This is a genomic window from Candidatus Thiodiazotropha sp. AKIB8, from assembly GCF_058244675.1.
On the sequence record NZ_JBSYOO010000042.1, the window covers coordinates 1 to 57,671 of the forward strand.

At 47.1% G+C, this 57,671-nt stretch carries 51 protein-coding genes and 1 tRNA gene (1 of these 52 running past the window's edge); 35 read left to right on the top strand and 17 right to left on the bottom strand.

The window, feature by feature from the left end:
- From AC4IFB_RS14780 to AC4IFB_RS14800, 5 genes are all read left to right on the top strand, one after another.
- The coding region (locus AC4IFB_RS14780) for a transposase (RefSeq protein WP_490780560.1) at nt 1-920 on the top strand (920 nt) is incomplete at its 5' end.
- Nucleotides 921-1,046: 126 nt separating this feature from the next.
- On the top strand, nt 1,047-1,175 hold the full coding sequence (locus tag AC4IFB_RS14785; RefSeq protein WP_490780561.1) for a hypothetical protein: 129 nt from the start codon (nt 1,047-1,049) through the stop codon (nt 1,173-1,175).
- A 132-nt stretch (nt 1,176-1,307) separates the two neighbouring features.
- Nucleotides 1,308-3,443, top strand: a complete 2,136-nt coding sequence (locus AC4IFB_RS14790) for a hypothetical protein (RefSeq protein WP_490780562.1) — start codon at nt 1,308-1,310, stop codon at nt 3,441-3,443.
- Nucleotides 3,444-3,680: 237 nt separating this feature from the next.
- Nucleotides 3,681-5,687, top strand: a complete 2,007-nt coding sequence (locus AC4IFB_RS14795) for a cache domain-containing protein (RefSeq protein WP_490780563.1) — start codon at nt 3,681-3,683, stop codon at nt 5,685-5,687.
- Nucleotides 5,688-6,087: 400 nt separating this feature from the next.
- Nucleotides 6,088-7,881 carry a hypothetical protein gene (locus AC4IFB_RS14800; protein WP_490780564.1) on the top strand — a complete coding sequence of 598 codons (1,794 nt, stop codon included), beginning with the start codon at nt 6,088-6,090 and terminating at the stop codon, nt 7,879-7,881.
- 326 nt (nt 7,882-8,207) lie between these two features.
- Here AC4IFB_RS14800 and AC4IFB_RS14805 read toward each other — a convergent pair whose 3' ends face one another.
- Both AC4IFB_RS14805 and trpB read right to left on the bottom strand, forming a co-directional pair.
- Nucleotides 8,208-9,017 carry a pseudouridine synthase family protein gene (locus AC4IFB_RS14805; protein ID WP_490780565.1) on the bottom strand — a complete coding sequence of 270 codons (810 nt, stop codon included), beginning with the start codon at nt 9,015-9,017 and terminating at the stop codon, nt 8,208-8,210.
- 227 nt (nt 9,018-9,244) lie between these two features.
- Nucleotides 9,245-10,468, bottom strand: coding sequence for a tryptophan synthase subunit beta (trpB, locus tag AC4IFB_RS14810; protein WP_490775404.1), 1,224 nt, complete (start codon nt 10,466-10,468; stop codon nt 9,245-9,247).
- Between the two features lie 882 nt (nt 10,469-11,350).
- On the opposite strand from trpB, the gene AC4IFB_RS14815 reads away from it, so the two are divergent.
- The 3 genes from AC4IFB_RS14815 to AC4IFB_RS14825 all read left to right on the top strand — a co-directional run bounded on the left by AC4IFB_RS14815 (nt 11,351) and on the right by AC4IFB_RS14825 (nt 14,230).
- Nucleotides 11,351-11,731, top strand: a complete 381-nt coding sequence (locus tag AC4IFB_RS14815; RefSeq protein WP_490775403.1) for a Rieske (2Fe-2S) protein — start codon at nt 11,351-11,353, stop codon at nt 11,729-11,731.
- Between the two features lie 371 nt (nt 11,732-12,102).
- Nucleotides 12,103-13,260 (top strand): ATP-grasp domain-containing protein, encoded by a 1,158-nt coding sequence (locus AC4IFB_RS14820; RefSeq protein WP_490775402.1) that lies wholly within the window; start codon nt 12,103-12,105, stop codon nt 13,258-13,260.
- A gap of 34 nt (nt 13,261-13,294) precedes the next feature.
- Nucleotides 13,295-14,230: an isoaspartyl peptidase/L-asparaginase family protein gene (locus tag AC4IFB_RS14825; RefSeq protein WP_490775401.1), complete on the top strand. Its 936-nt coding sequence runs from the start codon at nt 13,295-13,297 to the stop codon at nt 14,228-14,230.
- Nucleotides 14,231-14,329: 99 nt separating this feature from the next.
- Here AC4IFB_RS14825 and AC4IFB_RS14830 read toward each other — a convergent pair whose 3' ends face one another.
- The 6 genes from AC4IFB_RS14830 to AC4IFB_RS14855 form a co-directional block, all read right to left on the bottom strand.
- A complete protein-coding gene (locus AC4IFB_RS14830) occupies nt 14,330-15,079 on the bottom strand; it encodes a hypothetical protein (RefSeq protein WP_490775400.1) in 750 nt (249 codons plus the stop codon).
- A complete protein-coding gene (locus tag AC4IFB_RS14835; protein WP_490780566.1) occupies nt 15,079-16,218 on the bottom strand; it encodes an ABC transporter permease in 1,140 nt (379 codons plus the stop codon). Before AC4IFB_RS14835 ends, AC4IFB_RS14830 begins: the two co-directional genes overlap by 1 nt.
- Nucleotides 16,215-16,871 carry an ABC transporter ATP-binding protein gene (locus tag AC4IFB_RS14840; RefSeq protein WP_490780567.1) on the bottom strand — a complete coding sequence of 219 codons (657 nt, stop codon included), beginning with the start codon at nt 16,869-16,871 and terminating at the stop codon, nt 16,215-16,217. The genes AC4IFB_RS14835 and AC4IFB_RS14840 overlap by 4 nt, the downstream gene beginning before the upstream one ends.
- Nucleotides 16,868-17,782: a carotenoid biosynthesis protein gene (locus tag AC4IFB_RS14845; protein WP_490780568.1), complete on the bottom strand. Its 915-nt coding sequence runs from the start codon at nt 17,780-17,782 to the stop codon at nt 16,868-16,870. The genes AC4IFB_RS14840 and AC4IFB_RS14845 overlap by 4 nt, the downstream gene beginning before the upstream one ends.
- Before the next feature lie 413 nt (nt 17,783-18,195).
- Nucleotides 18,196-18,768 (bottom strand): rhombosortase, encoded by a 573-nt coding sequence (rrtA, locus tag AC4IFB_RS14850; protein WP_490775396.1) that lies wholly within the window; start codon nt 18,766-18,768, stop codon nt 18,196-18,198.
- A gap of 44 nt (nt 18,769-18,812) precedes the next feature.
- Nucleotides 18,813-20,855, bottom strand: coding sequence for a VIT and vWA domain-containing protein (locus tag AC4IFB_RS14855; protein ID WP_490775395.1), 2,043 nt, complete (start codon nt 20,853-20,855; stop codon nt 18,813-18,815).
- 165 nt (nt 20,856-21,020) lie between these two features.
- Here AC4IFB_RS14855 and AC4IFB_RS14860 point away from each other — a divergent pair, with 165 nt between their 5' ends.
- Both AC4IFB_RS14860 and AC4IFB_RS14865 read left to right on the top strand, forming a co-directional pair.
- Nucleotides 21,021-21,776 carry a helix-turn-helix domain-containing protein gene (locus tag AC4IFB_RS14860; protein ID WP_490775394.1) on the top strand — a complete coding sequence of 252 codons (756 nt, stop codon included), beginning with the start codon at nt 21,021-21,023 and terminating at the stop codon, nt 21,774-21,776.
- Between the two features lie 461 nt (nt 21,777-22,237).
- Nucleotides 22,238-22,543 (top strand): hypothetical protein, encoded by a 306-nt coding sequence (locus tag AC4IFB_RS14865; RefSeq protein WP_490775393.1) that lies wholly within the window; start codon nt 22,238-22,240, stop codon nt 22,541-22,543.
- A gap of 674 nt (nt 22,544-23,217) precedes the next feature.
- Here AC4IFB_RS14865 and AC4IFB_RS14870 read toward each other — a convergent pair.
- On the bottom strand, nt 23,218-24,705 hold the full coding sequence (locus tag AC4IFB_RS14870) for a CAP domain-containing protein (RefSeq protein WP_490780569.1): 1,488 nt from the start codon (nt 24,703-24,705) through the stop codon (nt 23,218-23,220).
- Between the two features lie 437 nt (nt 24,706-25,142).
- Here AC4IFB_RS14870 and AC4IFB_RS14875 point away from each other — a divergent pair, with 437 nt between their 5' ends.
- Nucleotides 25,143-25,583: a Spy/CpxP family protein refolding chaperone gene (locus AC4IFB_RS14875; protein ID WP_490775391.1), complete on the top strand. Its 441-nt coding sequence runs from the start codon at nt 25,143-25,145 to the stop codon at nt 25,581-25,583.
- 280 nt (nt 25,584-25,863) lie between these two features.
- Here AC4IFB_RS14875 and AC4IFB_RS14880 read toward each other — a convergent pair whose 3' ends face one another.
- Complete coding sequence (locus AC4IFB_RS14880; RefSeq protein ID WP_490775390.1) at nt 25,864-26,094, bottom strand: hypothetical protein; 231 nt, start codon at nt 26,092-26,094, stop codon at nt 25,864-25,866.
- Between the two features lie 191 nt (nt 26,095-26,285).
- Between AC4IFB_RS14880 and AC4IFB_RS14885 the strand changes: the two genes are divergently transcribed.
- The 14 genes from AC4IFB_RS14885 (at nt 26,286) to purT (ending at nt 41,031) form a co-directional block, all read left to right on the top strand.
- Nucleotides 26,286-26,981, top strand: coding sequence for an alpha/beta fold hydrolase (locus AC4IFB_RS14885; protein ID WP_490780570.1), 696 nt, complete (start codon nt 26,286-26,288; stop codon nt 26,979-26,981).
- A gap of 111 nt (nt 26,982-27,092) precedes the next feature.
- Nucleotides 27,093-27,365 carry a hypothetical protein gene (locus AC4IFB_RS14890; protein WP_490775388.1) on the top strand — a complete coding sequence of 91 codons (273 nt, stop codon included), beginning with the start codon at nt 27,093-27,095 and terminating at the stop codon, nt 27,363-27,365.
- A 208-nt stretch (nt 27,366-27,573) separates the two neighbouring features.
- Nucleotides 27,574-29,334, top strand: a complete 1,761-nt coding sequence (locus AC4IFB_RS14895) for a serine hydrolase domain-containing protein (protein WP_490780571.1) — start codon at nt 27,574-27,576, stop codon at nt 29,332-29,334.
- An 87-nt stretch (nt 29,335-29,421) separates the two neighbouring features.
- Entirely contained in the window at nt 29,422-30,012 is a 591-nt protein-coding gene (locus tag AC4IFB_RS14900) for a sigma-70 family RNA polymerase sigma factor (RefSeq protein WP_490780572.1), read from the top strand.
- On the top strand, nt 30,002-30,700 hold the full coding sequence (locus AC4IFB_RS14905; RefSeq protein WP_490780573.1) for an anti-sigma factor: 699 nt from the start codon (nt 30,002-30,004) through the stop codon (nt 30,698-30,700). Before AC4IFB_RS14900 ends, AC4IFB_RS14905 begins: the two co-directional genes overlap by 11 nt.
- 438 nt (nt 30,701-31,138) lie before the next feature.
- Complete coding sequence (locus AC4IFB_RS14910; protein WP_490780574.1) at nt 31,139-33,679, top strand: putative bifunctional diguanylate cyclase/phosphodiesterase; 2,541 nt, start codon at nt 31,139-31,141, stop codon at nt 33,677-33,679.
- A 147-nt stretch (nt 33,680-33,826) separates the two neighbouring features.
- A tRNA-Glu gene (locus tag AC4IFB_RS14915) sits at nt 33,827-33,902 on the top strand.
- A gap of 225 nt (nt 33,903-34,127) precedes the next feature.
- A complete protein-coding gene (locus tag AC4IFB_RS14920) occupies nt 34,128-34,442 on the top strand; it encodes a hypothetical protein (RefSeq protein WP_490775383.1) in 315 nt (104 codons plus the stop codon).
- A 353-nt stretch (nt 34,443-34,795) separates the two neighbouring features.
- Nucleotides 34,796-35,308 carry a hypothetical protein gene (locus tag AC4IFB_RS14925; RefSeq protein WP_490775382.1) on the top strand — a complete coding sequence of 171 codons (513 nt, stop codon included), beginning with the start codon at nt 34,796-34,798 and terminating at the stop codon, nt 35,306-35,308.
- 474 nt (nt 35,309-35,782) lie between these two features.
- On the top strand, nt 35,783-36,763 hold the full coding sequence (locus AC4IFB_RS14930; protein WP_490775381.1) for an HpcH/HpaI aldolase/citrate lyase family protein: 981 nt from the start codon (nt 35,783-35,785) through the stop codon (nt 36,761-36,763).
- On the top strand, nt 36,760-37,932 hold the full coding sequence (sucC, locus tag AC4IFB_RS14935) for an ADP-forming succinate--CoA ligase subunit beta (protein WP_490775380.1): 1,173 nt from the start codon (nt 36,760-36,762) through the stop codon (nt 37,930-37,932). The genes AC4IFB_RS14930 and sucC overlap by 4 nt, the downstream gene beginning before the upstream one ends.
- On the top strand, nt 37,929-38,816 hold the full coding sequence (gene sucD / locus AC4IFB_RS14940) for a succinate--CoA ligase subunit alpha (protein ID WP_490775379.1): 888 nt from the start codon (nt 37,929-37,931) through the stop codon (nt 38,814-38,816). The genes sucC and sucD overlap by 4 nt, the downstream gene beginning before the upstream one ends.
- 274 nt (nt 38,817-39,090) lie before the next feature.
- A complete protein-coding gene (locus AC4IFB_RS14945) occupies nt 39,091-39,795 on the top strand; it encodes a ParA family protein (protein ID WP_490775378.1) in 705 nt (234 codons plus the stop codon).
- Between the two features lie 54 nt (nt 39,796-39,849).
- A complete protein-coding gene (purT, locus tag AC4IFB_RS14950) occupies nt 39,850-41,031 on the top strand; it encodes a formate-dependent phosphoribosylglycinamide formyltransferase (protein WP_490775377.1) in 1,182 nt (393 codons plus the stop codon).
- A 387-nt stretch (nt 41,032-41,418) separates the two neighbouring features.
- Here purT and AC4IFB_RS14955 read toward each other — a convergent pair whose 3' ends face one another.
- On the bottom strand, nt 41,419-43,434 hold the full coding sequence (locus tag AC4IFB_RS14955; protein ID WP_490775376.1) for a sigma-54-dependent Fis family transcriptional regulator: 2,016 nt from the start codon (nt 43,432-43,434) through the stop codon (nt 41,419-41,421).
- Nucleotides 43,435-44,246: 812 nt separating this feature from the next.
- Between AC4IFB_RS14955 and AC4IFB_RS14960 the strand changes: the two genes are divergently transcribed.
- From AC4IFB_RS14960 to AC4IFB_RS14990, 7 genes are all read left to right on the top strand, one after another.
- Nucleotides 44,247-46,103, top strand: coding sequence for a methanol/ethanol family PQQ-dependent dehydrogenase (locus tag AC4IFB_RS14960; protein WP_490775375.1), 1,857 nt, complete (start codon nt 44,247-44,249; stop codon nt 46,101-46,103).
- 146 nt (nt 46,104-46,249) lie between these two features.
- Nucleotides 46,250-46,678 (top strand): cytochrome c-550 PedF, encoded by a 429-nt coding sequence (pedF, locus tag AC4IFB_RS14965; RefSeq protein WP_490775374.1) that lies wholly within the window; start codon nt 46,250-46,252, stop codon nt 46,676-46,678.
- A 22-nt stretch (nt 46,679-46,700) separates the two neighbouring features.
- Entirely contained in the window at nt 46,701-47,642 is a 942-nt protein-coding gene (locus AC4IFB_RS14970) for a substrate-binding periplasmic protein (RefSeq protein WP_490775373.1), read from the top strand.
- Nucleotides 47,608-48,186, top strand: a complete 579-nt coding sequence (locus AC4IFB_RS14975; protein WP_490780575.1) for a hypothetical protein — start codon at nt 47,608-47,610, stop codon at nt 48,184-48,186. Before AC4IFB_RS14970 ends, AC4IFB_RS14975 begins: the two co-directional genes overlap by 35 nt.
- Nucleotides 48,183-48,968 (top strand): quinoprotein dehydrogenase-associated SoxYZ-like carrier, encoded by a 786-nt coding sequence (locus AC4IFB_RS14980; protein ID WP_490775371.1) that lies wholly within the window; start codon nt 48,183-48,185, stop codon nt 48,966-48,968. Before AC4IFB_RS14975 ends, AC4IFB_RS14980 begins: the two co-directional genes overlap by 4 nt.
- On the top strand, nt 48,965-49,903 hold the full coding sequence (locus AC4IFB_RS14985) for a quinoprotein relay system zinc metallohydrolase 1 (RefSeq protein WP_490780576.1): 939 nt from the start codon (nt 48,965-48,967) through the stop codon (nt 49,901-49,903). Before AC4IFB_RS14980 ends, AC4IFB_RS14985 begins: the two co-directional genes overlap by 4 nt.
- On the top strand, nt 49,900-50,922 hold the full coding sequence (locus AC4IFB_RS14990; protein WP_490780577.1) for a thioredoxin fold domain-containing protein: 1,023 nt from the start codon (nt 49,900-49,902) through the stop codon (nt 50,920-50,922). The genes AC4IFB_RS14985 and AC4IFB_RS14990 overlap by 4 nt, the downstream gene beginning before the upstream one ends.
- A gap of 33 nt (nt 50,923-50,955) precedes the next feature.
- Here the strand turns inward: AC4IFB_RS14990 and AC4IFB_RS14995 are convergent, their stop codons facing one another.
- The 4 genes from AC4IFB_RS14995 to AC4IFB_RS15010 are packed head-to-tail and all read right to left on the bottom strand — an operon-like array spanning nt 50,956 to nt 53,512.
- On the bottom strand, nt 50,956-51,666 hold the full coding sequence (locus tag AC4IFB_RS14995) for a hypothetical protein (RefSeq protein ID WP_490780578.1): 711 nt from the start codon (nt 51,664-51,666) through the stop codon (nt 50,956-50,958).
- Between the two features lie 2 nt (nt 51,667-51,668).
- Entirely contained in the window at nt 51,669-52,184 is a 516-nt protein-coding gene (locus AC4IFB_RS15000) for a hypothetical protein (RefSeq protein ID WP_490780579.1), read from the bottom strand.
- On the bottom strand, nt 52,181-52,783 hold the full coding sequence (locus tag AC4IFB_RS15005) for a DUF2135 domain-containing protein (RefSeq protein ID WP_490775366.1): 603 nt from the start codon (nt 52,781-52,783) through the stop codon (nt 52,181-52,183). Before AC4IFB_RS15005 ends, AC4IFB_RS15000 begins: the two co-directional genes overlap by 4 nt.
- Before the next feature lie 9 nt (nt 52,784-52,792).
- Nucleotides 52,793-53,512: a MotA/TolQ/ExbB proton channel family protein gene (locus tag AC4IFB_RS15010; RefSeq protein ID WP_490780580.1), complete on the bottom strand. Its 720-nt coding sequence runs from the start codon at nt 53,510-53,512 to the stop codon at nt 52,793-52,795.
- Between the two features lie 454 nt (nt 53,513-53,966).
- On the opposite strand from AC4IFB_RS15010, the gene AC4IFB_RS15015 reads away from it, so the two are divergent.
- Nucleotides 53,967-54,707: a c-type cytochrome gene (locus AC4IFB_RS15015; RefSeq protein WP_490780581.1), complete on the top strand. Its 741-nt coding sequence runs from the start codon at nt 53,967-53,969 to the stop codon at nt 54,705-54,707.
- A gap of 248 nt (nt 54,708-54,955) precedes the next feature.
- Nucleotides 54,956-55,297 carry a TusE/DsrC/DsvC family sulfur relay protein gene (locus AC4IFB_RS15020; protein ID WP_490775363.1) on the top strand — a complete coding sequence of 114 codons (342 nt, stop codon included), beginning with the start codon at nt 54,956-54,958 and terminating at the stop codon, nt 55,295-55,297.
- Nucleotides 55,298-55,357: 60 nt separating this feature from the next.
- Here the strand turns inward: AC4IFB_RS15020 and AC4IFB_RS15025 are convergent, their stop codons facing one another.
- Entirely contained in the window at nt 55,358-56,128 is a 771-nt protein-coding gene (locus AC4IFB_RS15025; protein WP_490780582.1) for an SDR family NAD(P)-dependent oxidoreductase, read from the bottom strand.
- Nucleotides 56,129-56,182: 54 nt separating this feature from the next.
- Entirely contained in the window at nt 56,183-56,332 is a 150-nt protein-coding gene (locus tag AC4IFB_RS15030; RefSeq protein WP_490780583.1) for a hypothetical protein, read from the bottom strand.
- A gap of 768 nt (nt 56,333-57,100) precedes the next feature.
- On the opposite strand from AC4IFB_RS15030, the gene AC4IFB_RS15035 reads away from it, so the two are divergent.
- A protein-coding gene (locus AC4IFB_RS15035) for a hypothetical protein (protein ID WP_490775360.1) crosses the window boundary here: on the top strand, nt 57,101-57,671 show its 5' portion. It continues 191 nt past the right edge of the window; 571 of the gene's 762 nt are visible here — the first part of the coding sequence; its start codon is at nt 57,101-57,103; its stop codon lies beyond the right edge, outside the window.

Consider the following 57,671-nt stretch of genomic DNA (forward strand, 5'->3'; position numbering starts at 1 on the left):
GCGGAGAAGATCCCTACACCGGCAAAAGCTTTGAACATAGACGCAAGTGGGTGCTTGATCGACTGCGTCAGTTGTCAGAAATCTTCGCAATCGATATCTGCGCCTATGCGATCCTGTCAAATCACTACCATGTCGTACTACATGTCGATAGTGAAAAGGCGAAAGCCTGGTCAGAGCGAGAGGTGATATTGCAGTGGACTCAACTCTATAAAGGGCACTTGTTGGCAGATCGCTATTTGTCAGGTAATGCAATGACTACAGCAGAAAGAGCTGCGCTCTCAGAGTTGATCGAAGAGTGGCGGCTACGTCTATATGATATCAGCTGGTTCATGCGCTGCTTGAATGAGCACTTAGCGCACAAAGCGAATGAAGAAGATAAATGCAAGGGTCGTTTTTTCGAAGGACGTTTCAAGAGTCAGGCCTTACTGGATGAGGGCGCACTGCTGACCTGTATGAGCTATGTGGATCTAAATCCGATAAGAGCCTCCATGGCAGAAACGCCAGAAGATTCAGAATTCACCTCGATACAAGAACGTCTGAAAGCCTACAGCCAGCAGCAGAAACCAGATAGTACAAAGCAGTCCACAAAGCTGTTTCCATTCGTAAGGATACAAGGTAATGCCCCCTTGAATGGAATTGACTTTGATGAAGAAGACTACTATCGATTGGTCGACTGGACGGGAAGAGCGATACGTGATGATAAGAGAGGCGCAATACCCGAAGAATTGGTGCCGATACTTGAACGGTTGAAATTGAATCCTGATGCCTGGTTAAGAAGTATAAAGTACTATAACAGAGACTATTTCACAGCGGTTGGAGCGATTGATCGGATAAAGGCTTATGCTCAATCCATGGAGAAGTGCTGGTTCCAGGGTCAAAGTGCAGCGAAAAGTAATTATCGTCTTGTCGTAGTTGGATAGGGAGAGAAGCGATCAAGAATCTGGCAATAGATTTCAGAACATTTAAAGTTGGGGTGTCCTCAACTACTCAATTATCCTGGCTTTCAAGCTGTTCAGTGCACTTGGAAATGTGTTAAGAGATAGATAATGGGTGACCAAGAGCGTAATAAAAAAGCATCAATACTGAAAGTCATAGTATGGGCAGCAATTGCACTTTGGGTGATATTTGTCGTTCTAGTAAAGCTAAAATTTGGTTTTTTTGACTTTGAATTATAAATAAAGATATGGGACACCCCAACAAATATTGATAAATTCAAGTCAGTGATATAGGATTTTCAAAAGAACTTGAATCAACATGATAAACTGGACTGCCCACGAAAAGGAGTTGCGATGATTAGGAGGGGCAGCGTGGTACGGTCTTACATTCAAACAATCTTTTTGATTTTAACGTTATTGATTGCATCAAGCTGCAATCAGTCTTCGAACAGCAATAACGGAACAGACCCCAACGGAACCAGCGCCGACATTAGCATAGCGCTGGATGTAGGCAACGCCACAACAGAATCCGTTGAAGCGCTTTTTCATCCTGGGGTTGTCGGCTACGGCCTTTTGGCACTGGATAAAAACGGTAACAACTTTATTCCCGCCTATTTCGGCCTGAACGAATATCTTGACGCCACTAGCGACCGCGGTGGCTATGTGGTGATCGACGAGCTAAGTGATCGACTGAGAAGCATGACCGCCCTCGGCGATGACACAGAACTACTGAGCCACCTGAACGAGGTAAACGAGGCCGTCTCCCTTATTGATCTGCGCAATAACAGGGTGCAACTGCTACTTGGCTGCGCGCTGCCGGACGCACTCTCCAAATGGAGTGGCTACAACCACAACATTCGTAGCGGCTACAATAATGATGATTCCGCTCAACCTCTGTATGCCTGTGCCCCGTTGAGAGACGATGCGGCAAGAGCTACCTGGCAACGCTTGATGCAGTCCACAGCCGAGTTTTTCAGCGCTTATGGGGACAAGGTGGTCTTTATCATCGGCAACGAACCTGAGACCTATTTCGGAGGCGATTTTAATGAGCTTTATGACCTTTTTGAAACCACTGCGAGCGGCTTAAGGGCCGGTAACCCCAATGTAAAGATCGGCGGCCTCACCACAAGCCATTACGACCAGAGCATTCTGAATAAAGCCTACCTGACCTACCATGATGATCCGGATCTGAGCAACAATATCGACGAAAGTTATTTCACGTCGGAGATTCAGGATCTGGGACTACCATTGATAGAAGCCTGGCTGCAGAGACTGCAGCAAAACAGCCTGCCCATTGATCTCATCCAAACGAAAAACTTCAACGGCAACCCATCCCCCGCGACCAGCGGCTTTTGGGTGGATGAGATTGCTGAGATAGAATCCTGGCTGCAAGCGAATCCACAAGCCCACAGCGGTAGCGTGGATATGTTCTATACCGATTTTCCCGGCTGGCATACTGTCTGTGCGGAAGACAATCATGGCGATCGGGAGTCAATCTGGGACTCGGAGTACTTTCCCGCCTGGTATGTGAGTACCTATATTGCCATGAAGGCCTATCAACTTGGGCACACGGGTGTCATCAACAACGTTGAACCCCTGCTTGCCTTTCTGATCGAATACGGCTATTCCACCTTCTTCCATACCTCCTGTGAAACCGACCAGTCGAGACCTGCCGGATTCAACGGTTCAATTAGCCTTAGTGCAGGCCAAACATCCATTGGTGGACAAGAGGTAAAAACCTATATCCCCAAACCTATCCTCAACAGCTTGCACCTTTTGACGGGATTCAATGGCTCCCTGATTCCTCTGGATAGCGGTGACAGAAATGTGCATATGGTGGCGTCCTATGATAGCTCCAACGGTGAGACCGCCATACTTATCAGTTACTTTCTACCGTCAGCCTTAAACTACCATACTGCCGGATTCCAAGGGTATGAGTGGGGACAGCTATTCAAGAATAACTATGGCATAGCCTATGATAAGGATGAATTGAGTGAGATGACCCCCAACCCTATGCTGCAGACCTACATGGACGACCCTGAGAGACCAAAAGATCTCATAACTGACCTGCTGCAGGGACCACAAACACTCAACATCGATGACCTTGGCGTCAGCCCTGAATTTAGCGCATTCCTGAGTGCCAGCCGCGAAGCTGGCATGGCAAACCAGGTACTTAAGGAGGAGGCTGAAACTGGTCGATACAAAACCCTCTCCATCAACCTCGATGGATTAGTGGCAGGCAGCTACACTCTGCAGCGGCAGGTTGTCGACAAGGAGCACGGCAACGCCAACACCCATCGCTATGTTATTCACGACGACCTGGAGTCAGCCTACGCCTCTGGCGGGATTGATGCCCTCAAGGCTGCTGCCATTAGTTATCATGACCAGTATGGCGTGAACTCCACACGCCTGCTAGACCAGGATCTGGTGGTAACAGGGGAGGGCGCTAGCCTGGAGCTGGCACTGAAACCGAACTCGGTACACTTGATAAAAGTAACTCCTCAGTGAACAGCATAATTAAAGTTCGGTGTGTTCTCAATTTCTTCCTCTAAAGTTGGGGTGTCCTCAAATTCCTTCTTTTGTTTTGTTCCACATACAACAACAACTTTTCCAGTGTTGCGTTCTGCACAATGAGAATAGTGTTTATGGTCAACTAAGTTACTGTATATAAACAAGGTTTAAATAAGGCGTAATATTTGCATGGTTATTTGGTTTGTCTAATTTGCATCATAAATGGAGTGCCTTATGAGCAATAGTATCGATACTGCTTTGTTACTCAATAACATGCCCCAGGTTCTTAGTTACCACAACAATCTCTGCAATTTGGCGGACTGGTGGAGAAAAGTTGCACTGCTGGGCAAGATCAACAGCCTGCAGATCGCAGTGACACTTATGGAGGACATGGAGGCGACCCGCAAGAAATTTGAATCACTGCAGAGCCAGCTGATAGAGAATCTGGTCAAAGTGAACCTCAAAAAACTGGATCAGGAGCTGAATGCGCTAGCCCAGGTCTCAATAGACATACTCATCCGCAACCTCTTCGAACGTACTGCCGATGTTGGTTTCCTTGCCACAGACGATGATCTTCGGGCATTTTTAAGTTGCCAGGAGACAGATTCTCAGCAGGAGAGGGATATTGTTCATCGGCTGCATGAATATACTCAAAAATATAGTGTCTACGATGAGATTATCATTCTTGAGCCCAGTGGCCGTGTCCGAGTACATCTTGATGAAGAGAATAACCCAATTTCACACTCTACGGACCCTCTGATTCGTGAAACACTGGCTACACATCAGCCATATGTAGAGACGTTCAGGCACTCTGATCTACAACCAAAACAAAAACACTCTCTGATCTACTCCGCACGCATAACTGAGACGAATGATGCGCGCTCAAAAGTGCTCGGTGTGCTTTGCTTATGTTTTCGCTTCGATGATGAAATGACTGGTATTTTTAACAATCTTCGAAAAGGTAATGAAATCATCGCAATTCTCGATCAAAGTAATCGGGTCATCTCGAGTAGCGCTCCATTGTCTTTGAAAGTGGATGATAAAGTTGAAACTATTTCCAGTAACAAGAGCAGACTGATAAAGCTTAAAGAAGAGGAGTATATTGCGCGCACGACTACGACAAAAGGATATCAGGGTTTTACTGGACTCTCCTGGCAAGGACATACCATGGTTCCATTACGGTCAGCCTTTGTTGATAGCAGAGAGAATACCATTGACAGTGAACAACTCTTATCAACTTCGCAACTCTTTTCTGATGAACTGCAAACAATTTCGTCAACAGCAACGACTGTAACTGACGACCTTATACTCGTTGTGCTCAATGGCCAGATTGTATCGGCAAAAAAAGATGCTAAAGAGTTTATGCCGGTTCTGGATGAGATACGTAATATCGGCCATCAAACCAAAGGTGTATTCAAGAACTCAGTTACTAAACTTTATGAAACCGTTGTCTCTTCGCTGCTCAGCGAAATTCAGTTTCAGGCCTTACTTGCCGTAGATATCATGGATCGTAACCTCTATGAGCGCGCCAATGATGTTCGCTGGTGGGCCTTGACTACGCGCTTCAGGGAGATTCTTGATAAGCCCGATTTAAATGCTGCTGATCAAGATACACTCTCTTCGATATTGGCTTATATTAATGAGTTGTACACCGTATATACCAACCTTTTTCTTTTTGACAATCAGGGTGAGATCCTTGCTGTATCCAACCAGGAAGAGGCCTCTCTGGTAGGAACAAAGCTTCCTCCAGATGCACATTATAAACAGGCACTTGGCGTCCAAGAGACTCAGAGCTACATAGTTTCACCCTTCGAATCCACTATGCTTTATGGCAATCGGCATACCTATATCTACCTTACCTCGGTTAAGTCACTCTCCAGCCAAGCAAGCGTCGGTGGGATTGGTATCGTTTTCGACTCTGAGCCTCAGTTTACCGCCATGCTTGAGGATGCTCTACCAAGAGATGATAAGGGTAATATGCTGGAAGGTGCCTTTGGTATCTTTGCTAACCGTAACGGCGTAGTCATCTCCTCAACCAATGAGCAATACCAGGTTGGAGATAGTCTCGAATTGGAACAGCAGTTTTTTGAATTAGAAAACGGTGAACGACACTCTGCACTTGTCGAATTTCAAGGTCAATCTTATGCGATTGGTGCTGCTATGTCCCAGGGGTATAGGGAGTACAAGACCACTGGAGATTATGAGAATGATGTTATTGGCTTGATATTTGTTCCAGTATGAAGATATCGAAGATATGAAGATATGGGACACCCCAAAAAATATTCTAGTAGATATGAAGATATGGGACACCCCAAAAAATATTCTAGTAGAGGATTTGTTGGGTGAGATATCACTACATATATCTATATGTAGTAGATAGCTGTTAATCAAAAGTTGGGGTGTCCTCAATTATTTTTCAATTATTTTGGATAGATGGATGATTTCACTCTATCCTACTTCCATTTTTCTACCTGGATAGCCAAGGGGGGTGGTTATTCTCCCCAATCATTGGGTAGTATAGCACTGTTGATAAGGCTGCCCCTTATCATTTATTTTTTCAAGGTTACTCCTTTATACCTGACACCGCTCTGCTTTCCGTTTTCAGGGATTTAGAAATTTAACGATTTAACAGGATGAATCAATGGTGAGAGTACTCCAACTGATCATAGCTTTACTGATGATCTCCACTAACAGCCTAGTCATGGCTGTCCATGTTAACCACGATCGCACTGGTCAGGTGGCACTGCTACCCTACTACACGGTCAACAATAATTTCATTACCAACTTTACAATCACTAACACCACCAATCTATTCAAAGCAGTGCGGGTGCGTATTCTCGAATCTAAAAACTCGGGAGATCTGCTTAACTTCAATGTCTATCTCTCACCCTATGATGTATGGAACGGCACGCTGCGCAGGAATGCATCCACCGGTCTACCCAATCTGATCAGCGAAGATGAAAGTTGCACTTATCCAGCAAAGACCAACCTGCACGCAGGGATTGAACTACTGAATATCTACACTGCGACATCGGATGATGATCTGACGGAAGGCTATATTGAGATCATCGAAATGGGCGTTGTCGCAGATGGTGCTGGGCCTGCTGTGGATGGTGGTTATGAAGCGGAGATAGATGTTGGTGGTAATGCTGATGGCGTAGTGAATGACGCGGCGGGTGACCGCTCTGTTGTCACAGGGCTGCTACATAGTAATACCGGTATACCAGCAGATTGTTCTGTTGTCAGTGACGCCTGGGATGCGGGGTATGTAAGTGGGGCAGCAATCAATGGATTTGAACCAGGGTCAATGGGAAGCAACGGTGTGGCAATGGACTCGGCTGACTCAGCCGCCCCGTATGGAGACAGTCATAATGCCGGGCTGGTTGCCCCAAGCGGTGGTATCAACGTCTATGGGATATTGATCAATGTGGCTACTGGTGCGGGTCTTGTTCAAGAGGGAACGCACATTGATCGTTATACTACGGTAGCTCAGCACTACCTGCCCGATGACCCAGTACATTACCGCTTGCCATCGCTCGCCTCTGGAGATATCCAGGAAGCATACATAACCAATGCGCTAGGAGACGGCATGAAGGGTAATACGATGCCACTGACTGAGTATGACACCGGCGCACTACACGACATCTCACCGCAGGTATCAGTCCCGATGGGGTCGAATCCCTTGCCAATCTCTGTGGTTTTGAGTGCTGACCAAGTTTCTGCTCCCTATTTTGAGGAAGTGAATATCAACGGAGAGACAGATATCGTATTGACCTTCCCGATGCGTAAGCATGGGATATGGAATGGCGGCACCCTGACGAATGACATGGATGGCAGTGGTTCTTTAGAGGCTTGTGTTGGAACCTTGAATGATGGGATTGATGATGGTGAGGCTGTCACCCTGGAAGCTTTAAGCGCTCAGGTGAATGACTATCCCGGTGATGGTGCTGGTGCTCTATGCACCAATGTTGGCTATGTAGAAAAAATAGATCAGGATATTCAGATTGGTTTTTTCTACTACGACTACGAACATCATGTTGCCGAATATGTTGGGGAAATACCTTCTGACATTGGGCCGATTCCAGTCGGTCCTTGGTATGAAGTATTTCTGGAACGTGCGGTCAATGTGATAGTTTTATATAGAGGTGGAAGCAATCGGTCTGTTCTAGGAACGCCGGCCGCGAATTTTTTTAAAGTGGAACTTGATGTCGCTTTTTGGGAGGGTTGGGTGACAGTCGATACCGACTCTGCGTACGACTACGAGGTCAATCAAAGTATTATGACACTGACTGAGACCAATGGAGGTATCGGTGCTGAGGCTGGTGCCTGGACTGGAGCCCCGATGATCGGGTTTTCCGCCATGGCAGCTGATGTCGGCCCGGCTCAAATAGGCGAGACTGTTGAGTTAATACGCAAAGTGAATCGAAGCGAGTAATTACCTGCAGTGTTTACAGCGTGCTCCGTTTTCATGGATGGGCCATTGGCTCCTTTGTTTTATCTCATCGGTTGAGTGTGGGCCCACTCTCAAGAATTCCTCCGTGAACATGTAGCCTGGATGGAGTGCAACGGAATCCGGGTTATTCAATGTACAATCCATCCCGGATTCCGTTGCACTCCATCCAGGTTAGCTTATAAGAAAGATATGGGGTGCCCGTTAAAATATTCTCATAGAGGTTTTGTAGGGTGAGATATCACTACGATATCTTTATGCAGTAGATAGCAGCTGCTCGATTATTTGAGATTCATGCGCCACAGGACCCACTAGGCCCGATATGCTCTAGGCTCGTTGTTATCAAAACCTGGAATCTCCAGATAGATACAAGTCAGTTGCATATCCTCGTCTGTTTCACTCTCGCCATACAAGCGGTCACCAACCACCGGATGGCCGGCTTCACTTAGATGTCGACGAATCTGATGTTTTCGCCCTGTATCTATCTCAACATGAAGCAATGATCTGTCTTGTGCCTCGTCGTATTCAACCTGGCTTATCCTGCTTATTGCAGAACGGCCATCAATCGGATTTTCGATCACTTTTTTGGCCCCATCATTGGAAAACAGTCCAACAACCCAGGCCCGATAGCGCTTTTTGACTTTTCGCTCACGAAACATTCGGGCCAGTTCTCCGGCAACCCGCTTCTTGTGTGCCAGTACCATCAGCCCGTCAGTTGCCCGGTCCAGTCGGTGAACCAGAAAGACTGGTCGCTCTGGTGTAAGGTGGGTTTGAACCCAGCGATCGATTGCACAATGGTCACCCCATTTTGAACCATGGGAGAGCATCCCTTTGGGTTTAAACCAAATGGTGTATTCTCCCTCGTCGGCGATCAGATTGGCATCTGCTGGTTCAGTGGCGAGTACCTGTTCGTTATAGTAACAATGTAGTTGGTCACCCTCCTGCAGTCGGCTTTTGGCTCGTCGTATTCGCCGCACACCACCCCCGCGCTCCAGCCAGACAGCCCCTTTCCACATAACCTGTTTGATACGTTGACGTGATAGACCACTGGCCACGGCCAGTAGCTCCACCGGGTTTTTCAATGCACTATCTATGCTGATGTGATATTCAGATGCTGACATACAATGGATCTAGGCTGCTGATGGGGTAATTTAAGAGGCACATTCAAATCATCAAGCAATCATATGGGTGAACACAAAAAATCCTATTGAGCTTGGGAGCTGCAACTTTATATTACTCTAATTACTGCTTTGTCGGTCGAGCTTGGCAAGTTAGAGATGAAACCTGCGTCTACAAAGTAGATAAGTAGGAGATGCTCTTGGCATGAGTGGTAGAGAGTAGGATATGGTTACATATCGTTCTTTACACCATACTGGTGCCCATAGTTCTCAACTACAAAATCAATGTCTTTATCACCACGGCCTGAAAGGTTGATTAGAACACTCCCTTTATCACCTTGTTTCGCCATGCGAAGCACATGGGCTACGGCATGGGATGATTCAATGGCTGGAATGATTCCCTCACGACGGGAGAGCTCGAAAAATGCATCGATCGCCTGGCGGTCGTCGATATAGCTGTAAGTTACGCGACCGATATCCTTTAGATAGCTGTGCTGAGGTCCAACAGCTGGGTAGTCCAGTCCACTGGCTACGGAGTAGACTTCCATTGGTTCGCCATCTGCATCCTGCAGCATATAGGATTTGAAACCATGCATAATTCCAGGCGTACCTTTGGTTATACTGGCAGCATGTTCGCCATCTTTATCGACACCCAGTCCGGCAGGCTCCACGCCATGTAGTTTTACAGTGTCGTCGCTCAGGAAAGCGGAGAAGATCCCTATGGCATTCGAACCGCCTCCTACGCAGGCAACCACATGATCAGGTAAATTGCCGGTCATCTCTTGAAATTGCACTCTAGCCTCATTGCCGACGATGGACTGAAAGTCCCGTACCATCATAGGGAAGGGGTGTGGGCCGACCACGGAACCGATGGCGTAGAACTGGGTTACTGGATCCTTCATGTAACCTTCAAATGCAGCATCAACTGCTTCCTTCAGTGTTTTGCGCCCGTGAGTGGCGGGAATAACCTTGGCACCGAGAATCTGCATGCGCACCACATTTGGATGTTCTTTCTTGATATCCACCTCGCCCATGTAGATATCGCACTCCAGCCCGACCAGGGCAGCAGCAGTGGCCAATGCCACACCATGCTGGCCGGCGCCTGTTTCAGCAATGAGTTTTTTCTTCCCCATTTTTTTTGCTAAAAGCGCCTCACCCAGGCAGTGGTTAATTTTGTGTGCCCCGGTGTGATTCAGGTCTTCTCTTTTGAGATAGATATCAATTCCATATTCCGACGAGAGATTTTTTGCATGAAAAATAGGACTTGGACGTCCAACGAAATGGTTGTATAGGTCTGCAAGTTCATCAAGGAACTCCTGATCTTCACGGATCTTGATGTAGGCACTGGTTATCTCGTCAATAATGGTCTGCAACTGATCCGGGATAAAACTACCACCAAATTCACCAAAAAAGCCTTTTTCATTGGGTAGTTCATGAATGAATGTATTTTTCATACTCAAAATCTCTCTGTGAATCATCTTTTCCTAACCAAAAGAAGGATAAATGCAGGTTAGTTTGGAAACAAGGGTTTATGAGACTTTTTCGGCTTTCTGGGGGTGGTTGGGCGTGGCTGGTGTGAGCGCGATTTTTATACTCATGGTGATTAGTCGAATTTCATCAGTTTCAGGTAAACACATCCGATGGCAGAGAGCTCAGCAAACCATCAGTGGATGGGTTTGTATTGCCAATGGTAAGTGGGAATACTCAAGCCACTGAGAGAGGAAAATGTGGGTTATTAGTGCTGATGATGGTGTTTATCAACATACCCCTCTCCCCCAGCCCCTCTCCCGCAAGGGGCGAGGGGAGCAAAAGATGTCCCGGTCGAACACTCTTTGTCACTCTGGTGATTGGTGTTAATGGGATGCAATGATTCTATGTATTCAGTGTTTTCTGTAGTTGAAAAAATGTGTTAAACACTGAATACACAGAAACTATAAAAAGCAAGCTTGGTGCTCCGGGTAGGGTGGGGCCATGCCCCACCGAAATGGGTTGGAGTTTCACTAGTATTGAATGAGTCGCCTACTCGTGGATGAAAGTTTGTTTCTTTATTACTTTAATATCGTAGGCTGTGGCTCCACCCTATAGCTCTTTTTGTATCAACTTATGCCAAGAACATTTTCAGAAGAAGGAAAGAGATGTAAAGAAAAGGATATTAGTTAGTTTATTACAGTTAAATCATAACCTGTATCTAAAGCATAAGTAGGATGTCGTCAGCTTATCAAACTACCATGTTGCAAACATCGTCTTGATAATAGGGTTAGTCTTGCATTAATCTCAAGATATTAAAAAATATAAGCTAATCTGATGGTAGCAGTAATGCATGGGGAAAATGGTCAATGAAACGAAAAACCCGCGTTTGGGTATGTCATAAGGATCAAATCAGGGAGGGTGACTATATAAGGATTGATGTACTGTATGCTAATAAGCCATCATCTGTAATAGTTTTCTGCTACCAAGGAACCTATTTGGCCTATAGGAATTTGTGTGTCCATATGCCAAAAAGACTTGATTGCGAAAAGGATATGATTTTTGATGATGCGGGACGGAATCTGCGTTGTTCAATGCATGGCATTATATTTGATCCTTTTTCAGGGGAGTCGCTGAGTACGATTTGTACCGGGGAGAAGTTAACACCTGTCAGCATCGATGATTATGATGGCGGAATTTGGATTTTTGATAAACGTGTCAGGCCTATGGAAGAAAATCTATCTGACTAATAACAACCTATCTGAAAATCTCATAAATTAGGATTTAGAGATTCCTTATGTCCAGTTAATTTGCTGGCTATCACACTCACAAGGGCTCAGCCTGAAGCATGCATCTGCACCATTTTCAGACATGCATAGACGCTTCCACAATATTCATGCACTTTGATAGAGCATGTTTCAATGGGGTAAACGTATTAATTTTAATAAAATCCTCTTATATTTTTTCTCAATAAGTCATGTAATAGTTTTAATTGTCATTTTATTACAATAGCTTATAGTGGTTTTAATGCTTGATTGATTTATACTGAAAATTATCAATAGTTGTTTGGCTCTCAATTTGCATCTGATTGTAATAATTCGCGCAAAATACGAGAAGACCAATGATTACTAAGGGGATGCATGAAATACTGCACACTAGAAGTGCAGAGGTCCAACGTTCAGTAGTAAGGCCTAGAATTCCGAGGATTTTCAATCATGACATACTCTCATGTACCGCTGAGGGTGTAAAAGGCAATCATCTCTATTCAGGAAGAATTCTTGGTGCAACCGAACACGATGACATTGTTCAGTTGCATCCGTTACTGAAAAGTGAATGGAGTAAAATCGTTGAGCACTACACGCATATCGGTTTGGAGCATAGCCACAATATAATCTGGGATATTGGTTTGGAGTACATGCCTATTCATGATGGTATTACCCATTCACTATTTTTCTATGGCGATCAGGAATTAAAGAGAAGTGGAGATATTGCCTGGGCCAAAACGGTTGAATTCATCAATTCCAAAAACAACTTCATGTCACTCGCTGACGAGTTGGCTGTTCCTGTACCCAAGACGAGATGCTTCAATAGTGTCGAAGAGATATCGATAACAGATATTAAGGGTTTCCCATACCCATGCTATCTAAAAGCTGCCATTTCAGTTTCAGGCGTGGGCATCTATCGCTGCGAGAACCCAGAAGAGTTGCAACGAGCAATGATGCAGTTTGATTCAAATGTTCCGGTACAACTTCAGCAAGAAGTAAAAACCGATATATTTCTTAACATGCAATACCAGATAGTGGACGGAGTGTGCAGAAGGTTGCTAGCTACGGAACAGATACTCGATGGAACTGCCCACCAGGGCAATGTCTATCCAACACAATATGAACCCTGGAATATTATTGAGCCGATGGCAGAGTGGATGGCGGAAAGGGGTTTCAAAGATATTCTTGCCTTCGATGTCGCAATACAGCATGGAAACAATGAGGTGAAGAGCCTTGCTATCGAGTGCAACCCACGCTACAACGGTGCATCCTATCCCACATTGATAGCAATGAAACTTGATATCAATGAATGGGAATCATGTAATTTCTCTACCAGGCACAATTCTTTGGCAAACCTCGATCTTTCCGGCATTGAATACAATTCGACCACAGGTGAAGGTGTAGTTATAGTCAACTGGGGTCCGATTCTGGTCGGCAAAATAATGCTTATGATTGCGGGAGATGGTGAAGTCCGACAACGAATCAGGCTGGAGTTACAAGAGCGTCTCTGGTAGCGTTAAAGTTTGTAGTAACGAATTACAGAGAACAATGCAAAATACCTTCTCGCTGATGGTGCATGGCGGAGCCGGCGCACTCGACAATGTCAAGGACAATAAAACAGCACTTCGCTACCTGGAGAGTATCCGTACAGTTTTAGAACACGGACGGGATATTCTGGAAAGAGAGGGGAGTGCATTAGAAGCTGTAGAGACCTGTGCGTCACTGCTCGAAGACGATCCTGTATTCAATGCTGGTTGTGGATCTGTACTGAATGAAAACGGCAAGGTTGAAATGGATGCAGCCATTATGGATGGCCGTGATCTTTCAGCTGGTGCGGTAGCCGCCGTTAGCAATATAGCCAATCCCATACAGCTGGCCCGCTTGGTGATGGCAGAGAGTGAGCATGTTCTGCTAATCAGTGATGGCGCCATGAATTTTGCTACTCACTGTGAGATGGCGTTTACACCAGACCACTATTTCTTCACCCCTGACCGTATTCAGCAGCTTGAACAGGCGCGTCTGCAACACCGTATGATGCTCGATCATGATGATAGTGAGGTTGACTCAGAAGATCAGAAATATGGGACAATTGGGGCCATTGCCCGCGATCTCGATGGTAACCTGGCAGCAGCTACTTCCACAGGTGGCATCGTTAATAAGCGCATGGGCAGGGTTGGTGACTCACCAATAATCGGATCGGGTGTGTTTGCCGATAATCAAACATGTGCGGTCTCAACGACTGGATTTGGTGAAGATTTTATGCGTACCGTTCTTGCTAAGACGGTTTCAGATAGTGTGGAAATGTTGCACTACGATGCAAGAAAGGCTGTGGATTATGGTATTGAATATCTGCTACGCAAGGTAAAGGGTCGAGGTGGCTTGATTGTCATCGATCGGCAGGGGAATTGTGCTGCTGATTTTACAACAAAAAAGATGATTCATGGCTGGATTGAGAGATCGGGTGAAAGTCAGGCCAGGTTCTAGATAGGCTATTTTTATCAATTACTGAGATCTTATAAAGTAAAAACTATTCAACAATAATATATCTGAATATTTAATATCGAAAAAAATATGAACAAATAACTATTCCTCCCATGGCTTTGGTGAGTCAGTTCCCATACTGAATCCGATTATTTCCATAAGTATACGGCCATGTTGTGTGGTTATTATGGCGCTTCGTATGCCTGTCCAACTTCCGATACGACCAATCTCAACGACTTTTATTTTTCTTAATTGATGATTATTTTTATCAATCCTCAAAAATAGATCCGGATTGCCAGTTATTTTATCTACTACAATCAAGGTAGATCGCCAACTGGCATCAAAATTATCAGTAACAGGTTCGACGCTATAAGTCGCTTGTGGGTACTGCTCTGACAATATACTATTATCTATAGGTCCAACCCGCCAATCAGCACATGCGCCTACCAGTATTTCCTCCCAAGGCAGTATTGATCCAGGCAAATGAGTGCCTGGTTCTGTAATGAACTCGCCACTGTTATTTTCACATGCTGACGTCTCACCGCCTGGTGAACATTGAAGGCAGCTATTATATGCAGGAATATTCTCCCCGGTTAATCGAAATAAGAGACGATCCCCTGTAGGTTCTGCGTCGCGTGTGGATTGCAGAATGACAACAAGGTGCTCTCCATTTTGGGTATGACTGGTAATTCTTATCTTAACTTGATAATCCTTACCGGAACGGTTTAGAAGATTCTCAAGGTGTTGTATGGTCTCTGTAGTATCTTCAGAGGCATGGTTTTGGTAGAAAGGTATTAGAGTTAAAAACAACACGAAAAAAAGTAGATGGGGTATCTTTAAGAAGAATGACATTACTCTCTTAGTGCCTCATGGATTGAAATATTAAGTGCATAATATATTGGAAGTGCTGCACCAAATAGTGCAATTAATATGGCGGATAAAACCAACCAGACTGCTTGTTCTATAGTGACTACACTTTCGGTGTATACACCCAGTGTCTGCAGATGACTCAACGAGATCTCGAGACCAGTCCAACCAATTAATCCACCCATTACCGCTGCGGTGGCGGAAATTACAGTTGTTTCCAGAATAACCAGCCAAGATATCTGCCAGGCAGACCAGCCAATTGCACGAAATATAGCGATTTCATTGCGTCGTTCACTTACCGACAGTACCATGATTGTGCTAACTATGAGTATTGACAAAAGAATGTTTGAGATCAGAATGACATGACCCAAGCCTCTCACTGCAGAGGTGAGTTGATTGTCGGCAAGGAACTCATCTGTTGTTACTACTTTTAAAATTGGACTGATCTGCTCGATTTGATGAGTAACCACTCTTTTTTGTTGATCCGTTATGCCGGCATCAAGTGCAACAAATATAAATGTGACTTTACCTACTGAGCTGGTTAATTGCTGCAAATCATCCAATCTCATAAATAGCACGCCACTCTCAAAAAAGTTTCCTGCCTCAAAATAGTCAACAATTTTATATTCACCAAAATTAAGTTCGAGATGGTCGCCTATGGATAAATTATTCAGCGAGGCAGCCGTATGGCCGATTAAAATCTCACCGGGATTCAATATCACTCTTTTCCCATCTCGTTGATATTGAACTTCCTGATAAGATGATGGCCAACCATAAACCATTATGCTGTAGTTACTGTCTACCAACAGTGAGTCGGCCAAAAGTGCCTGAACACTCTCTACCCCATCGATAGCCAATATTTCATCAGATATAGAGGTATCTATCCGGCTGGTCATCGGGTTTGTCTTGTTCGCCTGCATTACCATCAGGTCTACCTGGCGTGATTCATATCCAAGCACCAATGTGGATTCCAGTGACTCTGATGTCCCTACCATGGTCATTGCGCCACCTAATGCGACTGCAATACTCAATATTGCAATAAATGCACGTAATGGTCGACATCTGATGTTGTCCAGTATCAGTGAACCCATACCGTATAGGCTATTCTTTACATCGCTATTCACTGGCTGACTGCCTTACCATCTTCTAGATATATAACTCTACTGCAAATCTTTGCGACTTCGGTATCATGAGTTGCTACTATCATTGTTCCCTGATGACTTGATATATATTCAGACAGAGTTTTGAGCAATGTCTCACTTGAGGCGCTGTCAAGATTACCAGTGGGTTCATCTGCCAACAATAAGCGAGGTTTATTGACAATACTTCGACAGAAAGCAACTCTCTGTCTTTCCCCTCCTGAAAGATACTTTGTCTGTACATTAAGCCTGTTGAGCAGGCCAACCTCTTTTAATAGTCGACTGCTTTTAAGGTGTCTTTGATTTGCATCCTTGCATGTAGGAAATAGTGCGAGTTCAACATTTCTTACAGCGCTGAGATGATCCAACAGGTGAAACTGTTGAAATAGAAATCCAATCAATTCACGACGGAAAGTGTCTTTATTCCATTCTGCTATCGATTTGCCTGCAATTTTCAAAACGCCGGAAGTAGCTATTTCATAACCTGCAATAAGGTTAAGTAGCGTCGATTTTCCGCTTCCTGACGGACCCAGCAAGGCAACAGTTTCACCTTCTGAAATTGATAGGGATACGTCAGCTAATGCACTGATAACTCCATTATATACACAACTGATATTTTCAAGTTGTATAAACGTCACTTCCAGTTCCTGTTAGCGACTGGTATTGATTCACGTAATTGGCTTGTTTTTATTCTTCGTAGATATATTGATGGAGCTAATATCATAACTGTTAAGACTAAAGGCAAAATACTATCCAGTCTGTCTGCGATTATTACAAGTGCAACTATAACCCATACCATAAACAGACCAATCAGGAATGTATCCAGTGATCTATGCGACAACCTGTCAGGTTTATGCCAACGATGCTGCAGGTAAAAGAATAATGAATAGATGATTATTCCAATTATGAACCATCCAAAAAAATTAGAAACTGGCGCTCCGTAGTAGAGTCCTTGCTGATTCCATGCCCAGGAATTGGTATAAAGCGAGAGTGGCTCAAGATAGAAGTCGCAGGAGGTAAGTATCAATGCACAAAAGAACACCTGTTTGGAAAAAGTGATACAGAATAGGCGAGATATCGGTTTGGCATTACTGGAGTCTCTGCTGTGATCAAATCTTTTCTCAACCAGCCAGGGGCGCATTAACACCAGTGGAATACAGCTGAATATAAACCAGGCGAGGGGGATGACAAGTGGTAATGCGTTAGCTATTCTTGGTTCGATGTCCGGGTTGTAGCGATATAAGTCACCAAACAAATAGCCATTCTGTAAGCCCCAGAGTTCTCCAAAGGATGAGATGGAGATGGTCAAAATAAATAAAATCACTGCCTGAGTGAGGGACCATACAAGTGTTACGTAAATAAAGAATGCTAAAGCTGCGACCATAATTATGATCAGAAGCGGGGTAGATGCCTGTGCCCAGTCATAGCTCAAGCTAAATGGAAATATATAGATAAACCGGGCTAACATTAAGCTGGCTAAGAGAAATAGTGTGAATGCTGTTATCTGAAGCCATCGATTACGAGTTGACAATTTAGCAAGTTGTAACATTTTTAATATTATCGTCAACTCGTTTTGTACGAACTGTCACTATCCAGTTACTGAAACAGCGCTGGTATACTCTGATAGAGTATACTTTGTTTAATAAGAATCTATTTTAATATTGAGACTAAACCCTGGCTAAAACAACCTCTACAATATAACTATATTTGATTTACATCATAAAGATACAATATATAACTGCAACCAATAAGATTATGGTAATACCTGAGAAAAATAATCTTCTATTATCTACAGGTGGGCTGGCATAAAACAACAAATTCTTCTATCTATTCTTTGATTTATTTCGGGGTAAGAATAAGAATCCTGATCTTCTGCTGATATAAACCGACTGCAATGAGTTTCACGGTTAATCAACTACAGCCTGCTCGATTAGTGTTAACAGGCCCTATATGGAGACTGATTCAAAACTTGTTGTGTTGATAAGCAGGGAAGATACGCTGTTTTGGGTATAAAAGAAGCAGCACTCCTGCTACTGTTCCCGCCAGATGTGCAGCAGGAAAGGGAGGCCAGGAAATATGGGTAATCATGGATATACCGGACAGGAGCTCAAGTATCAGCTTGCCCAAGCAGATCATGGCTGCAATAACTACCCAACCTGAACGGGTTTCCCGCCAATAGTGATAGAGTGCGACGACCAAAAGGGTATTGAGTACCCCCGAAAGTCCACAATACCTGGTCACATGAGACCAGTCAGATAAGAGTAATATATCGACCCCTGCTATTCCTGCCAGTATGGCCATAAACCATATATACTTTGATTGTCCTTCCAAATAACTCCCAAGAACTACCAGAGCTATCGCATTCCATAACCAATGTTCCCAGTCAGAATGGACAAAATGCCCTGAAAACAGTCGCCACCACTCTCCTGATAGAGCTGGATAGAGTTCAAAGTAGAATTCACTATGATGTTGCGGTATGGCCATCATAAATGCAGTAAGCAATACGCTAGCTATTGTGAGAGTTGGAAGTCTCATTAATGACTCCTTCAGCGGCCAGGCCGAAGCCTGGCGCTTTCAGTTTAGGAATTACGACGATGAAGGCTGGCTTTCCACAATGGAATAAGCAGTAACAGCAACCAAGGCCCTAATGCACCACCACCGCTGTGACCAGACGATGAAGGATATGCACGTGGCTTTGTATACATAGGCTGCTGAGTATCAACTCTGTTGTTGACCACTGGTGCTGAACTTCGTTGTTGGCGAGCAGCTTGTTCTTTTGTAACCCTGGCCTGATTCAGTCGGTCGATGCCATAGTTCTGGAACTGTTCCTCACGCACAACCAGCATTGATGTGTAGTCAGTAACCAGGCTGTACTCTTTAGCTACATCGACTATTGCCTGACGACTGTCAGGGTCTTCACCCAGATAGTCAATCTGGTTTTGTAAATCCTCTATTGTGGCGAAGGCCCAGAGCCGTTCAATTTCAGGATTGAGTGTGCTTTGATTTGGAAATTCAAATCGTGTGGAATATTCGGTAGGCTGGCCTGAAACTTTGCCGCTGATAGTCACATCAGCAATACCATCACCCCAGTAGTGGCCAAACAGAGTCAACTGCTGGCCTCGATAGAGAGAGCCAATTTGTGCCGGGGTTAAATCCTTGACCTTTACACCACGGAATTTTACATCGATATCGTGCAACGCTTGATGGGTTAGTTTGTCTGTGGCCAGCATCAGTTGACCAACAATATCGTCACTATTAGAGACATTGATTGAGAATCCGTTGGAGATTTTGGCCATTCCTTCCAATAACGGACGGTTGGCGCTGTTTCCCATGACAAAGCTGAATAGCCTGACGTCATACTGTTCGAGGAGTTTGAGAAAGTTTTTCTTCTCCGTGGTACCCACATTGGCAACACCATCGGTGACCAGAATTATGGCGCTGGAGCGATCTGAATCAAGTGTTTTGATACCACGCTCCAGACCGGCATAGAGATTTGTACCGCCAGATGGATTTGTGTTCTCAAGTTTGCTTAGTATCTGTTGAACATTTTCTCTATTTGCCTGTTGATAACCAGAGGTGATTCTCTTTGCATGGTTATTGAACAAAATAATCTGAAAACGATCTTTATCTGAGAGATTTGTTAGTCCTTTGCGAACACCCTCAACCAGGCTTTGATATTTACCTTTCATGGATCCTGAGAGATCGAGAACGAAAACCCAGTCTCTACCTTCATTTATGGAAGCAAGGTCATCACCCGGAGTTACAGTTAGCATAAATGTACCTCGCTCTTTTCCAGGTTCCTTGTGAGTGACCATATCAACGCTGCCTGGCAGTCCCTGTTGATGTCGCCAGTAGACCACAATGTCCTTATCAAGTTTCTGTATAACTGCAGGAGTTGATTGAGTCTGCTCTTGCTCCTCACCTGCCTGTCCATTTTGCAGAGAAACAGACCACTCTTGCGGGGAGGTTGAAGTGGCTGAGGCTTGTTGATGATGAGGTAGTCGTATTTCATCGATGGGGTAGGAGGAGCGCAGTTTCATATTGAAACTGAAGGCTTCCGTGACGACATCATTGTAGCTCCAGAAGGCTAGACGCTGTTCATCCACACCCCCCTCTTCCAGAGGGTAGACATAGCGACCTATACCGCTATCTACATGAGCAGGCTGGATATAGACGAGCTTGATTCTGACATCCTGCTGTGGCTTTACAGGGTAAACAGAGCTATCGAATGTACGGTAGCTATCCTGCTCGGTAAGGGCAGACTCTCTACCTTGGCTGCGCTCCTGTTGATAGATTTCTCTCGCTTTCTGCTTCTCGAGTACTTCGCCGGTAACAGGCTTGCCATCAATCCAGTAGGTGAACTCACCTACGGAAGCTTTTTCAGGTACTGGGAAGGAGTAGATGGCTTCGAGTTCTGAGTTGTTTGGATTGTAGAAAACCTGTTCGACGGAAGTAACGGCGTAACCATCCTCAATGGTGACATCAACATGATGTTGCCTTATCTCCAGCTGCGGGAGATTCGCGGTTTTTGGGGTCATCAGGCCTGCTGCAATCGCGTTTTGTCCAGCTAGCAGCGAGATACCTAAAACCAAGTATTTGGCCTGCTTTAATAGGGTGTTCATGATAAAGCTCCATTTTAGAAAGTGGATTGATCTCCATCGCGGAGTCAAGCTAACAGTAGCGATAGGGCTTAAATAAATAAACCAAATAGTGAAAAGGTCTGTATTATTGATCTAAAAGTACTGTATATTGGCACTATTGGCCGCTCAGTAAATTCGGAGGTGACTGTGAGTCAGGTTGTTGCGTTGCTTGAAACCTTAAAACTGGAATTACGATCCAAGGGGATTACCTATCGGGATATTGCCGCTCAATTGGCCTTGTCGGAAAACAGCGTCAAACGTCTATTTGCGGAAAAGAGTTTTTCTGTGGCGCGACTCGAGCGAGTCTGTGAACTGATTGACCTGGAGCTTTCAGATCTGGTTCAGAAAATGGTTGAGGGGCGAGAGCGCATCAATATGCTGACAGAGGATCAGGAACGAGAGATGGTGGGGAATACCAAACTGTTGTTGGTGGCAATCTGCATCTTTAACTACTGGCGCTTTGATCAGATCCTTGCAGAGTATGATCTAACTGAGACTGAACTTATCCAGTTGTTGGTGAAGTTGGATCGTTTACGGATTATTGATCTTTTGCCGCTTAATCGTATTAAGTTGGTGGTCGATAAAAAATTTACCTGGCGGACCAATGGGCCGATACAGAATTACTTTCAACAGTATGCTCAGCCTGAGTTTCTGAATGCCAAATTTCTTGAGGAGGATGAAGCTCTGATTTTCTCTAACGGGGTTTTGTCTGAGAGTTCAAGAATTGCTATGTTGAGGCAGTTAAAAAAGGTCTCAGGAGAGTTTTTTCGTCTACATGAGGAGGATGCGGCTCTGCCCCTGAACCAGCGGCAGGGCACCAGTTTGATGTTGGCCCTGCGGCCTTGGGATTTTAGTGTATTTCGAGAGTTGCGCCGGGATGATAGTTCGATACTATCCCGTTAACACGTCTTTACTCCAGAAGCAGACTTGAGGCTCTAACAGTTTGAATTTAACAAGACAGGCACTGATTGTTTAATGCGGTTTACGCATCAATTCTATTAAATAGATGACACTCATACCCTCTCCTCAACCCCTCTCCCATAAAGGGAGAGGGGCTTTAGGAAATAATCAGCATGATACTCACACCCTATTACCAATCCCTCTCCTGCAAGGAAGAGGGACTTTTAAGAGATTAGTGACCAGTAATAAAATTCTGAATTCGTCGGATAAATTTACAAGCCAGTCATTCAGCAACTACTAACTACTTGATTTTATGTGCTGGCCTGCTTTTTGCGTATTAAAAAGGCATAAGGCATGTTTACAACTCTATTTCCTTTTGAGAATGTCCAAGACTTAAATATTCTTCTTGGGAAGAGCTGAGAGAGTCGTAATTTTAAGTATATTGCAGATATGGAATGCGAATTATGAATAACTTGGAAACCTATTCTCATGCAACCAAGAAACAGTGTGATTATTTTCGGCAGAAGATCGAGAGACATACTCCACCTAAAAGCAACACTGATGAGCGGATGATTGGCATCTATAAGCGCCTATTGATCAGAGATCGTTCCTATCTGCATAATCTGGAACTGTTGAAGATCAAGGAAACCCTGCGTACAGAAGCCCTTAATATTTTACCCAATATGCCTGACAAGATACCGGAGTGCTCCTCTTCGCTGGATCTGGATGAGTTTAAGCTTCTACTGGATGAAAATTTAGAATCAATTTGAACTTACTAACCAGACCATAACTATTTACACACAACGGCCTGTCATTAAAAATCAAAAGAGAGGGGCAACATGCGTGGCTTTAGCTCGGTGTTGTGGCTTTTGACAAGGTGGCATTGCCGGCAAGCCACGCTTGTAGCGAAATTTTAGAGGCTTATGGTGGGGCATGGCCCCACCCTACAGTGCTGGAACAAAGTTTAGCGATACCGATTGAGTCAAATGAATAACCCCACCATACCCAACTACTATGCTGACATACTCAATCAACATAGTGTAATCGTATTGGCCAACTGTAGGGTGGGGCCATACCCCACCTTAAAAAGTTGAGTGTAGTATGAGTTCAGGTTCTATTTACTCTTAGTCTATTATAATAGCCAATAAACATTACTATTGTTTATCAGGCATCTTAATCGAACTGAGTCTATTAATACTTCTGGCCTGGTAAGTATCTGTCACACAGATCTCCTCATCTTCAAAGTATGATTGAGAAACTTGCTCTCCATCCAGGGTAGGGGGGTCCATACCATTAGCAGTGAAATTTTTTATGATGTTAAAAAAAGAAGGCCGGTAACATGGTGTCTACCGGCCTTTTTGTTGGTGCCTACCTAACCAGTTCAGCTGGTCTATTATTAATGAACTTAATTACACCCAGTTGTACTGGTCAGTGCTCTACTACTTCATTGAGCTGCAAAGTCCTGCGTCCAGTAGATTCCATATGAACCGCTGCCATTTACAATACCAACTCCTATATCTTTAAAATTGGCATTCATCAAATTGGCACAATGCCCAGGACTTGTGAGCCAGCCGTCCATAACTGACTCGGCATCTCTGTAGCCTGCGGCAATATTCTCACCATAGGTTCTCCAGACATAACCACTATCACTGATACGGTCACCGGGGCTGCTGCCATCCTCACCAGTATGACTGAAGAAGTTATTTTCAGCCATGGATGCGGAGTGACCATAAGCTGCGCTTTCAAGCTGGCAATTCCATGCCAATGTAGTCGTAGCCTGATAACTTTCAGTTCCGCAACTACGAGTTTGTGCGCGAGCATTGTTCACCAGAGTCAGCATCTGTTTATCTGCTTCATCCATACACGCATCGATTGTATCTTGAGTAGTTGCGCCTAGATTGAATCCTGAGTTATCACCAGTTCCCTCATCAGGGGTGTCGTCAGCACTGTCATCCTGGTTCTCATCACTGCCCTCGTCAGGGTTGTCGTCGGCACTGTCATCCGGGTTCTCATCACTGCCCTCGTCAGAGTTGTCGTTAGTACCGTCATCCGGGTTGTCGTCAACACCATCATCGGGAATATCATCAGTGTTATCGTCACTGATCGCTGTCACGAACTGCCAGCTCTCGGAAAGTGCTGGATTCCCCGCTATATCCTGGACACCCTCTCCTATGGTGACTGTGTATTGTGTACCATCAAGTAATTCTCTGTTGGGAGAAAAAATTATGCTGTGACTGACATCGTCATAGATGACACTGCCAGGAATCAGTGATCCACTGTGAGTAAGAGTAAGGCTTGTCTCATCGATGCTACTCTCTGAAAGTGCTTCATTGAATGTGACGCTTACTTCTGAGTTGATCGGAGTATCTACTTGATCTGAAACAGGGTATCGGTGGCTGACCAATGGCGGACTGCTGTCAGCAACAGGAGAGATTTGAAGACTGAAACCTGTCAGGTCTGCTGACTTTCCATCAAACACTATCAGATAGAACAAAAATTGCGTTGGCTCAGTAACCTGGGGTGCAACAAATGTCAGGGTGTCTTCGAAGCGATTATCAATTGGTAACGCAGGTCCTTTGGCTTGTCTCCAAAAATATCTGAGAGTATCACCATCTTCATCATAGGAGTCACTGCCATCAAGAGTCACTGTCTCACCAGAAAAAGAGGTATGGTTACCGGTTATATCAGCAACTGGTCTGCTGTTCGATCTCCATTTGTCTCTTGATCTTCTGAATTTTGATTTAGAAGCCGTTGCTTCATTACCATTGTAAGCGTCAGCACTATATTGAGAGCTATTGAGATTTTCAGCCTCTTGCTGTTCTCTGTCGTTGGTACTGGATGTGTTGTTTTCAGAATCACTACCACACCCGGTTGCAACAGCGAAAACCATTGCGGCAGTAGTTATCAAGGGTAAGTTATATATTTCCTTCATGGATCCTTCTCCTAATTATTATCACGATCGGCCACATCAGAGCGATGAGTGCTGACCTGGTTTTATGATACTTATGGGGGGAAGGTAAAATAGGGCGCTGTTCTCAAAGAAGTTATAGGTGGGGGAGATTTTTAGGATTTTATAAATAAAGTGTTAGCCAGTTCCCAGCATCCCAGGGTCTGTTAACACAAATTGAAATAGCCGCTTTCTGAATATCAATTCTGGTGTTTGTAAGAGTCTACTAAACTGATGCCAGAATGGTGGTAGCCATAGTAAATGGAAGGTTTACTTAGTATTGGCCTGCCTTGGGGAAACATTATGTATCAGGCGGTAGAACACCAGAATGGCTTGCCAAAATATGTGATATGGGGCACACTTTTTAAGTGTAAAGCACTATCCATGAAATCTAAAATTCTGCAATAACAGGAACAATAAATATGAGAAAAACAGTCGTTGCTATCTGTGTTTCATTACTCTTCTTTTCCCTGAACGCTCAGGCCGAGCAACAACATGGAATGCATGATTTTCCTCAAATGATGAAACATGCCAGTCCAATGCCGAACTACATGAAGGTTGTAAAACAGCATGAGGCGGCACTGGATCTTAGTGAAGAGCAGTCTAAAGAGTTAGCTGCCTGGCGAGAAAGTCACGGTAAGCCTATGCATGCAAAAGTGGCACAAATTACCGAGCTGGAGAAGAGTATCTATGACGCTACAATGGCTGGTAAAAGTAAAGCCGAAATATTGGACTTGGCTTCTAAGATGCTAGAGTTGCGTAGCACTATTATCAGCACAAAAATTGACTGTAGAGATAATATGAAACGAGTCCTCTCTGAGGAACAATTTGCAAAAGTTGTGAAATTATATAGTGGATCTTAGGTATTGAGCAGACAATGTGCCCCGCTTTAATGCGGGGCTATTTGTAATAGACTGAGCTAATATCTGTTTATATCGGCTATATCTGGCATGAGATTGATATACTGTTTCCCTATAAGTGGGAACAGAATATCGAATGAGAGCACTGCCGTCTTATTAACTCTCCTCCGCTCCAGATGCTGGTTGGAAATATAGCCTCAGCCCTCCTTCGGGGCGTGGCTCGCAGGCAGTGGCCCATCCCTTGATAAGGACGTAACACTGGGCTGAGTTAGAGAAATATACGCTATAAAACCCAGGCATCAAGCACAAAAAATGTGATCAGCAGGGGGAAGATAGTAGAGAAAAGGATGCTTCCGATGCCAATGATTATCTCAGTAACCGTCAAAAACCGCGGTTGATCGGCCCAGCGATCCTGCACATTGGCTCGATAATCCTTGTCGAAAAGATATCTCCACCCTACGGAATAGTCGATATAACTTGAATTGCGGTAAGGTCTTAAGGAGTTTGTATTCATTGGCATAACTCTCGATTAAGCTATTGGGCATGTCTATCGCACTGTTTGATGAGTACGAAATCCGATTCGCAGAACAAAAACTCAGCGCGTCAATCGCTCTTCAGCACACATAATGATCGCAGAAAAAGATTGCAGTATTATGAAAGTAATGTGACTTAAACTGATTAATAGAAGGGCCCTAAAGGGGGGGTATGAAACTGGTTTTATTACCTGGTCTTGATGGTACAGGACGGCTTTTTAGGCGATTTATTGAGGAATATCATGGTGATGTAGAATTAATTCCTTTACCTGACTGTACTTCTCAGGATTATCAGTCGTTAGCTGAGAGCCTGATGCTGAAGCTGCCCCAGGAGCCTTTTGTGGTGTTGGCTGAGTCATTTTCCGGAGGTATAGCGACCTATATCCTCGAAGCGAAGCCTTACCATTTAAAGGGCGTCATCTTCGTCGCCAGTTTTATCTCGCCACCAAGACCTCTGTTACTGTTTTTAATGCAGATGGTGCCTCTGAAGCGGGTAGTGAACTTTCCCATACCGAAATACCTGCTCAAGCTGTTTCTGCTTGGAAGTGAAGCCACAGATGAGTTGATACTGGAGTTTCTGCAAACCATCAGGGAGGTACCAGAGCATCTGCTTACGCAGAGGGTGAGCCAGATCAGAACCATGGCGCTACCCATCAATAGTGTGGAGAAGCCAGTAGCAGTAATAGAGGCCGCTGATGACAGACTGGTTGATCGGGCCCATTCTTTAGAACTGCTACAGAGGTACGAAGGGGCTAGTCACTATAAACTTGCTGGTCCCCATTTTATTCTTCAGGCTAAGCCTCGGTCAGCTGCAGAGTTGATTTTCCGCTTGGTATCTAATCTTGATTATGGATCATTCGGCAGGTGAAAGGCAGGCTGAAAAACAGTTGAAATAATTTTGAATCCATCTTTCGACTCGTCCCGTATAGGTAACTGAAAGCTGAAACATCAGCTCTTAATTAAAACGAGGAAATCGAAAATGAAAACATTAATTATCACAGCAGCCATGATTCTTTCATCTAATTTGTATGCCGGTGGATTCGATGTCACAGGACAAAACCCGGATCTGTATGACGGTCATGCAAACTCCACAAGATTGGCTACAGCTGTACAGCCTGGTATCGGCGACTCCTATGGTAACTCGATCCTTCATTCGGGTGGCTATGCAAAGACGAGTCACAGGGTACAGGGCGGAGTAGATGAAGGTTACGGTAGTATCCTGATCGATGTTGGTACACCGCTCAACTGGTAAAGTGGATAGTGTTAACAGGTCCTAGTGTGGTGCGTCATACTAGCGGGATTGCAGGTTGGATGAGCAGAAGGATCTCTTGATATGCCTGGAAGATGTTTGTGAGTAGTGGTGATAGATTGCCGCCAATTCATAGCTATAATTCTCTTTGCTCATCCTTTGCCTGCCCTGTGATTCAAAAGGGCCGGTATTCGCCAACAAGAGGTGTAATGTGCTTTCTCGCCTGGGAGTAGTCTTTGTTGCACTGATCTTTTCTATATCAGCCTGTACCTCAGTGGATGAAAAAGCATCGAGTGGGGGAAGTTTGATTCCTGGAGCCCATATGGCTCAGGTTCGCTCGGAATCTTTGAAGTTGATCGAGCGAATGCTTGAAGAGGAGTTTGTACCCGGTATCAGTGTTGCTCTTGTTAATAGTGAGGGTACGCTTTGGGTCGAAGGTTTTGGGGATGCAGACAGTCGTACCGGTGAGCTGGTAACTGCAGATACGGTGTTTCGTGCAGGTTCGCTGAGCAAACCGGTAACTGCATTGGGTATCATGCAGCTTGTGGCGGATGGCCGCGTAGATCTCGATGCGCCCCTCAAAGAGCAGCTTGACATGTTTTCAATTCGTCGCCGTGAATCTTCTGCGATGTCAGTCACGCCAAGACAATTATTAAGCCATCGTAGTGGTTTGCCCAGTGATCTGCGTAAAGGGATGTATACCGATACCTATTTCACCAAGGTGACAGAACTGCTGCGTAATGAATATGCTGCTTATCATCCCAACAAGGTTTATAGCTACTCAAACCTCGGTTATGACTTATTGGGTCATTTAATCGAATCACAAACCTCTGAGCGATATGCCGAATATATGAGGCAGAATCTGTTCGAACCGTTGGGGATGTCAAGTAGTGGTTTTTTACTGACAAAGGAGATGCGGCAGCAACTCTCTTCCGGACATCTGGATGGTCAGGTCAGGCCTTTACCCCCACTGCGGGATATGCCTGCTCTTGGCCTCTATATGTCTGCTCGGGATGCGGGCAGACTTATGACCCGTATTCTGCAGCGCGATTTACCTGGTGTCTCTGCGCCTCTGATTGAGCAGATGTGGCGCCCGCAAAATGTAGATGGTGAGATCTCCCTGGGTATCTCACCGGGAATGGGTTGGTTTCTACAAGACTATGCAAACACTGGACGACAGGTTCGCCATGGCGGCAGTACCCTGCTGTTTGGCGCAGAGATGGTGTTATTGCCCAAGCATGGTTTAGGGGTGGCTGTGTTGGCAAATGGTGCTGGAAGTAATCGAATGGCCCGTGAATTGGCAACTACTATTTTAACTCTTGCATTGATGGTTCAGGGTGGGGAGAGTCATCAACAGCCTCTGCAGTTGACTGAGCAGGATAACCCTCAGTTTGAAACCCCATCTGGTGGCTATGCGACGGATCTTGGTTTGCTGATGGTGGATCCAGAACACCCCAGGCTTTGCGCCTGCATTATAGAACGCATTCTTGATCTGGTTCGATTTGATGATGGCAGCTTGGGATTGACTCAACAGAGTATCGACAGCCTTCCAGATGGCTATCGGGTGCTGGGGGATTTACGATTCAAATCACGCCAGCAAAATGGTATGGATCTATTGGTCGCCCACCGGGGAGAGGAGGAGATTATTCTTGGCAATAAGATCGAGTCAGATCCTTGGGAGACGGTTTGGCGCAAGCGCCTGGGAAGTTATAGAACTATAAATCCTGATGGTGATTTCTCGATCCAGGATCTCCATCTAAGTGAAGAGAGCGGTGTGTTATGTCTGCACTATCGAGCACCACATCTTAGTGAAAGTCTGGTTAGACTGCCTCTGCAGCCGGTCTCAGAGAATGAGGCTGTTATACAGGGATTTGGACGCGGAAGGGGGGAGACGGTGCAAATTGTTGAAATCAACGGAAAGCAGTGTCTGAAGTTCTCTGGTTTCATGGGTGAACCTATTAATCAGGAGTGATGCAATCTATATCAAAGCCTCTTCTGCTTGCTGCTAAAGCGTCAGCCCAGTACCCTTAGGGTTGGTTTCAGACCCTCGGAGGGGGCAATGGAAAATGGGGATCTAGATCCACAGCAAGCGATTAAAAAGCGCAATGAGGAACTCGAATCGCTACTTGCTGCATGTGCGCTAAATGATCGCAAGGCCTTCGCGCGTTTGTATCGCATGACTTCGGCGAAACTATATGGCGTGGTATTACGTATATTAATTAGGGATGATTTGGCGCAGGACTGTTTGCAGGATGCCTACGTCAAGATCTGGAACAATGCAGCCAGCTACCGCGCCTATATGGCTGCACCGCTGACTTGGATGTCGACCATTGCGCGCAATCAGGCTTTGGATCTGCTGCGCAAAAGAAAACGGGAAGTCATGGATCGTGATGACAAAAGTGTGCCGGAGCAGGTAGATGGTGCACCTTTGCCACCGGATAGCCTCTCTCATAGTGATGATGGTCGTCGACTGGAGGAGTGTCTTGGACAATTGAAGGATCAACAGCGACAAGTGCTGGTGTTGGCCTATTTCAAAGGGTTAACTCATGATGAGTTGGCATCCCACACGGATACACCACTCGGTACTGTCAAGACATGGATACGTCGTGGTTTGAATCAACTTAGGAGGTGTCTGGAAAATGATGCCTAAAGATGAAAAATTAGATAGCAATACTCTGGCAGGTGAGTATGTTCTCGGAACCCTTGAAGGAGAAGAACGAGAGGATTTCAAGCGCCAGCTGCAAAATGATATCAGACTCCAGGAGGAGGTAGATGCCTGGGAGCTGCGATTTGCGCCGATGCTCGAGAGTATTGATCCTGTTGCGCCACCAGCTTCTGTTTGGGAAGGTGTGGAGTCGCGCCTGACGCCTGTCCGGGAATCCCATCTGGATGAGTCCTCGGCAACGAGTGTATGGGATAGCCTCGGTTTCTGGCGTAATCTGGGTATGATGGCCACGACACTGGTAGTTGCACTTGGCATCGTGCTGATGAGCGGCCAGCCTGGGTCGGAGATGAACAGTCTGTTGGTGGTCATGAATGATCAGGATCGAACAGGATGGGTGGTTGCTGCTCGACCCAATCATGATTTGGTCAAAGTCAGTGCTGTGGAGCCCACACAATTACCATCCGGTAAGGTGTGTCAATTGTGGATGGAGGATCAGAATGGGAATTTACACGCTGTAGGGGTGCTGCCCCATGATGGTAGCCAGGAGTTGGCGCTACCTATGATGCCTAAAGCTAAAAGTGCTTTTAAGGTCTCTGTTGAGGAGATGGAAGATATGCCTACAGATAAACCGAAGGGTGACATTGTCTTCGAGGGTAAGCTGACAGAGATATAAGCCACTCTCTCCATATGCAGAGTCTGTATAGCAACCCGGATCTAAAAAATCCGGGTTTTTGGTATATTTGTCAATCGGTTGCTCAAGGTCAACCGTAGATCAGCCATATCTTGTATACTCCCGCGCGATTCAAGTTGATATATTGAACGGTATTTTAATTAAAAATTTTGATGATTGTTTTTGTAGTAAGGATTTAGGTCGGGATGACGCTAACAGCAATATAGGCGGATTTGGGAATAGTTACCCATTTTCAATGCCTTCTAAAACAGATCTAGCTTTGAAGCACCATTTTAAGCCCCTGCTATAGAACTTAGTGGGGCAAGAATTTCGATAAGGTATAGAGGTAGGGAATCACTACAGGAGTAGCTTTTATCGGTTGGATGGGCTCTCGAATATGTATGCAATATGTTGAATTAAAATGAAAAATAGGGAATGCTCTTGAAGAGCATTACATCTTTTTTGCCTGGTCTCGACTCCTATCGGGGTCGCTATGCCTATTTGGCAGTATTGGTTGGTGCAGTGCTGCTCGCCTTTGCATTATTGGGCTGGAATCTCGTCAAAACATCCACTCAGTCACAGATATCTAATATCACCTCCAGAACCCTGGCCTCTGGTGTTCTGGCAGATGCTCAGACACAACTGAATAATATAGAAAGTCACTTGCAAAGAATCCTCATCGATCCCAAGAAAGAGGATCTGGACGATACCAAACATGGGTTGAGGCAATTGGGTGAGATCCTCAATGACCTTGCTGAAGCGCTACAGCGACTACCAGCAGGAGACCCGAACGTCGCCAAGGCCCTGCTGGATGATCGGAATAAACTACATCGTAAAACCTATCAACTTATAGAAGTACGACGGGATGTTCAGGCTTGGTTTCCTGCTATGAAACTCATGTTGGAGGAGATGTATCCCTACAACCAGAGAGTGCTTGGGCATCTACAGCTACTCCTTCATGAGGCTGAATACAGCCCCGATAGTAAGGACGACCTGATTGTGCAGGTCTCATCCATGCAGCGACTTTGGCTTGGGTTGACAGCAGAATTTCGGTTGGTGATAGCGAATCGGTTTGGTCTCTTTATGTCTGAGTCTGCGCCACTGCCGGAAAATCGCTATGACACTATTCTTGACTATGCTGATCGATTTATGGAACGTTTGAGATTCCTTCAGGATCACTATGATCGTGTCAAACCCAGTTTTACCATGATGGATACTCTGAGCAGAATCGAGGTCGATTCTGCCACCTGGATGAACGACTTTAATAAAGTCAAAGAGGTTATGAATACACCAACATGGCGTAGAGATCTGAACTTTATGAGAGATCAGGTCGATCCATTGTTAAAAACCATGCGTCAACGAATGTCGATTATCGATCTGGGTCTGGATGCACAATCGGCAGAGGATATAACCCGGCTGGCACAAACGGCGAAGCGTTTATCGACCTCTATATTGTTCTTGGCCTTGATGGGCTTGTTAATGCTTGTTCTTGCCTATCAATTCATAAAACGTAATCTGCTGCAGCCGATAGCTGAAACCGCTCTGGCATTGAAGATGGAAGCAAGTGGTTCATTAGAGGCCACAACTCAGCCAAGATCTAATCTTAAGGAAACCAAAGATCTGGTGGAGGCATTTAGTGAAATGCGCCGACAAGTACATAGCCGGCAGAGCCATCTTGACCACATGGTACATCATGACGCATTAACTCAATTACCAAATCGTGTACTGTTCAGGGATCGTCTTGCGCATGCCCTGGAGATCGCACTTAGAGGTGAGTTTTTAGTTGGCTTGATGTTTCTCGATTTAGATCGATTCAAGCAGGTTAATGACAGTTTGGGGCACTTGGTCGGTGACGAGTTGCTGAAAGTGATTGCCGAGCGCCTGACCTCTTTGATGCGTAGCTCGGATACTGTGGCCAGATTAAGTGGTGATGAGTTTGCGGTCCTTATTGAAGGTATCAGCAGCCGTGAAGATATGGAGCCTTTGGCAGAAAAGATCCTGAACGCCATCAAAGCACCGATAACCATTGCAAAAAACGAACTGCGGGTGTCGGCGTCTATCGGTATTGCCATAGCGCCCTATGATGATGTCTCAGTGGAGTATCTACTAAGAGATGCTGATACTGCAATGTATGAGGCCAAGCGTCAGGGGCGGTCAGCCTATCGCTTTTTTAGTGGAGATATGACCGCCCGAGCCTCTAAAAGTCTGATGTTGGAAAATGATATCCGCAACGCAGTAGATTCCGGGCAGTTCACATATCACTTTCAGCCTATTGTGGAAACGTATACCGGCAGGTTGTTCTGTTTTGAAGCGCTGCTGCGTTGGGAGCACCCTGATCGTGGCCTGCTCGATCCTGATTCATTTCTCACGGTGTTGGATGAGACCGGGCTTATCAACACTCTGTTTGAGCCGATGCTGGTACATGCAATTGCTTTCCAGCGGGAGCAGAGTCTGTTACGCGATGAGACCGTCGCAATATCGATTAATCTCTCAGCCAGATTACTCAACGACCCTACATTCTGCAGAGGTTTGCTGGAAAGTCTGGTAAATGGTGAGATTCCGCTTGGGAGTTTGATTCTGGAAATAACTGAAGATACCCTCACCCAGGAACTTGCTGAAGCCGACGTTTTTCTTCAACAGGCGAAAGCGCTTGGTGCGAGAATAGCGCTGGATGATTTTGGCACCGGACAGGCGTCCCTCAGCCATCTGCGTCAATTCCCATTTGATCTGTTGAAGATAGATAGGGATTTCATAAAAAATGTTAACGCCGACAATTATGATGCCAGTCTTGTTACCGCGATGATTCAACTGGCCCATGCCTTTCGGATCGACGTGATTGCGGAAGGTGTTGAAAGTGAATCTCAACTGGAATTCTTACAGCAGCAGGATTGCGACTTTATTCAGGGCTATCTGGTTGGATTTCCTCAACATGCGGAGGAACCTGTTGAACCCATAGGGCATATTCCGCTGTTTCAAACATGAGTCCAGTTGAGGTACCCCATTATAAATAACGGGTTAATAATTACTTCTTCTTGTGGGAAAGCCCTTGACAGCAGGGTGAAAGTACCGTAGATTTCGCGCTCCACTTTGCAGGTGGCCTCCAGATATTGGAGCCTTTTGTGAAGACCTGTCCCCATCGTCTAGAGGCCTAGGACACTGGCCTTTCACGCCGGTAACAGGGGTTCGACTCCCCTTGGGGACGCCATAAATTCGTAGAGACGATTTTGTTGGTTGTTCTGGATTGCATCTGCAATCATACCGTGCCTATCCCTGCGATCTCAATCTGCTCTCAGCCAATCTCATAAATACCCTGTTTTCAAGCCGCCGCATTTGCATCATTCATCTATAGATTTGATTTACACCAGTAAGCCCAGTCAATATCCGTAATAAGCAACTCATTTGGGTATGCTTTTCTGGAGACAATTTTTATATGAAAATGAACGACCCGTTCGGACGCATGCAAAGACGTCATCAACAAGGCTATGAGATGATGCGGGATGCACTTCGCGAGGCAGAGATCGATTCGCCCGTTCAAGCAGAGGAAGCTATCAGGCAGGCATGGAAACGCGGGTTTAAGTTTATGGGTGTGGGTATGCTGGTACTGTTGTTTATACTCTTATTTATACCCACCGCAGCACCGCTGATTCTTGTGTTGGCAATGCTAATGGTGGTCTGGGTGGTCAGTTCAAACTTAAATGGTCAGAAATACATCAAGCGTTACATTGAAGAGGAGCTGAAACGCTGATGCAGCTTGTGATATATCAGCTATATCAACTATCAGTAAATTAATACTCTGACAAAAACCATACCTCTGTTTTAAAAGGAAGCTGATTACAAATTTTATATTCTTGGTAGGGTGGGGCCATGCCCCACCAAAAGGCGCTAGAAGATTAAGGTTTTTAAGTCAGTTTGAGTGTTTATCAATCTAAAATACGCTTTGATAAATAGATTGTTTTTCGGGCTTAAAGATTGGCTTTAAATTTGAAAAAAGGTTGTATACAAAGTAACCAATAAGTTGTCTCAATAAATAGGCTGAACAATCGACCCAATCAAGGGTCTGCATTATGTATTTCTTTATTAATCATGTGATGTTTTTCGATGAGTGAAAAGAGTAAGGATAACCAGAGTCAGAGTACAATTGTGCTATGGATTGCTGCTGCTATTTTGTTAACTGCGGTCTGTTTGGTGGCGGTTTACAAGGCATGGCCTATTCTGTTTCCAGAGATCAGTCAATCAGCTGCAGTTGATCCTCAATGCGACCTACGTCAAGGGTCCTGCGTATCCTCAATAGAGCCTGATATAAGGATTAGTTTTTCAATCGAACCCCGAGAGATACCTCTGGTAAAACCTTTGAAACTGCAAGTTCAGGTTAACGGTGTTGATGCAGACAAGGTGGAAGTGGACTTTACCGGTGTCGACATGAATATGGGTTACAACAGGGTGGTCATGCAACAGCTTGAGTCAGGTCGCTACGAAGCTGATGGCATGATACCTGTCTGCGTTAGAGACTCGATGGAGTGGGAGGCCAAAGTATTGATTACTACCGAGCAGGGAGTGCTGTCAGCGCCCTATCGTTTCATTACTGTGCGGCCGGGAGTATCTTTGCCCTGAGTGTTAACCTGTTTTGCTGAAATTTTATGTTTTTAGCTGTTCAGGGATTGCCTGAACTGCAGATGATGAGTCACGGTGTAATTGATTATTTATAAATATAATGAATATTGGATTGAATCTGGCATTCATTTAATGGTCATGCTGAAACACAGGCTCCGCCCGCGCTTTGTCATACTCTGATAAGAGTTTGAACTCATTACTATCGCTCAATTCCCTTTTAACTGATGACAGTCACTGTCATTTGCTCTACTCCTGTGTTAAATACTTGCCCTGCTTGTGGATACTAAAATTCCCACAACAGGGCAGAACGTACCCGGTTTGAATATATTGCAGCGCAATAACCAATCATGCGATACGACATGAATATAAAGCAACTGCAACAAACCAGGATTATAAAATCATAAATACTGAACTTGGAAACAGCGGCTAGACCGTTGTTTTTGTTCAGGGCAGAAAACACGGAGGAATCCAAATATGGCCTTCAAGAATCGCCTGCATAGAAGCGAACTGGCTGTACCGGGCAGTAATCTACGAATGCTTGAAAAAGCGCCGCACTCTGGTGCTGATCTTGTATTTATCGATCTGGAAGATGCGGTTGCACCATCTGACAAGGAGCAAGCCAGAAAAAACGCAATTGAAGCACTCAATAATTATGACTGGTCGAATTGTTCGGTATCGGTCCGAATCAATGGCTTGGATTCCCACTTCTGTTATCGCGACATTGTTGATGTGGTGGAACAGGCAGGGGACAAGCTGGACACCATTCTGGTGCCGAAAGTTGGTCAACCTTCAGATCTTGAATTTGTGGCGCTTCTAATGGAGCAGATTGAAGCGGCAAAAGGGCTCAAGCAGATCAATATGCATGCTCTGATCGAGACGGCAATGGGGATGGCTAACGTAGAAGCAATAGCACAAAGCTGTCCAGATCGACTCGAGGCTCTGGTGTTCGGTGTGGCAGATTACGCTGCATCCACTCAGGCGCGAACCGTCAGCATGGGCGGCGTCAATCCTGACTATCACGTGTTGGCCGATGCGGATGCCAGCGGTAACCGGCAGACATACCTGGGAAATCAATGGCACTTTGCCATGTCCCGTATGATTGTGGCCTGTCGGGCCTACGGTTTACGTCCTATTGATGGGCCATTTGGTGACTTCAGTGATCCCGAAGGATATTTGGCAGTGGCCAAATCTTTTGCTGCTCTGGGTGGTGAGGGTAAATGGGCCATTCACCCTGCTCAGATAGAACTGGCCAATCAGGTGTTCACGCCGAGTGATGCGGAAGTGGATCGCGCGAAACGAATTATCCAGGCGATGGATGAGGCTGCCGCCAAAGGATTGGGTGCAGTCAGTCTGGATGGTCGCATGATCGATGCTGCCTCCATTCGACAGGCTGAGGTGCTGCTGGAGAAGATGGCTCAGGTTGAGCGACTGACCAAGCCGGGGGTCGCTGCGTGAACATCCATGAATATCAGACCAAGGACCTTTTTCGTCAATATAAAATTCCTGTACCCGAGGGTCGAATGGCCCATTCAGCCAATCAGGCCCTGACCGCGGCCGAACAGCTTGGTGGTGAGGGTTGGGTAGTTAAGGCTCAAATACATGCAGGGGGACGAGGAAAAGCCGGAGGAGTGCTGCTAGCCAAGAATCTGGATGAAGTGCGTGAGCATGCTGAAAAGCTACTTGGCAGTCACCTGATTACCAAGCAGACCGGTGAGCAGGGGCGTATGGTCAACCGTGTGCTTGTTGAGCAGTTACAGGATATCCAGGCTGAATACTATCTTGGTATTGTGATCAACAGGGCTAACCAGCGGATCACTTTGATTGCCTCTGCCGCCGGGGGTATGGATATCGAGGAGGTTGCCGCCTCCACTCCGGACAAGGTCATTAACGAGGTGGTTGATCCCGCAGTAGGTCTACAGGATTTTCAATGCCGCAAAGTGGCTGCAGGTATCGGTCTTAGTGGTAAGCAGATAAATGCTGCTGCACGCATCATGAAACGTCTCTATCGCTGTTTTCGCGATAAGGATGGATTGATGGCTGAGATCAATCCATTGGTATCCACCGGGGATGGGCAGTTTCTGGCCCTGGATGCAAAGATGTCCTTTGATGGCAATGCACTGTTTCGTCAGCCTGAGATTGCCGATCAACGGGATTTCGATGAAGAGGACCCGAAAGAGGTTGAGGCGTCTGGCCATGATCTTAACTACATTGCACTGGATGGCAGCGTTGGTTGTATTGTCAACGGTGCCGGTCTGGCCATGGCAACCATGGATGCGATAAGCCTCTATGGAGGACGGCCTGCCAATTTTCTTGATGTAGGCGGTGGTGCTTCACCCGAGAAGATTGCCAACGCCTTTCGAATCGTTCTGGAAGACCCGAATGTCAAAGTTTTGATGTTGAATATCTATGCAGGCATCAATCGCTGCGACTGGATAGCAGAGGGTATTGTCAAAGCAGTCGCGGATCAGGAGGTGAATGTACCTATCGTGGTGCGACTGGCCGGTACCAACCTGGAGGAGGGGCGGAAGATTCTGGCCGACTCAGGTTTGCACTACATACATGCCGATCGTTTGAGTGATGCGGCTGAGAAGTCAGTTAAAGCACTTGCAGGAGGGGCGGCATGAGTATTTTGGTCAACAAGGATTCCCGGGTCATCTTTCAAGGCTTCACCGGTCAGCACGCCACTTTTCATGCCCAGGAAGCGATTAGTATGGGCACCCAGGTGGTCGGCGGTGTCACCCCTGGTAAGGGCGGTCAAACACACATCGACAGGCCAGTATTTGACACTGTTACAGATGCGGTGGAGCAGACGGGGGCGGATGTCAGTGTGGTTTTTGTCCCACCTGCATTCGCAGCAGATGCCGTAATGGAGGCGATTGACGCGGGAATCAAGGTGATTGTGGTGATTACCGATGGTGTGCCTGTACAGGATATGGTCAGGGTGAAACGCTATCTGATCGGTCATGACGCCATTATTATCGGGCCTAATACTGCAGGGGTGATCACCCCTGAAGCGTGTAAGGTCGGAATCATGCCGGCTCATATCTACCGTAAAGGACGAATCGGTGTGGTCTCCCGCTCCGGTACCCTCAATTATGAAGCGGTGGAACAGATGAGTGAACTGGGTCTGGGCATATCTACCAGTATCAGCATCGGTGGTGATCCGGTCAATGGCTGTGATTTTCTGACCCTGATGAAGCAGTTTGCTACAGACCCTGAGACCGATGCGGTATTGATGATTGGTGAAATTGGTGGATCTCAGGAGGTCGAGGCGGCAACCTGGGCAAGAGAGCATATGCAAAAACCACTGATCGGGTTCATTGCCGGAGCTACTGCACCTGCAGGTCGTACCATGGGACATGCTGGAGCCATCATCTCTGGCGAAGACGATACGGCCCAGGCCAAAATGAAACGTTTGGCTGAGCTGGATGTTCACGTGGTACAGAATGCGGCGGAGATTGGACGGACTGTTGAAGAGAGTCTGGTGCAGCAGGAGTGTCCCGCTTAGGCTCTGTTTGTGTCGATTCCATCTGACTCCTTTTATTGAATATCAATGGGTTAGGGGTTATATAGAGTGGTTGGACAAGAATAGGATTGATGCCAGGGAAGGTGTCCGGAATCAAGTAACAGTGGATCTCTGATAGAGAGCGATAGGAGGAGTGGATTGATTACGGATTAATCGCACAGCCCTCAAGACTGGATGGAATAGTAATCCTGGCTTGTAATTGGCGTAGAATAGGAGGAATATTCCTCAAATTCACCACAGGAACAGGTTTGGTGAGATGAAAAGGCTTCTGATACTCAACAGCAAGGGAGGCTGTGGAAAAACAACTATCGCGACCAATCTGGCGGGTTACTACGCCTCGGCCGGGACGCCGACTGCATTGTTCGATTATGACCCTCAGGGCTCCAGTCAGCGCTGGCTTGACCTTCGTTCTGAAGAGTTCTCCAATATTCATGGTGTATTTGCGGCTAAGCCAACTCAAGGGGCTGTCACGCGGGCTTTTGCCCAGCGGGTTCCAGGGGAGACAGAGCGAGTTGTGGTGGATACACCGGCTTCAATGAAACGCCTCGATATGATGGACATGCTGCGCAACGCCTCAGCGGTGATTGTTCCGGTACTCCCATCAGCGATTGACCGCCATGTGACGCTGGATTTTCTTCAGGAGCTGACCACACTATGCCGTCAGATGGGTATCAATATACCTGTGGGAATTGTGGCCAACCGGGTTCGTTTAAACACTCGTGCGTTCAAGCAACTACAAGAGACCCTGGCTCTACTGGATATCCCTCTGGTTGCTTTTTTGAGAGATACTCAAAACTATGTCCATGCCGCAGAGAACGGTTGTGCCATTGTAGAGCTCAAAACAGCCTCGATGAAAAAAGACCGTCAGCAGTGGCTGGAATTGATCAACTGGTTGGAAAGCAGCCATACGCCACCCAGGGTTCATTCGGCCAATAAGGCACAAGCTGGACTTGGCAGTTAATTCTTCTATATTTTCTCTCTTACCCTCTTTTTTTACTTTCTACAGGACCCGACGATGACAATCATTGGAACACCCTTTTCATCTCATGCAACGAAAGTTCTTCTCTGTGGCTCAGGGGAGTTGGGTAAAGAGGTTGTCATTGAATTGCAGCGTTTCGGTTGTGAGGTGATTGCTTGTGATCGATATGAAAACGCACCGGCAATGCAGGTGGCAGATCGCTCATATGCCTTTTCAATGCTGGATGGTGATGAGTTGAGAAGAGTGATTGAGATGGAGAAGCCTGACTATATCGTGCCTGAAATAGAAGCGATTTCCACAGACACTTTAGTTGAGCTTGAAGGGGAAGGCTTTAATGTGATTCCCACTGCTAATGCGGCAAAACTGACCATGAACCGTGAAGGCATTCGCAGGCTTGCAGCGGAAGAGTTGGGTATCCCAACATCCAACTATAAGTTTGTCGACAATAGAGCGGACTTTGTTGAAGCGGTCACCTCAATTGGTATCCCCTGTGTGGTAAAACCGATTATGAGTTCATCAGGCAAAGGTCAGAGCACCATTAAAAGTGAAGCTGACATTGAGAAGAGCTGGACCTATGCGCAGGAGGGTGGTCGTGCCGGGGCTGGACGGGTCATTGTAGAGGGCTTTGTAGATTTTGATTATGAGATCACTCTGTTGACCATACGCCATATAGACGGTGTCAGTTTCTGTAAACCGATAGGTCATCGTCAGGAGGATGGGGATTATCAGGAGTCGTGGCAGCCACAACCAATGAGTGATAGCGCATTGTCTAAAGCCAAAGAGATTGCTGAGAAGGTAACGGGTGCTTTGGGTGGACGTGGTATTTTTGGCGTGGAGCTGTTTATTAAAGGGGATGATGTCACGTTCAGTGAAGTATCTCCCCGCCCACATGATACCGGTATGGTGACGATGATCGCGCAGGATCTATCGCAATTTGCGCTACACGCCCGCGCAATCCTGGGTTTACCAATCCCAAATATCATGCAACATGGTCCATCGGCATCTGCAGTCATTTTGGTAGACGGTGAATCAGATAAAGTCCGCTTTGGAAATCTCGAAACTGCACTTGCTGATGCGGATACTCAACTTCGACTTTTCGGCAAACCTGAGGTAAAAGGCAAACGTCGAATGGGGGTGGCATTGGCGCGTGGCGGGGATATTGAACAAGCTCGGCAGAAGGCGATGAAAGTGGCTGCGGCGGTTGAAACTGAGCTCTGACATTTTCTGAGAACTATTTTCTTAGCTGTAGTATCGATTACTCATAAATAATTTATGTATGAGTTTAAAAGGCGATTTTTTTATTGCTTGTATTACGCTCTCTCTTAGCTAGGCAGTTGGTGGGGCATGGCCCCACCCTACACTTATTCTCAGGGTTAAGTTGGTGGGGCATGGCCCCACCCTACAGGTGTTCTCAGGTTTAAGTATATCAATGGGTAGGGTGGGGCCACGCCCCACCATCACTAAGGGTAGCTCCATCCTATGTATATTAAATTGGGTAGGGTGGGGCCATGCCCCACCATCACGCATCGTAATTATAAGAAGATTGCTATCCCCACCCATGGGCTGCTGATATTAACCGGATAGCTCTATATATTCTTACAACTATCAACGGGTTTGATTGATACCGTGCTTTCTTAGTTTTCTATAGAGGGTGTTACGACTCATTCCCAATGCTTCGGCAGTTCTTGAAATGTTCCAGCCATTGTTTCCCAAGGTGGCGAGAATGACTTGCTGTTCAGCGGACTGAAGCGGATTGTCTTCTTCGTCCACTTCTTCAGGAAGAGGTTTTTCGAAGGATTGTTCCTGGGTCAATGGTGCTGCCTGTTGTTTTGTTTCTGGCGGTGGTGGTGGCGCATAATCAAGATTGAAATCATCCAGCTGTAGTTCGCCAGTTTCACATAACGCGATTGCAGTTCGTATGACAAAGCGTAGTTGGCGTAAGTTGCCTGGCCACTGGTAGCTCAGAAGGGCATCCATCGATTGTTTGGAGATTTTTAATGCGGTACCGGTATCGTTTTCTGCTTCCAGAACCTTGACGATGATCCTGCTCAAGTCCTCTCTGTCACGCAAAGGGGGAAGATCGAGGGTAATACCATTCAGACGGTAGTAGAGGTCTTCCCTGAATTCACCGGTATAGACCAGTTTGCGCAGGTCGCGATGGGTTGCCGTGACCACATGAAGATCCACTTTTACAGGTTGATCCCCACCCAGGGGTACTACCTCCTGGGTTTCCAATACACGTAACAAGCGTGACTGCATTGTATGGGGCATATCTCCTATCTCATCCAGGAACAGGGTGCCACCGTCGGATTCGATAAACTTACCACGTCTTCCATCCCTGCGGGCTCCGGTGAAGGCTCCTTGGCGATAGCCGAAGAGTTCACTTTCGATCAGGGTCTCAGGTATCGATGCGCAGTTAAGTGCCACGAAGGGCTTTTCACGGCGATCACTGGCCAAGTGGATAGCCTGAGTGAAAAGCTCTTTACCTGTGCCGGTTTCACCATGTAAGAGAATAGGTATGCGTTTGTTCATTACCCGCTTGGCGCGGCGGGCAGCCTCTTTCATAAACGGGTCTTCTCCCGCGAGTACAGATAACTCGCAGAGCTCGCCGCGGCAATCATCAGGATTGGTTTTGGCTGGTGGTATCGATAGCTCTCTGTTATCGCGACGGATTTTTTCTTTATATTGGAATAGGTGTCCGAATAGCTGCCTGCCGTTGCGCTGATCCTGGAAATGAAAGATGCTGTTGTCTCCGTTGGAGGCTTGCTGCAGCATCTTGTTAAGATCCTTACTGAGGACAAAGTCTATATTTTGATTCAGTAGTTGCTGGCGGTCGCTAATGCCAAGGATCCTCAGTGCACTTCTGTTGATTGCGCATACCCGGTTCTCCTCGTCGATCGCCAACAGGCCTTCAGAGGCGAGTCCGAGATGATTCACTTGCTGGTGGAAACGCAGTATTCGCCATTTTCTCATGTAGTGCAGGAAATACTGGTTCTCAATGATCTGTGCAGAGTTCGCGACCAGTGCCCGTGCCAGAACCTGAGCAGAGGTGCTGTCTTCATTGCTGCAACAGGAGGCATCCAGTACTGCCAGGAGGTTACCATGGGGGTCGTGGATCGGTGCGGCGGAACAGGTGAGGTGTATATTCTGGGTGAGGAAATGTTCGTCCTTATGTACGGTGAGCGGTCTACCCTCGGCGATACAGGTGCCTATGCCATTGGTGCCGACATGGGATTCCCCCCAGTTTGCGCCTTCCCAGAGTCCTGCTTCTCGAAAGTCATCAATAAGTCGGTCACTGGTGAGATGATTCAGTATAACCCCATCATTATTGGTGAGGATGAGTGCATAGCCTGATCCTTTAAGAGAGCTATGCAGATTGAGCATCTCCGGCTCAGCCAGATGTAAAAAGCCTTCAAAACGCTGGCACAATTCTCTTAGGGCTGAGGCATCGACCACCGCAGGCCTGTGCATATGTAATGGATCCAGTTCATCATTAACGGCACATCTGCGCCATGATGTCAGAATCTGTCTGGCCAACGGCGAATCATCCGGTGATTTTTCGTCGGCGAGTACATTAAAAATATTTTGTGCGTGTTGACGTTGTAGGTGTCTACGAGCCATCTACTACATCCTCCATCCCCACTTTTCAGCGAGGCTATATATTATTTTTCAGGCAGCAACATGCTGTATACAACTGCACTGGCATTTTTCACACAAATCACTCCTTTCGTGATGACTACAGCTTTGCCACCGATAGATGATCGGGGCGACGTCACGATTCCATGGATAACTTCTTGGGCTAAGCAAGGGCTGATTATCACTATCTGTGACAGTAATCAGCCCTCCTTGGAACTAATCACCCTACGATGACTGGTGTAGTTATTACGACTGCAACTTCAGCGACAATCGTGTAAATACTCCCAGTTCTATCCCGGTTGATCTAATCAAGTGACACGCTTATCTGTGAAAACTGGGGTCTTGATCCGGCAATTTCTGAGTCAGATCCGCAGATAAATTCGATACCACCTAGTGGGAATGTTGTGATATGCCTTTTATTAGTAATCAGCTGAAGTCTAGTCAAATAGTTGGATTACAGCAAACTACAACTGTAATGAACCCCAAATAGTTTATCGTTGTCTGGTGGTTCTTGGATGGTTCTGCCTGTTATGGGTTGATCCTATGATTAATGGGTAAATGTTCTGCCCTGACTGATCGTTGTGCACTCTCCAGCCCACATATCGAGCTGAACATTCTTATTCCGGATTCTCTACAACGCTGTAACTGTAACCTCCTGTAACGAAACCGATACACCCTTTGTTGTTATCTGATACCTGCAAATTTTGGGCGCTATCTCCAAACTGACCTGAAAAAAAATAATCTATAAATATCAGATAGATAAATTGTTTTTGTATGTGGCCTGGGTCTTGCTATAGATGTTTGAAGGAGGGTATGGCGGCGCCAGGGCGTTCGGCCTTGCCGACCATCCAGAGACGATCAACCACTTTCGGGGAGGAGAAATAAATATGATATTCCCGCTGAAAACTAAGGCCTTAAGCGCAGCTACGGTAGTTACCGTACTGAGTGGAGGTTTAAGTCTGAGCAGTATGGTTCAGGCCGGGGTCACCCAGGCTGATATTGATAATGATGCCAAGACTACTGGAGATGTGGTCAGTTGGGGCATGGGTCAACAGGGCCAGCGTTATAGTCCACTTAAAAAGATCAACAAGGGCAATGTGAAGAAGCTGGTGCCAGCTTGGAGTTTTTCCTTTGGTGGTGAAAAGCAGCGCGGCCAGGAAGCGCAGCCTGTGATACATAACGGTCGAATTTTTGTGACAGGCTCATATTCACGTCTGTACGCAATCGATGCCAAGAGTGGTGAGGAGTTATGGCAGTACGATCATCGCCTGCCCGACGGTATTTTGCCTTGCTGTGATGTTATTAATCGTGGCGCAGCCCTCCACGGCGACCTGGTAATCTTCGGTACCCTTGATGCCCGCCTGGTGGCATTGGATCAAGCTACCGGTAAGGTCAAGTGGCGCTCAAAGATCGATGATTACAAGGCTGGCTACTCATTCACCGCGGCACCCCTGATCGTGAAAGACATGGTAATCACTGGTGTTTCCGGTGGTGAGTTCGGTGTCATTGGTCGTGTGGAAGCACGAGATGCCAAGACTGGTGAGCTGCGTTGGATTCGTCCCTCTGTTGAAGGACACATGGGCTATATCTGGAAAAACGGCGAAAAGAAAGAGAATGGGATCACCGGTACTACCAATGCAACCTGGCCTGGCGACATGTGGAAGACAGGCGGTGCAGCTACCTGGCAGGGGGGTACTTACGATACTGAAACTGATCTGATCTTCTACGGTACTGGCAATCCTGCACCTTGGAACGCCCATATGCGTCCTGGGGACAATCTCTATTCCACCTCTACCCTCGCATTAGATCCAGATACCGGCAAAATCTCCTGGCACTACCAATACACACCCAACGATGGTTGGGACTATGACGGTGTAAATGAGTTGGTCTCCTTCAATACCGGGGGTAAGAAGCTGGCGGGTCACGCCGATCGCAATGGCTTTTTCTATGTCCTTGACCGTACCAACGGCAAGTTGGAGAACGCTTTTCCCTTCGTTACCCGGGTCGATTTTGCCAAGGGTATCGATATGAAGACTGGTCGTCCTATTGAGACCGGACTTCGTCCCGGCGATCCGACTAAAACAGGGGATGGCAAGAAGGGTGATTCCATCTTCATTGCCCCCTCTTTCCTGGGTGCAAAGAACTGGATGCCAATGGCATACAGCCCCGATACAGAGCTGTTCTATGTGCCAGCCAACGAGTGGGGTATGGATATCTGGAATGAGCCTGTGACCTACAAGAAGGGTGCTGCCTATCTGGGTGCAGGTTTTACCATCAAGCCGCTCTATGACGACTATATCGGTGCGTTGAGAGCGGTAGATCCAAAAACTGGAAAGATCAAGTGGGAGTATAAGAATAACGCGCCTCTCTGGGGTGGTGTTATGACCACTGGTGGTGGATTGGTTTTCACCGGAACACCCGAGGGCTATCTCAAAGCCTTTGATGATCAGACTGGTGAGGAGCTATGGAAGTTTCAAACCGGTTCCGGCGTTGTCGGGTGCCCTGTCACCTGGGAACAGGATGGCGAGCAGTTTATCGCTGTACCTTCAGGTTGGGGTGGCGCAGTTCCGCTTTGGGGTGGTGATGTGGCCAGTAAGGTCAAATTCCTCAACCAGGGTGGCTCACTCTGGGTGTTCAAGCTTTCCGGAGCCTGATTACTGACGTAAAGGGGCGACGGGTAGTTGCGCTATCCGTCGCTCACTATTAATCGACTTACCCCGTAAGAATTTAATCGGTGTAGTTTCACAAGGGCGGCACGGTCGCTCACTATGTTTTAATTTTTTGACGGAGTTTTTTATAAATGCGTCTTCCATCACTCAAGCTCGCCGCTCTCGCGACAGTCCTCTGGGCCGGAACACTATCAACGGTCTTCGGTCATGGCGATGTCGCACCTCAACCTGTTGACACCTCTGCACTGAAACAGTTGGGCGAGGAGTGGCTGGAACTGAATCCATACCCTGGAGATGACAAGGCTATTGAGATTGGTTCTTCTGCCTATAATCAAAATTGTGCGCGTTGTCATGGCCTGGGTGCAGTCTCTGGCGGTATTGCTCCGGATCTGCGTAATTTGCCGCCTGATGAAGAGGGTGACGCTTGGTTTATCATGCGTTTACGCAATGGTGCAATCCGTAATGGCATAACCTATATGCCATCTTTTGAAGGCATTCTCTCCCAGGAAGCCATGTGGTCGATCAGGGCTTGGTTGGTGACCCTTGAAGCAGATCAATAACCGGTTAGTTGGAGGATATAAAATGCGGCAATTATTGAATGCTGTGGTGATGGCTGCCATGGCTGCATGGTGGATAAGCTCAACTTCAGTAGTCCATGCCGAGGAGGGCGCTACTGCCCTGCAACGGATTCAGGAACGGGGGGTGCTGGAGGTGGCTGTATATGCCGATTTTCCACCCTTCTCCTATCGCGGTGAGAAAGGTCGTATTGTCGGTATCGATATTGAAATTGCTCATGCCCTGGCTAAACGGTTGGGTGTGGTAGCAGCCATCAGGGCTGTGGGCGCAGATGAGAATATGGAGGACGATCTGCGAAATAATGTCTGGAAAGGACACTATCTGGGGGGGGGCGTGGCCGATGTAATGCTACATACCCCGTATGATGATGCTTACGCAGAAGAGAATGATCGTGTCAGCTTTATCGCCCCCTACTACCGGGAGCAGATTGTGATAGCTGTGGCAGCCGATAATCCGGGTCGTGGGTCGCCGTTGGAAATCTTCACCCGTGAGAAGGTCGGTGTCGAGTTGGACACCCTTGCCGATTTCTATCTGCTGAGCGCCTATAGCGGTCGAATTCGCGATCAAGTGGTTCACTTCCGTACCATGAGCGAGGCTGTAGAGGCTCTCAAAAAAGGTGAACTGAGTGGTGTTGCCGGACCTCGGAGTGAGATCGAGTTTGCCCTTGGTGATGCACGCCAATCCTATGCGGTCGGGCCTGTTCAGATGCCAGGTATGCGCAGTAGTGGCTGGGATCTTGGTGCAGCAGTGAAGCAGGGTAATGAGGATCTTGCCCAGGCACTCGATCGGGCTATGATTGAGGTGCGTGAGAACGGTGAGTTGGAATCTATTTTTCAAAGCCATGGTTCCAGTTATCAGTTACCAAGCCGAGTGGTGCGCCTGCAGCCTGAAAATTCAGGGGTCGTTGCCTACAGTGATGATACGAAACTCTGTCAACGTCGCCCTTAGCGCATCTCTGCTACTGATTGCACAAGCTGCCGTCGCGGATCTGGCAGGAGCGTATCTCCTATCGCTAGAGGATAGTCAAGGTCGGAAACTACCACTGGCCCAGGTTCAGATTCGACCGCAGGGTGCAGATTTCAGTTATCAGATAGATTGGCACGAGACCCAGTTTGAGAATCACTTTCTTTCAATGCGGCCATTCAAATGTCTGCCCCATGCTCAGCGCATGATATGTCGTCTGCCTTATCCCTATCAGTTGAATCGACGTATTAGCGAAAAAGATTTAACCGATCTTGAGTACGATCTTCTATTCCTGCACAAGGCGCCAGGTGAGTACGGTATAAATGGCTGGAATGGTCTCTACTACAAGTTGCATAGTGGGGGCGGTGGCCTGCTGGGTGAGTTGCAGGAGACCGATCTTAATGTGTTGCAGGCCCCTCCTGAGGATGGCGATCTACGCCCCATCGATCCAATGGAGATACATCCGGCATCAGATAACCTCTGGCCCCGCCGCATACTGATCGAACCTTCTGAGGCTGTTGTTAAATGAGGTTCAGACCTGTTTGTGCACTCTATCTCCTGCTTGGATTGGCAACTGGTATAAGCACTGCAGACGAAAACCGAGACCCATTGGACTCTGTGATGTGGCTTGAGATGCATAAGCGTCTGCTCAACAGCGAACCTGTGGTGTTCGACGACCGGGTGCGTGTTTCTGCTCCCGCAGTTGCAGAGGACTCACTCAATCTACCGGTCTGGGTAGATGCATCTGCACTGGGTAAGGTGCAACGTCTGATGATCTTTGCTGAACTCAATCCAATTCCAAAAGTACTCGAAATGGAGCCTGTCCAGGCTTCACCTCGTGTTGGCGTGCGTATCAAGTTACAGCAGGCCACCCCCGTTCGTGCTGCCGCACAGACAGAGGATGGGGTATGGCATGTGGGTGGGATTCTGGTGGATGCGGCAGGTGGCGGCTGTACTGCGGCCAGTCTCGGTAGTGGCTCTTCTGACTGGGCCGATCGGCTGGGAGAGGTAAGCGCCCGTCTTTGGTGGCGAGAGGGTTACAGTCGTCTGCGGGCGCATATCATTCACCCTATGGATACGGGGCTGGTTGCCGGTATACCTGCCTTCTACCTGGAGCAGCTGGAGTTACATGATGCTGATGGCGCTCTTATCAGCCGTATTTCTCTGTTCGAGCCTGTAGGGGAGAATCCGTTACTGACTCTGGATCTGCCGAAACTCAATCAACTCACTCTTGAAGGCCGCGACAACAACGGTAACCCGGTCGCAGCTCTGATCACCCATGATAGTGCTGGAGAGGGAGTGGTTAAGTGAGGTATCTGTTACTGCTGTTTCTATTTCTCTCCTGGTCAGCTGTGGCAGTAGAAAAAGATTATCGACTTGAACCTCTGAAAGTGGCTGAAGCTACCTATGTATTGGTGGGGCTGAATGAACATTTCAATTTTCGAAATGGTGGCAATATCGTCAATACCGGCTTTATTGTGACAGAGGAGGGGGTGGTTGTGATCGACAGTGGCCCCTCCTGGTTGTATGGCAAACAATTGAAGGCTGCCATCGCCCGCGTGACCTCTAAACCTATTATTCAGCTCTATATCACCCATATGCACCCGGATCACTTTCTTGGTAATCAAGCCTTTGAAGGTATTCCGATTGCCGCTTTAGAGGAGACCAGGGAGAGTATTCGTCTGCTTGGCGAGACCTTCAACGACAATCTATACCGTTTGGTCGGCAGCTGGATGAAAGGCACCAGGGTGGTTATTCCCACACATCGGGTTGAACCGGGTATCAGAGAGATTGGTGGGCACCGCATACGCCTGATCGCCTTGCAGGGTCACACTGGGGCCGATCTGGCGCTGCTTGATGAGACTACCGGCGTGCTGTTCGCCGGAGACCTGGTGTTTCACGGCCGTACACCAACCACGCCTCACGCTCACCTCGACCACTGGCAGCATGCATTGAAGCAACTGCATGAGCTTGAATTCAAAGTGTTGGTGCCAGGTCATGGACTACCCCTTGCGAGTAGTGATGCAATTTCAGAGACCTCAGACTATCTGAGGTGGCTACATGATTACCTGGCCAAAAAGGCTGAGTCAGGGGCGGCTATGGCTGAATTATTGCAGCCTGAGGCGCCTGACAAAGTAAACAAGCTAGCGGTATTTGCAGACGAGTATCCCCGCTCTCTGAGTCATCTCTATCCGGCATTGGAAGCAGAAGCTCTGAAACATGGTCTGGTAGAGCAGAAGCAGTGAGTCTGTTGTCACAGGTGCTCAGCCCCCTGTTTCTGCTGATCGTGCTATTCCCCATGGGGGTGATCGGAGAGTCCGCTCTTTTCTCTGATCAGGGTTACCGTATTTCTCACTACCGAAGCCCTCTACCCCCGACTCCCCCGCATGGGGAGCTTTTGGATACTCAACAACTCTCTAAGCTGATACAGAGCTCAGATCCATTGCTGATTGATCTCCTCGCCATCACGCTGCGACCTGAAACTGCCCAATTTGGCCTCTCCTGGTTACCCGCATCTCCACGAAAACATATACCAGGCAGTATCTGGTTGCCCAACGTCGGCTATGGTCTCCTGGAACCCTGTATGCAAGACTGGTTCGAGCGCAGTCTGCATCGTCTCACTGGTGGTGACCTGGCGCGTCCAATGGTCTTTTATTGTGTGACCGATTGCTGGATGTCCTGGAACGCAGTCAAGCGGGCCTCTGAGTTGGGTTACCGGAATCTCTACTGGTATCCCGAAGGCAGTGATGGTTGGGCAGAGGCTGGCTTGCCGCTGGTGTCGGGTGAACCAGAGCCTCTGCCGGGAATGGGTGGGGGATTGGCCGATACCCTGTTCGAATGTCCCGCAGTTGATCTGAGTAGGGCTCTGGAGAAGGGAAATGATAGTGAACGAGAAGGCGTGCTGCTCTTTTTCGAGACCGGGCAATGCCCATTCTGTCGGCGTATGAGGGCGGGCGTGTTGGCCGATAAAGGGTTGATCGCCGAATATCGGAAAAAATATATCGCAGTTGCTTTGGATATGGAGAGTGAGCAGCCGATGACAGATTTGGATGGCAGTTTGACCAGTGCCAAAGCCCTGGCGCATAGCTTGGGTGTGGCGCGCACGCCAACCATGGTATTTTTAGATGGCCGAGGTGAGGAGCGATACCGCCACTCTGGTCTGATTGCCGATCCTCGGCGATTCCTGGCCCTGTTAAACTACGTCAGTGGCAATCATCAGGATAGCCTCAGTTTTAAGGAGTATTTTTCCAGTACTAAAGATTGAATGCGCTTCTGGTTCAAAGAAGTTAGAGAAGCCTCATGGTTCCAAGGCGACTAACTCAAATTCAATCCGGCCCCCACTGAATACACTGCCTGACATGGGCTCCTCCCGAACAAGTTTTACCAGGCCAACTCCCGGGGCATACCACTCACGGGTGTTGATCAGGATATCCTGATACCCTTCACGACCATCCGCATAGAGGGTGAGTTGAGCCTCGCCTTCGACCAGCAGACAATCTTCGAAGCGACCCGCTGGGACATCCGCCACGGCATCCAGGCGGGTAATCTGATAGGCCATTTTTAGGGCGCTACCTCGAGTCAGGGTCTGTTCGTAAGGGCTGATTCGTCGCAATACATAGGGGTGGGTTAGATTGTTCCAGCTGGTACCTGGCTTATAGGGACGCTTCAATACCCAATGTGGATCCGGGTCTCTGTTTGGTTCACTCTCCACGAGCGTCCGTTTGGCACTGCGATAGATGCCCTCTTCAACACTGCGGATGTAGTAACGGGTACCCTCATCGGTGATCCTGACCCTGTGTGGAATATCGTTCAGAGATTCGATATCTCCGTTGTGCTCAACAAATTCACGGCGCTCTGTCCATCCAGCCACTTCGGTAGTGACACGATAGATCCAGCGCATACCCGGCTCGAGTGGGAAGTAGCTCTCCTGAGGCGGGGAAGGGGGTTGTCCGCAACTTGTAAGCAGTGATAGAACCAGGCAACCAATGATTGAAGCAGATCCTCTCATGGTTACTTCTCAGGTAGAGCCGGGTCGGGCAGACTATAGATCTCTATCTTCTCTCTTCTCTCTCCCATACGGGTGTAGTCCCGGGGGAGACCGGCAACACCTCCGCTGCTGCTTACCCGTCCCAATTGAACTACCCCGTTACGCATGTTCCTAAGGGCATCCTGTAGGTTATTGTGCAGTTCCTTCTCATAATTTACCTGGTAGGCACGCGGCCGCTCGTCAGGTTCACCATCAGTCAGATCAGTGATCCAGACAAAGATGGTGCCAGGTGAACCACTGCGCTTGTCTGGCTCTTCGATGACCGCTGCATGCAGCTGGAAGCGTATTGGCAGGCTGCTGCTGACAGGCCAGCCCTGTACATCTCGCCAGCCCTGAAAACTGACAAAGTAGAGAGTGCTGGCTACAACAATCAGCAGTAGTTTTAAACTCCAGTGGAGCGGTGCGCGTATCAGGGTCAGGGAGATAAGAGCAGTGAGTGACACATATGCCAGCACCAGTAACATGGTGGATTCCGTCACAGCTTTCTAACCTCCACGATTGATTTGGGTAAGGTGTTGATATCGAAGACCTGGCCATCTGGGGCGATATTGAATCTGAGCGCAGTTTTCTCCTCACCCAGACGATCCAGCCGCAGAGTGGCGTAGTGAAGGATCTTCAGTGCAGGATTGACCTCTGCCAGGGAGACTGTCACCGGTACAGGCTGCAGGGTCTTGCTGTTGTAGTAGTGGACGTTGACCACATACTCTCCGGGAGGACGACCTCGCAACGTGACTACCTCCTGGTTAAGGGGGTTCACAACTGCACGACCATCCACCACCAGGCTGTCATTGGCCAGACCCCGGTCATCCCGGTCCAGATGCAGCAAGCCGGCCTGGGGCTGTTTGAACCAGACCAGCTGGCCAGCTGGACCCTCCACCCAGGTATCTATGTCATCCGGGTTGTTGTCAGGCCAGGTGACAGTAATGATGAAGTCAGCCTTGGGATTGATGGTGCCAGACTTGGCGGGTGGATTGAGGAACATCAGCGCAACTAGAAAGAGAAAGGTAAAAGCCAGCAGTGCATTGAACAGCAGGTCGGTGAATGGGTCGGCATCAAAGCTGCGATGTTGACGAAACATAGCCATTTCTCAGTGCCCTGATCCACTACTGTTGAGTCCTGTCTCCGCCAGGTGGACAGCTGCCGCCACCAGACGATCGGCAGCCCGGTCGAGCATCAGGTATTGCAGTCCCAGAAGCATGCTGCAGGAGAGGCCGAGCAGGGTGGTATTCAGGGCGATGCCCATGCCGCCGGTCATGCGTTGCAGCAGTCCCTGGATATCAGCCAGATCAAAAGACTCCAATGCTGCTACCGGAGCCAACATCAATACAAAACCGACGACAGTGCCAAGCAATCCCAGTTTGATCAGCAGACCACTCACAAACCAGCCTGCTTCATGCTGACCCCGTGCCTGTTCAGCCATCACCTGTGCCAGTAATTGACAATCCCTGTTGCCTGTCCGATCGCCGTTTTGATTGGGCTTAGTCAACACACCGCGCAGAAACTCACCACTCAGAGAGTCATCCAGCATGGTGGATTCCCGAGTTATCTGCCGCTTGGAGCTTATTAAGCCACTATAGATGCGTGACAGGGACTCCTGCTCCACCGACAGATAGAAACTGCGTAGTGCACAATGGCCGCTTGCAGCAAGGAAGATCACAGAGATCATTAAGGTAATACGGGTGGGATCGGAGATAAGTATCCGTTGAAGCACGCCCTGATCCCATAGTACCCAACTGGCAAACAGAATCAGTCCAGCCAGCAGCAACCACCGTAGCAGTAGACTATAAGCGGGGACAGAGGCAGTCATTCTGTTGGTGAAACCTTTTCATTGCACATCCAATGATAGTAGCAAGGGACATGCCTTATCGCTTGCCCCGAGGATTCTGTTTTAACGCTGATCCACTGTTTCGGCTTGTATCACTTGTGGTACATCCGCTTCGAATATGAACAATCATGCCGGGAATGGTTAGGTCAGTTGCTGGGGACTGGCCAGACATGGCTATCTTATGTCGGGCATGAATGTTGCTATTTCATCTTATTAACCCGGCGACTAAGTATGTCGTCTTCAGGGTTTCAAGCCTGTCCTTGTCAAGAGCGCAACACCGAGCAAGGGCAGGCTTGAAACCCCTAGCAATATGATTTTTTTGGGTCTAAGCAGACCCCAAGAGGTCACTTTTCACATGTGTGGGAAGTGGCAGAGTAGATGATGGAAATAGTCCACCATCTCAGATTCGGAAAACAGCGACCAGGAGAGAGAGACCATGAGAAGGTTTTTGACGTACCTGAGCGGCTTAATCGTTGCTCTAGTTACGGCGACCGCCCTACAGGCGGAAGATGAGCAGATGCTCGATCTGGCTAATACCAGAGGATGTTTTATCTGCCATCGGGTGATGCCGGACAGCAGTGGCGAAAAGCCTCTGGCGCCTTCATATCAGGAGGTGGCGGTACGCTATCGCAATGACGGCAAGGCCTTCGATCAATTACTCGACCGGGTAGTTCATGGTACTGCCTACCGGGAACAACAGTGGGAAGGCAAGGTGGCAATGCGCTTTATGCCACCGAATGTGAATGTCTCCCGCGATGAAGCTTCGGCATTAGTGCGCTGGATTCTAGATCTGGAGGTGGATGAAGAAACCGTTCAGCGCCTGCAAAGACACGACAATATGTTGCGTCTTTCAAGTCTCAGCGGCTGCAATATCTGCCATCGGGTAGATCCTGTCACCGAGACCCGTGTGGTTCCTCTTGCTCCGTCGTTTCGTGAAATAGCGGGCCGATACCAGAATGTGAAAACTGCTCAGGATGATCTCCTGGATTCAGTTCTCAAGGGTACACAGGACGGTACCAAGATGTGGCATAACGTCAATATGCGTTTTATGCCGCCGAATGTGAATGTACGCAAGCAAGATGCCGCTGCTCTGGTTGAGTGGATACTCTCCCTCGACACCCAGAGACTGCCTCAACATGCCCGAGTGCCACTCAATCGTCCGCCAAGTAAGCAGTAGGGTAATAACCTAAGTATCAATTTAAACGGCTGCTGGCAGAGAGGTGTGGACCTCTGATTCATAGCTCTTTGTCAGCAGTCGTCTCTCATTGCGGGGAGGTGCCGTCAGAGCTTGAACAAGCCTGGTTTGGGATGGTATATCACGAATTGTGATATAAAATCATAAATAATCATTTTTCATAAGAATGATTCTCTCCCATACTTTTGATCAATATTCGATTTTAAACTTTTCATGAGGAGTTTGAGGCTATGCATCAGACCGCTGTTGATCAATCTACTGAAGTATCCCCCGGGGTTCACTTCGACGAAGAGGGTTTTCTGCTCGACCATCAAGTATGGAATGAAGAGGTAGCTCGCGATTTAGCCCGTGAAGAGGGTTTGGCGGACTTGGGTGAGCAACATTGGCAACTGCTTCACCATATCAGAGATCGCTACATCAACCTGGGTGCGTTACCCAATATGCGTCTTGTATGTCGTGCTACTGGAATCCCCAGACATAAGGTCCACCATCTGTTTGGAAGCTGCATCAGTATCTGGCGGATTGCCGGGTTACCCGATCCGGGTGAGGAAGCAAAAAGTTATCTAAGCTGAAGATCAGGGTGCGGCTGTGCCGCACCCTGACAAGCCTGCCATACACATAATTCGGCATATTTAGTTGCCGGATTGATAGGTTCGGTTACGTGATTCTATCAGTGTCTGGTACTCATCCGGCGCTATGATCTGTCTCAGGTCGATATAACTCCCACTTTCAAACTCCTTGAGTCGCAATAAGGTTTCCTGGATTCTTTCACCAGCCTGTAGTGGTGACAGGATAGTACCATCAACTCTTGCTTGCTGAAGTCGTTGTAGAGCTGGGTACTCATTGCTGTCCGCCTGGGTGCAAAGATAATCCATCATATCGGATTCAATAAGTCCCGGTGCGATGGATGTAATGTGTGTATCGGGAAACTCATGGGCGTAGAGACGCCCCAGCATATTCAGCGCAGATTTTGAGAGTGCATAACCACCCCAACCCTTATTGCCAAGCACGGCAGCTCCGGAAGAGAGAAGCAGTATCTGGTCGATTTGGATTCTGGAATTCAGTAACCAGTCCAGGATGATCTTGTTTGGCCAAAGATTGACATCCATGACATGGCGTAACTCCTCCAGGGAGGTTCTGCTGATATGTTTTATCTCGCCTAGCATGCCAGCGTTCAATACAACCAAGTCAAGCGTCTCAACTCCTGACAGCAATTTATCCAGCATCTCTGGAATAGCGACAAAGTTTGTCAGGTCACATTGGATATCGAGTAGATCGCCCTGTAGATTACAGCCCCTCCGACTAACGCCATGAACACGATATCCATGAGCCAGGAGTACTTCAGTGAGCCCATATCCGAGGCCACTGCTATTGCCTGTAATCAACGCATTTTTTTTAACCATATGGAACCCAAAGTGCAAATTTCCAAAATTATATATTCTATACCTTTAATCACATCAATGGACTCTGCGTAAGGCTAGAAGTGACCCGAATACCAGGGTAAGCGCCAGCAGCAACATCAGACCGAATAGCGACTGCTTGAGTGGCGGCGCCGGTGGCAGGTGCATTATTGGCAACGGTTGTCGTTGCGCCTCCTGAAATGCCATATAGAGCACTAAAGGTGTGATCGCCCACCTCTGTTACGTTGTAGTTAAAAGAAGCAGTGCCAGCACGGGTAGCCCCACCACCATTTGTATGTATATAATTTGCGCCAATACTCGCGCAACCATTGGCATCATCCCTATGACTAATGTTTTTCTAATCCAGGCCAAACAATACCTGAAGTTATAGTGGCGGTAATCTAATTTTATTCTGATTTCTTGATGCAGGCGATCTTTGGTATTCGATAGTATCACCAGCTTCATCCTTATATTAAGTATAGTTAGAGTATTTTTGTGATGTTTAAATAATTAATAGTTCTACAGGCATAGTTGTAAGGAAGAAAAATGGCACAATAAAGGCGTGATGCCTCAGTGGATTCCAATAATCTCATCTCCCCCAGCCTGAGTTTACCTGCCAGAAGATTTTAAGTGCAGACTTAAAGCGCTGGAATTAATCTATTTTTTACTACCGTTTATTTTTAGGTGAATGCATAACTCTAACATGGTGGTAGTATTCGCTACTGTTTGAAAAATTCGTTTCTATAACAGTTTCAGAGTATGCCTTATCTCTTGCTCTTTTTAGGCTGATCAATTCAACGATGTTCGGTGCGTTTCTGAAAATAGTACTATGCTCCTATCCAGAAATTACGGCTGTGTAACAGGTTGGAATATTGAGATCAGGCTCGCATCTTAGACTAGGTCAACTTACTAAACTGGCGCCGAATTAATTGAGATGGAGAGGGGAATGGAAACAACTATGAGGAAGGAGATACTGTGACTCTATTATCAAGTTTGTTTACACTTGACCAGGCTGAGCAGAAGAGAAAAGAGTTGCAGGCAACGATAGAGCTTCAGCAACAGGTCGAAATTGCGTTTACCCTTGGGCGCTCGTCTGGGAGCAAATCAGAAGCGAAAATAAAAAGTAGTTCAGATAAGCACCTGAAGAGCCTGGTAGAGATGGGAGCAAGTATTGCAGATGAGTTGACCGATAAAGAGCTCTTTCATTTACAAGGGCTAACGCAACCTGCCACAACTCGCCAGGTGGAAATTCTGAAACATTTTAAGATGCCACGCTCATTGAGTGGAAACAAAACAATGGCAAATTATTACATCAGAAAGATATTTTCTGATGCCGAGAATATTAAAGAGTGGCAAAAACGCCCCCCCACATCAAGAGTTATGCAGGGATTGCTTTTTATGGATGGCGTTCTGGCTCGGGGTATGACTCAGCGTGAGGCACAATTGAAACTGAAAAAAACCGGTGTCAAAGATCCTGCGAGGTTCCTTGAGTGGAAACAGATAGAATATCTTTTTCTAGGGGTTAATGATCAAGTGACCCGCCAAC

What these genes read in the sequence shown, in the direction of transcription:
- AC4IFB_RS14880 (WP_490775390.1), bottom strand. Translation starts at nt 26,094, where the DNA reads ATGAATACAAACTCCTTAAGACCTTACCGCAATTCAAGTTATATCGAC.
- AC4IFB_RS14795 (WP_490780563.1), top strand. Translation starts at nt 3,681, where the DNA reads ATGAGCAATAGTATCGATACTGCTTTGTTACTCAATAACATGCCCCAG.
- rrtA (WP_490775396.1), bottom strand. Translation starts at nt 18,768, where the DNA reads ATGAGACTTCCAACTCTCACAATAGCTAGCGTATTGCTTACTGCATTT.
- trpB (WP_490775404.1), bottom strand. Translation starts at nt 10,468, where the DNA reads ATGAAAAATACATTCATTCATGAACTACCCAATGAAAAAGGCTTTTTT.
- AC4IFB_RS15015 (WP_490780581.1), top strand. Translation starts at nt 53,967, where the DNA reads ATGAGAAGGTTTTTGACGTACCTGAGCGGCTTAATCGTTGCTCTAGTT.
- AC4IFB_RS14905 (WP_490780573.1), top strand. Translation starts at nt 30,002, where the DNA reads ATGATGCCTAAAGATGAAAAATTAGATAGCAATACTCTGGCAGGTGAG.
- AC4IFB_RS14870 (WP_490780569.1), bottom strand. Translation starts at nt 24,705, where the DNA reads ATGAAGGAAATATATAACTTACCCTTGATAACTACTGCCGCAATGGTT.
- AC4IFB_RS14960 (WP_490775375.1), top strand. Translation starts at nt 44,247, where the DNA reads ATGTTTGAAGGAGGGTATGGCGGCGCCAGGGCGTTCGGCCTTGCCGAC.
- AC4IFB_RS14865 (WP_490775393.1), top strand. Translation starts at nt 22,238, where the DNA reads ATGAATAACTTGGAAACCTATTCTCATGCAACCAAGAAACAGTGTGAT.
- AC4IFB_RS14970 (WP_490775373.1), top strand. Translation starts at nt 46,701, where the DNA reads ATGCGGCAATTATTGAATGCTGTGGTGATGGCTGCCATGGCTGCATGG.
- AC4IFB_RS14945 (WP_490775378.1), top strand. Translation starts at nt 39,091, where the DNA reads ATGAAAAGGCTTCTGATACTCAACAGCAAGGGAGGCTGTGGAAAAACA.
- AC4IFB_RS14930 (WP_490775381.1), top strand. Translation starts at nt 35,783, where the DNA reads ATGGCCTTCAAGAATCGCCTGCATAGAAGCGAACTGGCTGTACCGGGC.
- AC4IFB_RS14925 (WP_490775382.1), top strand. Translation starts at nt 34,796, where the DNA reads ATGAGTGAAAAGAGTAAGGATAACCAGAGTCAGAGTACAATTGTGCTA.
- AC4IFB_RS14920 (WP_490775383.1), top strand. Translation starts at nt 34,128, where the DNA reads ATGAAAATGAACGACCCGTTCGGACGCATGCAAAGACGTCATCAACAA.
- AC4IFB_RS14885 (WP_490780570.1), top strand. Translation starts at nt 26,286, where the DNA reads ATGAAACTGGTTTTATTACCTGGTCTTGATGGTACAGGACGGCTTTTT.
- AC4IFB_RS14995 (WP_490780578.1), bottom strand. Translation starts at nt 51,666, where the DNA reads ATGAGAGGATCTGCTTCAATCATTGGTTGCCTGGTTCTATCACTGCTT.
- AC4IFB_RS14820 (WP_490775402.1), top strand. Translation starts at nt 12,103, where the DNA reads ATGATTACTAAGGGGATGCATGAAATACTGCACACTAGAAGTGCAGAG.
- AC4IFB_RS14980 (WP_490775371.1), top strand. Translation starts at nt 48,183, where the DNA reads ATGAGGTTCAGACCTGTTTGTGCACTCTATCTCCTGCTTGGATTGGCA.
- sucD (WP_490775379.1), top strand. Translation starts at nt 37,929, where the DNA reads ATGAGTATTTTGGTCAACAAGGATTCCCGGGTCATCTTTCAAGGCTTC.
- AC4IFB_RS14890 (WP_490775388.1), top strand. Translation starts at nt 27,093, where the DNA reads ATGAAAACATTAATTATCACAGCAGCCATGATTCTTTCATCTAATTTG.
- AC4IFB_RS15025 (WP_490780582.1), bottom strand. Translation starts at nt 56,128, where the DNA reads ATGGTTAAAAAAAATGCGTTGATTACAGGCAATAGCAGTGGCCTCGGA.
- purT (WP_490775377.1), top strand. Translation starts at nt 39,850, where the DNA reads ATGACAATCATTGGAACACCCTTTTCATCTCATGCAACGAAAGTTCTT.
- AC4IFB_RS15010 (WP_490780580.1), bottom strand. Translation starts at nt 53,512, where the DNA reads ATGACTGCCTCTGTCCCCGCTTATAGTCTACTGCTACGGTGGTTGCTG.
- AC4IFB_RS15005 (WP_490775366.1), bottom strand. Translation starts at nt 52,783, where the DNA reads ATGTTTCGTCAACATCGCAGCTTTGATGCCGACCCATTCACCGACCTG.
- AC4IFB_RS14830 (WP_490775400.1), bottom strand. Translation starts at nt 15,079, where the DNA reads ATGTCATTCTTCTTAAAGATACCCCATCTACTTTTTTTCGTGTTGTTT.
- AC4IFB_RS14900 (WP_490780572.1), top strand. Translation starts at nt 29,422, where the DNA reads ATGGAAAATGGGGATCTAGATCCACAGCAAGCGATTAAAAAGCGCAAT.
- pedF (WP_490775374.1), top strand. Translation starts at nt 46,250, where the DNA reads ATGCGTCTTCCATCACTCAAGCTCGCCGCTCTCGCGACAGTCCTCTGG.
- AC4IFB_RS14955 (WP_490775376.1), bottom strand. Translation starts at nt 43,434, where the DNA reads ATGGCTCGTAGACACCTACAACGTCAACACGCACAAAATATTTTTAAT.
- AC4IFB_RS15030 (WP_490780583.1), bottom strand. Translation starts at nt 56,332, where the DNA reads ATGGCATTTCAGGAGGCGCAACGACAACCGTTGCCAATAATGCACCTG.
- AC4IFB_RS14825 (WP_490775401.1), top strand. Translation starts at nt 13,295, where the DNA reads ATGCAAAATACCTTCTCGCTGATGGTGCATGGCGGAGCCGGCGCACTC.
- AC4IFB_RS14800 (WP_490780564.1), top strand. Translation starts at nt 6,088, where the DNA reads ATGGTGAGAGTACTCCAACTGATCATAGCTTTACTGATGATCTCCACT.
- AC4IFB_RS14805 (WP_490780565.1), bottom strand. Translation starts at nt 9,017, where the DNA reads ATGTCAGCATCTGAATATCACATCAGCATAGATAGTGCATTGAAAAAC.
- AC4IFB_RS14815 (WP_490775403.1), top strand. Translation starts at nt 11,351, where the DNA reads ATGAAACGAAAAACCCGCGTTTGGGTATGTCATAAGGATCAAATCAGG.
- AC4IFB_RS14785 (WP_490780561.1), top strand. Translation starts at nt 1,047, where the DNA reads ATGGGTGACCAAGAGCGTAATAAAAAAGCATCAATACTGAAAGTCATA.
- AC4IFB_RS15020 (WP_490775363.1), top strand. Translation starts at nt 54,956, where the DNA reads ATGCATCAGACCGCTGTTGATCAATCTACTGAAGTATCCCCCGGGGTT.
- AC4IFB_RS14875 (WP_490775391.1), top strand. Translation starts at nt 25,143, where the DNA reads ATGAGAAAAACAGTCGTTGCTATCTGTGTTTCATTACTCTTCTTTTCC.
- AC4IFB_RS14845 (WP_490780568.1), bottom strand. Translation starts at nt 17,782, where the DNA reads ATGTTACAACTTGCTAAATTGTCAACTCGTAATCGATGGCTTCAGATA.
- AC4IFB_RS14855 (WP_490775395.1), bottom strand. Translation starts at nt 20,855, where the DNA reads ATGAACACCCTATTAAAGCAGGCCAAATACTTGGTTTTAGGTATCTCG.